This window comes from Microcoleus sp. (genome assembly GCF_049646505.1).
GTDB lineage: Bacteria > Cyanobacteriota > Cyanobacteriia > Cyanobacteriales > Microcoleaceae > Microcoleus.
In genome coordinates this window covers 1-57,671 of the sequence record NZ_JBARVX010000100.1, presented here as the reverse complement: position 1 = coordinate 57,671, position 57,671 = coordinate 1, and the positions used below count along the sequence as shown (strand labels likewise).

Here is a 57,671-nt window from a genome sequence, read left to right as displayed (position 1 = left end):
CTCTAAGGGTAAAATCTCGCTACCGTGCATAATATTTTGAACAAGCAAATAATGCACTAGGGAACCGACAAAAATTCGCGCCGCCACCATAGGATCGGGTAATTTTAGCTGGGGTTGAGATTCTAGGTAACAGGCAAGCCGCTCCAATATGGGTTTTTTGATTTCGCGCACGAAGGTTTGAGCGAGTTCCGGAAACCGCTCGGACTCGCCAATGATTAACCGCATTAAGGTCATCAGTTGTTGATTTTGAGAAAACTCTCCTAGTATCACAGTAGCGATTTGGTGTAGAACTTTGTCAGGAGGAATTTGAAAGTTAGGTTCGCTCAGCAACTTTAATATAGCTCTGCTTCTTTTTTGTGTTAGTTCTCGAGTCAGAGCAATAAATAACCCCTCTTTGTCTTGAAAGTAGCGATACAGCGTGGGCTTAGATACGCCTGCCGCTGAGGCAATGCGATCCATGCTGGCAGCCGCGTACCCCTGCGTCGTGAAGACTTGCAATGCACCCGCCAAAATCGCTTTCGCTTTATCTGGCTTATCTTGGCTGGGTTGGCTGGATGACTCTAGTTTATTTAAAGGATTCAAGCGAGTAGGTTCCTTAAGGTCTGAGGGCTGGGCTGGAGAGGACACCTAGTCCTTTCCATCTTTTATACATTTTACTAAATTACTGGGTTTACATTACTAAACCGTGTAGTAAAATATAGGTAGAGAGCTTCAAGTTTTTCTCTGACGAGGATCGAGGGTTATGAATTTAGACGTATTAAACGATCGAGCTGCATCGGAAAAATCACCGCGACGTTGGTCGGTATTGACCCGTGTGGGGATTCTGGGGATTGTGGGACTAGCGGCATTGGGAGTGTGGCAATTTCAAGCCAACCGAGTTGAGGAAGCGCCAACTCAAGTCTCGATCGCACCTAAAATCCTGACGGTGACGGCACTAGGGCGTTTGGAACCCCAAGGAGAGATAATTAACCTCACTGCTTCGACTTCCACACAAGAAAGCCGAATCGATCGACTGTTGGTGAAAGAAGGCGATCGAGTTGGGGCCGGACAAACGATCGCCATTTTAGATAACCGCTCGCGCCTGCAAGCCGCGCTAGCACAAGCAGAAGTTGATGTGCGCGTTGCCGAGGCACGTCTAGAACAAGTGAAAGCGGGCGCTAAATCTGGAGATATCGCCGCACAAGCAGCAACCATCGATCGTTTCAAAGCACAGCGGCAAGGCGACGAAGCCGCACAAATCGCCACGATTAACCGTTTGCAAGCGCAGTGGGACACAGAAAGAGCGGCACAAGTTGCAACCCTCGATCGCATTAAAGCCCAGCGGGAGGGCGACAAAGCCGCGCAAATCGCTACCCTCAGCAGGTTGAATGCCGAACTGAAAAACGCCGCAGCCGAATATCAGCGCTACCGACAGTTATCCGAAGCCGGAGCCATTTCGCGATCGTTGTTTGATAGCAAAACGTTGAGCGTGGAAACCAGCCGCCAACAGGTTGCCGAAGCCCAAGCGAATTTGCAACGCATCGAGGGAACGGCAAAGGAACAAGTGGTCGAAGCGCAAGCCCATTTAAACCGAATTGACAGTACCAGTCGCCAGCAAATTAACGAAGCCCAAGCCAATTTAGAACGCATCCAAAAGACTGGAACCGCACAAATTAGTGAAGCCACCTCCAAACTCGACAGCATTGCCGAAGTGCGTCCCGTAGACGTGCAAGTGGCACAAGCCGAAGTCGATCGAGCGATGGCTGCCGTCACCAAAGCGCAAACCGATATCAAGCAAATCTACGTCAAAGCTCCCATTGCCGGTCAAATTTTGAAAATTCATACCCGTGCTGGCGAAACAATCGCCCAGAAAGGGATTGCAGCCTTGGGACAGACCCAGCAGATGATGGTTGTTGCAGAAGTTTACCAAAGCGATATTACCAAGATTGCAGTGGGTCAATCTGCCACGATTACATCACCGGCTATTCCCGACTCACTCCAAGGCAGAGTCGATCGGATTGGCTTGGAAGTCCAACAGCAACAGGTTGTCAATGAAGATCCGGCCGCCAACATCGATGCCAAAGTTGTAGAGGTTCACATCCGTCTCGATGCGGCTTCTAGCGAGAAAGTGGCTGGACTAACAAACTTACAAGTCACGGTCAAAATTGAAATCTAAAAATTCAAATCTAACCATCGGGAATTACCACCATGTTCGGCTTCATCAAAACACTGCAACAGCGCACCCCACTGGGGCTGCTTCAGCTCAAACACGATCGAATGCGTTTGTTGACTGCAATTGCTGGCATCACATTTGCCGACGTTCTAATTTTCATGCAGCTTGGGTTTGCCGACGCCCTCTACAAAACCAATACCCAATATGCCCGGAACTTACAAGCCGACTTAGTTCTCATCAGCACCCAAGCCAAGAACTTTAGGCTAGTGCGAACCTTCGCCCGACGGCGACTTTACCAAGCCCAAGACGTACCGGGAGTCGCTTCTGCCGATGCGTTGTATGTTGGCTCTATAGAGTGGCGAAATCCCCAAACCCAGAAAAAGGCATCCATGCTGATTGTCGGACAAAATCCCGATCGACTTGCCCTGAATCTGCCTGAAGTCAACCAGCAGCTAGACGCCATTCGGCTGCCAGAGGTGGTTTTATTCGATCGGGCGTCGCGAGGCGACTACCAGAATCTCATTGCTCAAGTTGAACAGGGAAAACCCGTCAGCACAGAAATTGGACTGCAAACAGTAACTGTCGCCGGACTGTTCAAAGTGGGTGCATCTTTTGCTGACGATGGTGCGTTAATTACCAGCGATCAAAACTTTTTAAGACTATTTCCCAAACGCCAAGCTGGAGCCGTGAGCATAGGGCTAATTCGTCTGCATCCGGGGTACGATCTAGAACAGGTGAAAGCTGCATTAGCCGCGCACCTACCCGACGACGTACAGGTGTTTACGAATCAAGGCTATGTCGATTTTGAAATTCAGGATATCCAAGCAACGTCACCCATTGGTTTTGTCTTCAGCCTCGGTACGGTAATGGGGTTTATCGTCGGTATTGTGATTGTCTATCAAGTGCTTTCAACGGATGTGAATAGCCACTTGGCAGAGTATGCCACTTTTAAGGCAATGGGCTATCGCAATGTTTATTTACTGGGGGTTGTTTTTGAAGAAGCGTTGATTTTATCGATTCTGGGATTTATCCCCGGATTGGGGCTTTCTCTGGGGGCTTATCAACTGACGGCGGCGGCAACCGCACTGCCGATCGTGATGCCTGTTAGTCGGGCAATTTTGGTGCTTTTACTCACGTTTGTGATGTGTGGTGTATCGGGTGCGATCGCCACTCGCCGACTCCAAGCCGCCGATCCCGCTGATATCTTCTCTTGACCTCTATTTTTGGCGATTTATGACTAAGCAACCTGTAATTGCCGTGCATCAACTCGATCACTATTTTGGATCGGGACAACTCCGTAAACAGGTGTTGTTCGATATCAATTTAGAGATTTTTCCCGGCGAAATTGTGATTATGACGGGACCTTCGGGGTCGGGAAAAACCACGCTACTGACATTAATGGGCGGCTTGCGATCGGCTCAGTCGGGCAGCCTGAAAGTTTTGGGACAAGAGCTTTGCCGAGCCAGTCAAAATGATTTAGTCAAAGCCAGACGACACAATGGCTATATTTTCCAGGCTCACAATTTGCACGGCAGCTTAACCGCTTTAGAAAACGTGCAAATGGGGTTAGAAGTGCATGGCACTTTTTCCAAGCGAGAACGCCACCATCGCGCGGCACAAATGCTCAAGCTGGTGGGTTTAGAAGAGCGAATCAATTATTCTCCAGCGAATCTTTCCGGTGGGCAAAAACAGCGGGTGGCGATCGCTCGAGCACTGGTTAGCAACCCCAAAATCGTGCTAGCCGACGAACCCACCGCTGCTTTAGATAAAAAATCGGGACGGGATGTGGTCGATATTATGCACGACTTAGCCAAAAAACAGGGTTGTACGATTTTGCTGGTGACGCACGATAATCGGATTTTGGACATTGCCGATCGAATTATTTATATGGAAGATGGGCGATTATCCAAACAACCTGAATCGGTGGCGATGTCTTAACAGATTGATCTGGATAGAAGATAACGAAGTCAAGTCTCAAAGAAACTCAACAAATGGATTGAATCATTTCTCTAATTTCCTAAGTGTTCAGGGGGTGCAAATAAGACGAAAAATACCCCTCAAAATAAAGTCATATGTCTTCGGCATTGCCTCTCTTTGCGCGCTGAATCGCGATCGCTCTTGAGGCGATCGCACTATAGACAATTAAAATATATAATGCCGATGCTATCGGAAACAACATTACAAAGCAAGCCCAACAAAATTTATAGAAAACAACCCATTAATTCTAGATTTAAATCGTCACAATTTTTAAGTCGAAAGTCAAAATAATTAATTATTATTTCTAGTTTTGGCTTTTGGCTTTTTATTTGTGAAAATCAACAATTCACAACAACAGAATAAATTCAACCGTACAATACTTCTTCTACAGGCGGGGTAGCGTCTTTGGGGTCAAATTTTTTGATTTTCAAAGCTTGCAGCAAAAACAGCGAGACATAAAGCGGATTCAACAAAACATACCGCTTCCAGAGGCGCCGTGGCTCTTTAATCATCCGAAACAGCCATTCCAAACCTATCTTAGATAAAAACTCAGGAGCTTTAGCCAAATTGCCCGCATGAAAATCGTAAGCTGCACCTACAGCAATCAGCGGCATTGATAAGTCATCGCGGTATTCGTAAGCCCAGACTTCTTGTCGCGGACACCCCAAACCTACAAAAGTAATTGCTGCACCGCTGCTGCGAATTTGCTCCACAATTTCCTGTTTCTCTTGGGGGGTAATGCACTTAAATTTAGAAGGCTGAGTTCCAGCAATAATTAACTTGGGATAACGCTCGCACAGATTGCGGGATAAAGCTTCGAGTACAGAAGTTTGAGAACCGTACAAATAGATAGATAATCCTTCTTGGGCGGCGCGCTCGCAGATTTGTAACATCGCATTTGGCCCGCAAACTCGATCGGGCAATTCGGTATTGTAGAGCAAATTTAACGCCCACCTGACCGGCTGTCCGTCGGGCAATACTAAATCAATGTGATTGAGTCGGTGGCGGTGAGTGCTGTCGAGTACCCCAGTCATTACCCCGTGCACCGCTAGGGCCGAAACTGACAGCGGTTTTCCGGCGCTGGCTGCGGCAATAATTTTGCTGACAGCAGCTTCATAATTAACGGCATTTACTAATATGCCGAGTACACTTTTTTTTCCTAAATCTATTGTGGAAGACCTCTCTAAGCCAAGGGCTGTTACATTCATAAATTTTATGTAGGATTTGTTTAACTTTGTATTCCCTCGTTTACCCAAATTGTCGGCACATTCTGTTTGTACCAGCTCAATCCTTCTACCCCTCTTTCAGCCAACGTTCGCGGTTACATTCATAAATTTCCTGCAGGATTTGTTTAACGTTATATTCCATTTTCCAGTTAGGATAGTGACTGGAAAATTTTGAATTGTCGCTAATCCACCAAATGTGATCGCCAATGCGATTCCCTTCAGCATAAGTCCAGTTAAATTTGCGATCGGCAATTGCCTCGCACATCTGAATCGCTTCTAACATCGAACAATTGCTGTACCTGCCTCCTCCTGTATTGTAAACCTCGGCGATTCTGGGAGCTTGATAAAATTCATAAAATGCCGAAATTAAATCGGCGCTGTGAATGTTATCGCGGACTTGCTTGCCTTTGTAGCCAAACACTGTGTAAGGAGTTCCCGTCACGGCGCACTTCATCAAGTAGGCGAGGAAGCCGTGCAGTTGAGCTCCAGAGTGATTTGGGCCCGTCAGGCAGCCGCCGCGAAAACAAGCGGTTTTCATCTGAAAATATCGACCGTATTCTTGCACTAAAATGTCAGCAGCTACCTTAGAAGCGCCAAACAAACTGTGCAGGCATTGGTCGATCGACATATCTTCCCGAATGCCGCTTTCGTAAGTGTGACCTGCTTCTATTTCCCACCTGTGTTCTAATTCAACTAAAGGCAATTTGTTGGGGGTATCGCCGTATACTTTATTAGTAGAAGTGAAAATGAAAACTGCTTTGGGACAGTACAGGCGAGTTGCTTCTAAAAGATTGAGAGTACCGTTAGCGTTGACGGTAAAATCTATTTTAGGAGCGCGGGCAGCCCAATCGTGGCTAGGTTGGGCTGCTGTGTGAATTACTAACTCGATCGAGTCTCCGTACCGCTGAAAAATATTGATAATAGCTTCGTAGTCGCGAATGTCCACATCTAAGTGATAATACTTGGTTCCCAAAGATTTTTCGAGCTGTTGGCGGTTCCAGTTCGTAGAACCATCGGCACCAAAAAAAAACTGGCGCATATTGTTGTCGATACCAACTATGTCCAAGCCTTGCTTGGCAAAAAACTTACACGCCTCCGAGCCAATTAATCCCGCCGAGCCAGTAATGATTGCAACGCCCACGTTTTACCGCCTAAAAAATATAGTTTTCTTTGTTTTGTGCGATCGAACAAATCGGAAGTTATCCTGATTTTCCCTTGCATACATCTTCGCACAATTGGGCAAAGAATTGACCTTTTATATTCCAATCATAGATTTCCCTGACGCGCTTTTGACCGGCTAGACCCAACCGATCTCGCAATTCGCGATCCTCAGCTAAACACACTATAGCTTCTGTTAAACCTTGCACGGCGCGATCGGGGTCAGTAGCAGCCACCTTAATCCCGGTTTGGGCGGTCACTTGAGTGGCCGGGCCCCCCAAATCCAAACAAATCGTCGGACGGCCAACCCCCATCATTTCCGTGCAGACAAAACCACCCGAGTCATGCAAACTCGGGTGGAGGAGAACGTGAGACTCTCCCATTTTAGAGAGAGTTTCAATGCGCGGTAAAGATCCCCAAAACAATACTTTATTTGCCAGTCCCAATTCTGTTACCAAAGCTTCCAAACGCTGCCTTTCCGGGCCATCTCCCACAATCCAATATTCCGATTGTTCCAGCTTCGCCTCCGCAAATGCACGGAGTCCCAAGTGTACCCCTTTCCAGTGCAAGAGACGGCCGACACTGATAAATCTAATTGGTTGCTCCGGCGGAGTTGGAAATTTCTCTAATTCCTGAATCTCCTGCTGCGATAAACCAACTTGCGAGAAAATTTTCACGTTTTGTGCTTTGAGAAATCGCAGTCTGGCTGCGGTTTCTTCCGTAGTAGCCAGCGCCACGGCACTGCGACGCGCCGTCAGCCCCACAAACGGATCGCGTTCTCCTATACTTTGAGCCAATGCTCGCAGGGTTTCGTAAATTTTGCCCCGGCGGCTAAAATCTTGCCAAAAAGCCTTTGGTGCTGCTTCTGCGCCCCCCACAGGCCCCCAAATAAAAGGATGCGGCAACAGTGCTAGGAAACTTGGAGACCAATGCTTGACATAAGTTACGTGATGTACTAGGTCAAAACCGATTTCGCGATCGAGCTTTCGAGCGATAAAATAAGCCCAGATTTGCCACAAATAGTAATGAAGTTGCAGCAATCCTTGTTTCCCCTTCCAATCTTCGCTCCACCCAAACGGATCGAAATAAACAAAGTGCAGGTTTGGTACTGGGTTTTTTTCTAATTCTGCTTCGATGTACGATCGACAAAACGTTCGTGTAAATACCCAACTTTCGTGATGTTTAGCAGATTGGATGACAGTATTCCATCCCACACCCTCTTCAGAGCCGAGATTAGGTTCGCAAGCAAAGGCAGACAATAAAACTTTCATTAGTTATTGGTTATTTGTTGTTGGTTATTGGTTATTTGTTGTTGGTTACTCGTACTTTCGGGAAAATTAACAACTAACAACTAACAAATAACAAATAACAACTAACAAATAACAACTCAACTAATTACTTCTTCCCCTCAAAAAAGATATAACTTCCACATAACCTCGGGCTGCCGTTTCAGGAGTTTTGTGAGAAATAAGCTGTCGCGAACGCTCTCCCATCGACTCAATCAAATCAGGATTATCTAAAAAAACTTGCATTCGATCCGCCAACTCTTGAGGATTGTTAGGATCGAAAATATAACCATTTTCACCTTCCACAACTAACTCGCAGGAAGCTGCACCGTTAGAACACAATACCGGTTTTCCAAACACCATCGCTTCGGGTACAACCATACCCCAAACATCCTCAAAAGTAGGAAAGACAAAAATATCAGCAAGCTGAAAATAAGCTCCCAGATTGCCGTAGTCCACCCATCCAACCCAATTTACCCGATCGGCAAAACCCGCATTTTCAACAAAAGCTTGCAATTCCTCCAACCGATCGCCAGAACCTACAATCAGTAAACTATAACCAGAATATCCTTGCTTTTCCAAAACAGCGCAAGCCTCTAAAAGAGTCGTAATTCCCTTGCGAGCCGTAATCCGTCCCACATACAAAAAAACCGGCTTTTTCAAATCTAAACTTGGAAAATCTTTAGTTTCCAAAGGTTTCAGCAGCGCTGTCGCATCCGGCACCAAATAAGTTCTCGTAAAAACTCGATCTGCGGGTACATTCAGCACCTCAACCAAATATCTCTTTCCAGCTTCGCTGTTAGAAACAAAAGCATCAGCAAACCGAGCTAAAATCCGCCTTACCACCGTCCGAAAACTCGAATCTCGAAAATCAGTATTCGGAGAACTTCCATCATAAATAATTGCAACTCGCCACTGACAAAGCGGTTTAAAGATAATTACCAAGACAGTCCACAGAGAAAAAGCTTGCGGAAACACAACATGAGGTCTAAATTTTAGCAAGTGACCGATAATGCTAGGCGAAACTGCGATAAAACCGCGATCGTAACCTGTTTCTATCTTTTCGGTTTCGATAAACTTAGTCTTTCCCACCAACTGAATTGCCGATGCTCCCGGCAGAGTTGGATCGAATCCCGGCCACACCATCCCGGTATAAAATACTGTCTGCTTAAAAACTTTTGTAAATTCTCTCAAAACAGGCTGCCAATAGGCACCGAGTTCTACTTCCGGGACAAGCCAAGCAATGCGGAGTTCATCCATGCGGTTCACCTTTATTAGTTGTAGCGACGACAAAGAAGCCGGCGGTGTTGCCAGAAATCTTCCCTATTTCCTGTGCTTGCAAAAATAGTAAGCCATACAGCATTTAATTTTTTACTTTGAAGGCGGGATTTCCTGTCTACCACACTCATGGTCTCAGAAAAAGAATTGTTAAAATTAGATGGACGCCAACAAATCAGCCCCGATAGCCTACAGGCCCTCGGCGGAGCGAGGTCAAAATCAACCTCAAATAAGGTAACAGCCAATATATCGGCCACAAGATGTTCGTGTGCCGCTGTACGAGCACTTTCGACTCTTTTGGCCCAAAACCCTTCGGTTGCAGTACCTTTTTAAATCGATCGAGCAAACTCATATTCGGATCTTCCCAGCAGTTACCATCAGGCGGGTTAGCAGAGCAGGTGGCCACGTATCCAGGAACCACCCAAACTGTACAATTTTGTTCCACCGATCGCAAACCGTAATCAATATCTCCCATGCTGTGAATGAAAGCTGGGTCTAGGTTTCCCACTACTTCAACCACTGCTCGCGGCATCAAAACGCAGTTGCCGTTCATTGTATTGCACTGCTGAGCTTCGGCGATCGGTTCCAGCAGGCGAAAATGCAAAGGATGCCACCAGCTACTCCGCAACCAGCCCCCGTAAGTCAGTGTCCCAGTGGTCGCATCGCGAGTAGAACCCACCGCAATCGCTCGCGTGTGGCCTTGCTCGGCCAAGCTGCGGGAGGTTGCCAGCATAGCGTTCACAGCCGACGGTTCCAGTACAGTGTCATCGTTGAGCCAGAAGTAGTAATCATAATTGTGCTTCATGGCTTCAGCAAATCCTTGCCGCATTCCCCCATTCCAAAACAGGTTCCCATCTCCGCTGAACAACTTAACCTGCGGATAAGTTTCCCGCACCGCTTCGGCAGTACCGTCGGTGCTGGCATCGTCCACCAAGTACGCCACCAGCAAGACATCTGCTGGCAGTACCTGATTGAATAGCGCCGCGAGACAAGCTAAGGTTTTTTGCTTGCGGTTGTGGCAAGTTATGATTGTTGCGATCGTGCAGTTTGGTTTCATTAATCTATAATAGTTTCATTCAATATTGTACTCTGGAAAAAATTATGAGGCAATTCCTAAAAAACCTAGCGTACAAAATGCTTAAGCCTGTGGGATTCGATGTCCCGCGAAAAGGCATGAGAACATCTATGTACGGTGTGCTCGATCAGTTCATCAAGTTGGGTTTTCAACCAGAAACGGTTATAGATGTCGGCGTTGCCTACGGGACTTTTGAGTTGTACGAAAAGTTTCCCGAAACCAACTTCTTGCTGGTAGAGCCATTGATCGAATACGAGAAAAATTTAAAAGAAATTTGTCAAAAATACAACGCTCAGTATATCATGGCTGGCGCGGGCGCTCAACCCGGAAATATTACGATTAACGTTCACCCTCAACTTTACGGTTCTTCTACTCTCAACGAGTCAGAAGGCAGTCTGGCAGACGGTGTACCCCGAGAAATTCCTCTGGTTGTCCTCGATGATGTGTGCCGGGAAAAAAACTTAAAAGGGCCTTATTTATTGAAGGTTGACGTGCAAGGCGCGGAGTTGAATGTTTTAGACGGCTGTCGCAAAATGCTTGAGGAGACAGAAGCAGTCATACTGGAAGTATCCCTGTTTGAATTCTTTGTCGGGGGCCCGCAATTATACGATGTTGTCAGTTACATGAAAGAGCGCGGATTCGCCACCTACGATATTTTTGGAGGTTACATCCGCCCTCTCGATGGAGCTTTGGCTCAAGTAGACATGGTATTTGTTAAAGAAAACGGACAGTTTAGAAAGTCTAATTTTTTTGCTACGCCAGAGCAGCGGAAACAGTTGGTTTAATTTGCTGCAATGCCGGCGGTGCTGGCGAGTTCGGAAAAAACAGACAAGTAGCGGCGAGCTTGTATATCTGAGGTGAATTCTTGTTCTACTTTCTGACGGGCGCGAATGCAGAGCTGTTGGTGTCGATCGGGATTTTCCAATACCCATGCAATACCTGTTGCTAAATCTTCTGTTTCATAAGGTTTAGCTAAGTAGCCATTTGAGCAGTGTTCGATCAGATCCGGCATTCCGCCGATTTTGAATCCGACACTGGGAATACCGCAGGCTGCAGCTTCCATCACCGTGTTCGGCAAATTATCGTAAACAGAAGGAGCTACGAAAACATCTGCTGCTGCATAAACTATTGCTAGGGAAACGTCATCAGCAAATTTACCTAAATAATGTGCCTTAAAACCGAGTTCGAGCGGATTCGACGGTTGAGAAGAGCCAAAAACTAGCAATTCTATGCGATCGCTCCAGCCCGATTTGCTGAGGCTTTGCAAAGCCGGCACCAACAAATTAAATCCTTTCCAGCGATCGCCCGTTCCGCTGGCACCGCCAAAAAGTACAATTTGTTTATCTTGAGGCAAATTCAGGATTTCTCGCGCCCATTCCCGCTTGATCGGTTTGTAAGTTTGAGTATTGATACCGTTAGGAATCACCTCAACTCGACAATCCTTCAACAAAGAACTAGAATGAGCGCATTTAGCCAACCAAGCACTAGGGCTGACCAAAGTTAAGTTAAGATTTTTCCAAGCTTTTGCTTTCCGCCGCCACACCCAGCGCGACAGATCCGAATCTTTATTACTGTGAAGTTGCGGACAGCTACCGCAAGATTTAGTATAGCGATCGCACTCTTCGCTATAGTGACACCCACCCGTAAAAGGCCACATATCGTGCAGCGTCCAAACTAAGGGCTTGTGAAACTGCGGCACAGTTTCTACCTGCATATAACCCCCGCAAACCCAGTGCAAATTAATAATATCTGGTTCGATTTTAGCAACTTTCGCAGCCAGGGAGTCGGGCAGCCATTGAGGAGAAAAAATCGCAGGATTTCTCTCAGGATAAAGCCGCAATGGCGAATTTGATACAACTGAAATCATCTTATCAAAACTTTTGGCGATCGCTGGCTGTGCCGAAATTACACTTAAATCGCCGCTTTTGGGATTTTTCACCAGCATTTGCGAAGACACGCCAATCCCCTGCAAACCCTGGTGCAGCCTATAAGCAGCGCGGGCTGCACCGCCTTCAGTATCAGAACTATTGAGAAGTAAAACCTTCATCTCCCCTGCATATCCTCTAGAGTTATTTCTGATTTAACTTGGTTTTTTTCAACAGTCTGTGGACTTTTTTTTGCACCTTCTTGAGCAGCGGCGGATCGTAATCGTACAAAGTATTTTGAGTAAAATTATCAGCTTGCGCGTCCCGAATTACAAAGGGCGGGTGTTTCAGCGGAAATGTTAGAGCCTCTGCCGCCATATTATTGTACGGACTGCTGACATCCGCCGTGTGAGTTCCTCCCGAACCGTGTCCGATATTAGAAGCTAAATTGACATTAGCCAAAATATTCATACCGTTTTGAATAAAGCTAGCAAATGCCCACTGGAAATCCCAAGTATCTATTTTTCCCTCATAACAAAGCTGAAAAGTTTTTGTCCAAACTTTTACAGCTTGCGGATCTCCCAGTACATCCGCCAAAAAATTACCGTCGCGAATTTCCGGCCACAGCTTCATTTCTAAATCGTAGTGCTGCCAAGCTCGCCTCCAACTCGCCCAGCTCCAACAGTGATTGTAGCGAGAAAAGTAGTAGCTGTAATCAGTTCTTTTGCGCCCGAACTGGACATTTTGACCGGAGATTGACATAATTCTTTCATCGTCTCGGTAGCGATCGAGCAATTCTTCAGCAAAACGGAAAAAGGTCGGATGAGGCAAACAGTCATCCTCAATAATAATTGCCTCTTCCACCGTCTCAAACACCCAATCTATACCGCTAGAAACCCGCCGCCGGCAGCCCAGATTTACGTCAGCGTAATTTTTCAACACTTCGCAATCCCAATCTACTCGCTCAATAATCGCCCTAGCCCGATCGCAATCTCGGTCTTCCCCCGGTTTATTTGCGCGGGGCCCGTCAGCAACTACTAACAGTTTCGGCGGTTTGACATTGCGAATTTCTGCAAACACCCTTTCGGTTTCTTCGGGGCGTTTAAAAATAATAAAAGCGACGGGAGTTTTCAATTGCCAATCGGGCATTTAGCTACTCTACTATGTTTGTGGTTGTTTGCAAATTGCGCTGCGAAAAAAAACATTTCCGAGTATTTACCGCAATACGGTTCACTTAACATATTTATGCCCCGGAGATCCCTTGCAGCATCCCCACCCCCCCCTGCCCCCCCCAAGGGGGGAAGAAGGGGGACGCAAGAGAGCATTCTTGTCCCCCCCTTTTTAAGGGGGGTTAGGGGGGATCGTCTTAAGTAAACCGTATTGGTATTTACCGTAGTTCCAGCATTGACTCAAAAAAGTTAAGCCGATCGCAAATCGCGCCAAGAAGTAGATTCTAAGTCTATCAGTCTCATTTCTCCAGCAGTCCCCGCAAAGTGCAGAAAAAAAGTATTGATCAAAGCCGTCGTCGCGCACTCGCTAGCCCGCCTGTCAACCAACCGGGGCGGCACCCCTTTCGCTAAAAGTTTGCTTTTAGCGCGACTGAGCAAACTTGCTGATGCGTGGGGTTTTGGCAGCAAAAATGGGTAATACAAGGCTTTATGTACGTTCCAGACTGTGCTGAAGCGCGGATCGATCCATTGAACGCGATCGGCTTTTAACAGTTCGTAAGAAAGCCAAGGCATTTCACCAAACCCTGTTTCTTCGCATTCATAGTAAACTTTTTCTAAAATCGAGCGGTGGTGAGAAGGCGACAGTACCATAATACCATCTTGGACAATGCGATCGAATTCCGGCGAAATACCGTATTTAACATAAGTAGCCCGCTCGTTTTTTTCGTCGGTAATTCCCCACGTCTCAAACAATCTGTCTCTGGCTTCAGCAGATAACTGTTCGTTAGGTGTTGCCCATTCTGGAGCCGCACCTACTTTATCAACCGCCACCCCTTCCACAATACAAGGAGCATTTGCCCAATTGATCAAAACGTCTGCATCTACCCAGACTACTCGATCGTACTTCTGGACAGATTCCTCGCCGAGGATCAGGCACTTTTGCCAGCAGGGCGATCGCTTTTTAGCTCGTTCGGAATCATCTAAAGGATTTGAAATACAAATAATATCATATCCGTGGCGATCGGCATACTTTTGCCAGTTCGATTGGCACAAACTGTGCCAGTTATTCCTATGCTTTTGGCCAATTACCAGCGTTACTATGGCTTTAGAATTCGTCATCTTTCCTGCTATCCTCCACCATTTTAATTAACAACATCAGCAGTCATAAACGATTTAAACTCATCAAAAGTCAAAATCATCACAGCCGCTATGAATGCCAGTGTATCAGTCTTCGTCTGATAGGGCAAAAATCTATAGCGAAAAGCAGCCATTTTCGGGTTCTTCTCTTGATAGATCATGTCTTGGGCAAAGTTGCCCCACCGCTCGTCTATTAAATCCATTGTCATGCCAGCATGACCGGAAGGCAGCAGCATATTGGAGCCGTGCAGGCCTATTACTAAACGGCTATCAGCATAAATTTGACAAATTTCCTGCTCTATTTTTTCATTAAACATCTCAACCCTACAATCTTCAATCCATTCGGGGAACTGAGTCTTTGTACCTAAACCTGCTACTGCAAATTTTGCCGGCGGTACGCGCGATCGAATTCCCTCAAATAACCGTCGCACCTGCCAATTTTGCACCGCCAGCCCAATTGACAGCAAATTCAGCTTTCTCAGAACTCGGAACAGCAAACTGTTGATAAAAAGCCGGTCTTCCCGCCAAATAAAAGTAATTTGTATTTCTTCTCCCTCAAAGTTGTGCTTGGGAACTCTAGTAAACCGCGTGATGTCGAACTGACTCGGATGAGAATAGGCTTCGCTGACATAAACTTGCTCGAAGCGTTTCATTTCTTCCTCAACAAATTCGGAGAAGCTAGGATAATAATCTCGACCATTTTTTAAAGAAATAGGAACTGTCCAGACTTCAGCGACTCCATCGGGAACCATCCACCTCAAGAACTTAGGTACTATTACCACTAACCCGCAGTCGGGGTTAGACTCCAAATGTCTTTGTGCGTTCAGCAACTTTAACAGCGAGTGACCGTAAAGAAAGTCAATACAGTTTAAAATAATCACCCGCTGGCAGGAATTGAAGATTTCTTTGGTAATTTCAAGTTTTTCGTTTCGAGGATTTTGGAGTGAATTTAGCAACGGTTTTCCCAACCATTCCCCAGCGTAACTGTTGTCGGAAACTACCTCTTTTTTTGCTAAATCAATTTGCAGCGAGTTGTTATAGCTATGACCGACTCTCAATACATCGATTATTTCACTGCCAGAGTCGTTTGATTTAAATTCTACACAAATGTGCATACCCTGCCACAAAATTTTTTCCGGCTGTAGAGCCATCCCCGATGACGGGCAATTATATTTATGCTGAATGTGTGGTTTAATTTCAATCATTTTACTAATCCTATTAATCGGAAAGCAGCCTTGTACAAGTTGAGCGACCGCCAAATTAATTTCCCAAAAGGACGCAATTCTTTAATCAGGAAATTGACTAAGATAATCACGTAAAAATAAGTAATCAGAGTAGCAGCAGTTGCACCAAAAGCTCCATAAGTAGGAATCAGAAGCCAGTTTAACCCTATATTTAAAATCGAGCCGATTACAGTCAAGTAAAGACTGTAGCGCAACTGACCCTCGATCGTAAAATAGGTGTTGCGCGCTACTCCAAAGTTACTTCCAAACTGCGCCCAAACATAGATTCCCAGTACCGCTGCTGACTTAGCATAATTTTCACCGTAAAGCAGGTTCACTATCCACGGAGAAAGTAATGAAATGGGGATGGCCACCCCCAACCATAAAAACATCATAGTATCGCAATAAATTTGAAATTTATTGAGATATTCTTCATAATTTCTCTCTCTCAAATTTGCTAATTTGGGAAAAATAGATCCGGATATGATCATCGGCAAAAAATCGCAGACTTCGGAAATTTTAACCGCAGCCGCATAATATCCCAGTTCAGCATTTTGATTCATCGCACCCAGCATTAGCTGATCGGTTTTAGAGTACAAATAAACTGCCAATCCCGACACCATTATCGGCCAACTCTCCGCCAACAGTTCCTTGCCGCGGGCCCAACTGAATTGCCAATCCTTAATTTTATTGCCGGTCAACTGATAAAAATATAGATAAGCCATGCCTGCGATCGCCACTTCTGCCAATCGAATGCAGGCGAAGGCAAGCAGGGGGGCTTTAATTGTAACTAATCCAATTCTGACTGCTGCAACGAAAAAAGATACTGAATTCTTCGCCAAAACTGTATATTTTGACTGGACTTGAGACTGGAACCAAAAATTGATCGCCTCAAAAGCCTGAAAGATAGTTCCGGCGGCGATGATGCCCACCAGCCAGCGAGTCAAATCATCGTCAGGCTTGAATAGCGAAATCACGGTGACAGTTAACAGCAGAGTGATGCAGCCGCCAGTAAACTGCATCCCGAAGGCAGTCCCCAGGGTTTCGTTTTTGCATTCAGGATTGCGGGCGATATCGCGGATGACGATGCTGCCCAACCCCATTGTTGCTACCGAACTAAAGACGGACACAAAGGCGATCGCGTAGTTCAGCAAGCCAAATTGAACGGGTCCCAGATAGCGTGCCACCCACAGCCCTACCACCAAACCCAGACCCATCTGCAAAATTTGGTCAGTGAACAGCCACGCCAGATTCACGAGTACCTGACGGAGACCTGGCCCGATTTTTTGACTTGCCGCAGTTAGCTTATCTAACATCAGGAAGTTTTGAGTCCTTATAATAAATAAATATGTTTTTTGAGCGATCGAGAATCAATTAACCAGCCGGATTGTTACGATACTATCATAACCTTTGGCAGTAATTAAACATTTATTGAAAAAGTTCTAAGTAGAAGGAAGAATGCAGAATAAATACGCACGAAGCTCGATCGCGAGCCGTGTTTGGCTTTTAATTAGGTGAATTTACTTAGCTTTTCTGGGCAATATTTTTTCGAGGATTTGAGGAGCGCAGGCCAGCATCGGGTGGATGCTATATGTGCGCGAGGTTTGGTTTGATTTCAATCACCCGATCGCTCGGAGCAGCCGAGAAGCTGCTTTGTATAGATTCAACGAACCAATAATTAAACTTCCGAAAGGTTTTAATTCTTTGATGTAAAAATTAACTAAAATACTTACGTAAAAATAAGTAATTAAAGTTGCCACTGCCGCTCCCAAGGCTCCGTATTGAGGAATTAGTAGAGCGTTCAATACTATATTAAAAATTGAGCCGACCCAAGTCAAGTAAAGATTGTATCGCAGTTGACCTTCGAGAGCAAAATAGGTATTTCTAGCTATGCCGAAGTTGCTGCCAAATAGAGTCCAGATGTAGATTGACAGCAGCCAGCCAGAAGCTGCATATTGCTCGCCGTAAATAGTCTGGACGATGACAGGAGCCAGCAGAGAGATTGGCGCTGCTACTGCCAACCCCAAAAATAACATGGCATCGGAATATATCTGAAACTTTTTGAGGTATTCGGGATAATCTTTTTCTCTTAACTGTGCGAGTTTCGGGAAAATAGAAGACGCGACAACCAGCGGCAAGAAATCGCAAATTTCTGATATTTTAACTGCAACTGTGTAATATCCCAACTCAGTTTTATCGAAAGAACCGAGCATGATCAGATCGATTTTGGAATAGATAAAAATCGCCAAGCTAGCCAGAATCACTGGTTTGCTTTCCTGAAGCAGTTGTTTCCCGCGCTGCCAACTGACTCGCCACAACTTGAAATCATTGCCCCTGCTTTGATAGACAAGCGCGATCGCCAATCCCCCCAAAGCCGCCTCTGCCAAAATCACCCAAGCAAAAGCAATCAGCGGTGCTTGGAGTTGAATCAATCCGATGCGGATACCTGCAATCAGTAAAGATACGCAGTTTTTAGCAACAGCAGTATACTTAGATTGAACTTGCGACTGAAACCAAAAGTTGATTGTTTCAAAGGATTGAAACATAGTTCCGGCTGCAACGATTGCTACCAGCGCCAGAGTTAAACTGTTGGAGGGATTCAGTAGGGCGATCGCACCCGCCGCCAGCAGTAAAGTAATGATTCCCCCTGTTAGTTGTATGACAAAAGCAGTCCCCAGAGCCTCTTCCTTGCATTCGGGATCGCGAGCAATATCCCGCACTACCAGAGTACCCAATCCCATCGACGCTGCCGAAGCAAACAGGGATACCAGGGCGATCGCGTAATTGAGCAAGCCAAATTGTGTCGGGCCCAGATAGCGAGCCACCCACACCCCCACAAACACACCCAAACCCACCTGCAAAATTTGGTCAGTCAGCCGCCCAACCAGATTGTCAATCAACGCGCCCGTGCCGGCGGCTAGCTTTTGACTTAGCGCAGTTAGCTTATCTAGCATCAGAAAGTTTTGAGTCCTTAATCCGACATAAATATAATTTTTGAGCGCCGGGGAATTAATCAAAAACCAGGCTCATTCATATGGTATATCATAGTTCTCTGGATTTTTAACTTCTGCAAGTTAATCGGGATTGAATCTGGATGCAGGTTGTGGCGGCAAATCCCCACCGTAACTGCGGCGGTTGTTGGATGAAGATTTGCCACTATCGATACAGAGTCTAACTGTTAGCAACACGTAAGCAAGCCAAGCATCTCCAAGCTCACCTAGAGAGCCTTCAGTAATGTTATTTAATATGATAAACACCAAGTAAATAATCGGTATTCCCGATTCAGCTAGCGGGCTGCGGCTCAGTTGCCGAACTGCAAAACTTAGATTAGTAAACAGGGAAAACAAAATCAATAAAAGTCCCGGATAACCGAAAGATAGCAGTATTGCTATAGCACCGTTGTGAGCAGTTTTTGGTTGAAATCCATTCGGAGTATATATGAAATAAGCTGGAGTTTGCTCGCCAATTTCTTCTTGCTGAAAAAATCCATCAAATCCATACCCAAACCAAGGGCGCTGATTTGCCGCATCGAGCAATTGCGGCCAAAACTCCGTCCGTCCAGTCAGCGTCAAATCTTTTCCCAATCCCCCGACAACAATAGACTCTAAGTTGTCTATGATATAAACGCTGCTAATAATCCCCAAGACGGTAAACCCGACAATACAAGTAAAAGCCCATTGAAACTTTAACTTGCTCAAGAAACTTAAAGATGATACTATAACTACGAGCATCAAACTATTAACTAGAGAACTCCCGGAGCTAGTAGCTCTAACCAAATAAAAGGAAAACAACATGAACCCCAGAGCTATCCAGCGTTCTTTCTGAGTTTTTGCACCTTGAGAATAGTGGAGGTACCAAAGTGCTGTACTCACAACCATGAGGCTGCCGAAAGCATTTTTGTGGCTGGTAATTCCGGCAAATTCTTTTGCCACACGCGGGTACCGCAAAACGCTAACTATGGCGAGCGAAGTATAGCCCCAACGCAGCAACCGAGATAATTCCGGCCACTCGTACCGCGCACCCAGATAAAAACTAAAGAGCGTAAATCCTGTAAATGCTATCCCGGCTTTCAGGGTAATTTCGGGAACTAACGACCACAGCGTCGATGTTATTGGCAGCAAACAATACAGCGAAAAACCCGGATTTCTCAAAACCAAAAAGTATAAGGCTTCGACAAATTGATTTTTGAAAAAATTAATAAATCTCCCGGACAGAACAAAGATTACCCAGGGATAAAAAACCCAGGGAAGTTTGGCGACATTACTGTCACCACCAGCAGCAGCAAGATTGATAAAATGTAAGTAGTTAAATGGAGGCAGGTTGACGTGGGGCGATACGAATACGAAACAAACAGCAAACCATTTTTCCCAGAGCAAGCCGATATTTTTTTTGGAGGCTAACTGAAAAATTAAAATCGTGCTAATTAATGCCAAAGAGGCCAATAAATACAGCAAGAAAGTATTGCCGAAAATTAGCTCCCTAATCATTCTTGCCATAAAAGGATACCTTTTTGATGAAAATATTAATCGATCGGCAGGCTAATTCCACCAAGTTAACAAGAAACCGAGGCTGTTGTCGCCCGATCGCCCGCCATGCCTGCGGCGCTGCATCTAAACTGTAGGTGTCGGCTTTCCCTAGTGTGCGATCGGGCGAAAATTCGACGAGATTGATGGAGATATGCTAGCTGAGATAGCCAACACCCAAAAAGCTAAAAGCATCCTGCTGTATTCTAGTTTGTTGTTGCCGGCGCTGATTCGGGGAGGGAAAATCTACAGCCTCCAGTCTGGCGCTGACAATTGTGGCTGATTTTTGGGTAGTGCTGCCGGTGGAGATGGCATTTGAATTGTGACCGATTAAACTAAGGAAGTATCCCCAAAGAAAATAGGTAGCCCGTGGTTAACGCCGATTTTCGCAAACAAATCACCGCGCCAGTCTTGAGTTTGACATTGTGCGCGATCGCCGCCAACGGTATTGCGGCGGCCGGATTTCCCCTGAGTGCGATCGCCCGGGTGCCATTGCGGCCCGGCTCCGTCACAGCACAATTAGGGAACTCTGGACGATCGGCCGAAAGCTACAAACTCGGCGGTGGCGATCGTATTCTAGTAGAAATACTCGAAGTACCGGAGCTGACGCGCAACTACGAAATCCTGTCCGACGGTTCAGTCAACCTGCCGCTGATCGGGCTGGTTTCCGTCCGCGGCCGCACTTTAGTCGAAGCCACCAACATCATCCGCAGCGCCTACCTGCGCGTCCTCAAAGACCCCGCAGTCACAGTCAGCCTCGTAGCGGCCCGCCCGCTGAACGTCGGCGTCATCGGAGAAGTCACCAGGCCCGGAAACTTCACCATCACCCTAACTTCAGGCCCGGGGGTGACGCCCTCAGTTCAGTACCCCACCGTCACTCAAGCGATCCGACTTGCAGAAGGCGTTACGGGTGTCGCCGACATCCGCAACATCCGCGTCCGCCGCCCGCAACCAGACGGCCCGGATCGAGTGCTCAACGTCAACTTATGGAAATTTTTGCAAGAAGGAGACATCTCTCAAGACATCATTTTGCAAGACAGAGACACGATCGTGATTCCCACAGTCGCCAACTTCAACCAAGCAGAAGCCCGCCAATTTGCGATCGCCAACTTTTCGCCGCCGCCAGAAAAACCTCGATCGATCTCGATCGTCGGCCAAGTCACCCGGCCGGGGGCTTACGTAGTCATCGGCGGCAACACCAACAGCGACCTCAGCCGAGAAGGCTTCCCCACCGTCATCCGCGCCATTCAGCTAGCCGGCGGCATCACCTCCGAGGCCGACATCCGACAAATCCAAGTGCGGCGCGTCACCAGAAGAGGCGAACAAATTATCCCAGTCAACCTGTGGCAGTTCCTAGAGTCCGGCGACGGCGCCCAAGATACAATCCTGCAGCAGGGAGACACGATCGTCGTTCCCAAAGCCACGATTGTCAACCCCGCAGAAGCCGGCATACTCGCCAACACAAACTTTGCTCCCCCCGGCATTAACATTTTCGTAGTAGGAGAAGTCACAACATCCCTCGATCCGTTGAGACTCCCAGCCAATGCCACCCTGAATCAAGCTTTAATTTCCAGAGGATTTTTTGGTTACGGCAATACCAGAGCTCAAAGGCAGAAAGTTGAGCTCGTCCGCCTCAATCAGGACGGTACAGCTACTAAACGGACGATCGAAGTCGATTTAACCCAAGGAATTAACGAAGAAATCAATCCCCAACTCCGCAACAACGACATGATTATCGTATCCCGCACCGGTCTGGTGAAGTTAGTAGACCGCATGAACAACATCATCGGGCCTGTCGGGCCTGCTACGGGAGTATTCAATTTCCTCAACATTCTCCGATCGTTATTCAGGTAAGAACGCCAGGGTGAGGTGGATAATTCCTAGCAAAGGCTAGAATAAACTAAACAATAAGATGAGACAGTCGCCGCCAGCCAGCTTCAAAAATATCAACTTCAAAAATATCAACCTCAAAAATACCCAGGCTGAATATGGATAGCAGACAAGATTACCAACCCTTCACACCCAAATCAAATGGCCAACGGCCGGACTTTTCGGCTCATAACTACAGAGATACGTTCCCCCAGGAGACAGAGGAAGAAAAGTTAGACTTGTCCTGGCTCGCAGGCGTCCTGCGCCGCCGCTTCCCAGTAATGGCTGCGGCCACCATTGCTTTGAGCGCCCTCGCCGGAACAGCGATCGTTATCACTTCTAAAGCTATCACAATCGAGTATGAAGGCTCCTTTTCCCTGTTAGTAGAACCGGCCACCGCTGAAGGTTTGCTATCCAAACAATTAGACAACACCGTAGCGGCCGACTTAGCAAAAATTAATATAGAAGGAATTAGTTTAGTAGACTACGAAACCCAAATTAGGATTTTGCGAAGTCCCAAAATGATGGACCCAGTAGTGAAGGAGTTGCGAACTTGGTATCCCAAAATTACCTATAGCGAGCTCATGTCTAAACTGTCGATCAGCCGCATCAGTTACACGAAAGATGGCAAACAGCAAGGCACAAAAATTTTAGAAGTTCGCTACAAAGATTCAGAACCAAAAAAGATTTACGGCGTATTGGATAAAATTTCTAAAGCTTATCTAGAGTACAGCTTGCAGCAGCGCCTGACGGGTATCAATCAAGGCATTAAATTTATAGATATGGAGATGCCCAAGCTCCGAGAAAGAGTCGAAGTTCTGCAACTGCAAGTCCAAAGACTGCGGCAGCAAAGCAACTTGTTTGACCCCCAGCTAGAGGGAAAATCTCTGTCAGAACAAGTTCAAAGCATTCGAGGTCAGCAAGTAGGAATCCGAGTCCAGCTAAAAGGAATGCGTAACCTCTACCAAAGCTACGAAAAATTGCTCGCAGAAAATAATCCCCAAGGGTTGCTGATGACCCAAGGACAAGCTTACGCAGGACTGCTAGGTCAAATCCAGAAAGTAGACTCGGATTTGTCATATAAATTAGCTCAGTACAGAGAAGATAGCTTGCCAGTTTTAGCACTGCGAAAAACTAGGGAAGAATTGATTTTAACCGCGAGTCAACAAGCAAAAGAAGTGGTGATGGGAAATTTAGAGACCCAAATCAAAGAATTTGAAGCGCGCGATCTAGAAATGACTGCTTTGCAAAAGGATCTCAACCAAAAAATTAGAAATTTTTCAGTGACAACGCGGCAATACGACAATTTACAGCGGGAACTGCAAGTAGTGACTAAGAGTTTGTCGGACTTCTTGGGAAAACGAGAAGCCTTGCGGATTGATGCAGCTCAGCAGCAAATACCTTGGGTGCTGATCAATCCTCCAGAAATTCCGCTAGACAAAGTAGGCAATTTTGTCACAGCTACGGTCAAACAAACCAAAAAACAGTTAGCGCTGGCGGTAATTTTAAGCGGTCTGCTGGGGATAGCAGTTGGCTTGCTCGTAGAGGTGCTAAATAATGTTTTCCACACTCCAGAATCGCTGAGAACAGCCACAAGATTGCCGGTGCTAGGGGTGATTCCGTTTACCAAAAAAGTCAAGCGCAAGCGGGCCCCCAGACCTAGGAAACTGACATCAGCTCGATCGAACTCGAAGTCAAAAGTCCAAGTTGTCGAACCAATCGAAGTCACGCCGACTGCTCCGATGGAGGGTTTTGCCAAAAGTATTTTTAGCGACTTGGACTATCAATTTTTAGAAGCATTTCGATCGCTCTACACGAACATTCACTTGCTAAGTGCAGGTAGGACAATTCGATCGCTCTTAATCAGTTCGGCAGCAGCCGGAGACGGTAAATCTACAGTAGCTTTGCACCTGGCCGCCACAGCAGCAGCAATCGGACAGCGAGTATTGTTAGTAGATGCAGATTTGCGCTGCCCGCAACTGCACGCTAAGCTAGGACTGCCAAACGTGCGGGGCCTCGGCGATGCCATCTCCACCGATATCAGCCTCAACGACGCGATTCAACGAGCCCCGAACCAAGAAAATTTGTTCGTACTCACCGCCGGTCAAATTCCCCCCGATCCGATCAAGCTGCTTTCTTCCAAAAAAATGCAGTATCTGATGGAGCAATTTCAAGCATTTTTTGACTTAGTGATTTATGACAGCCCCCCACTATCAGGCTTAGCAGACGCCCACTTGATCGCGGCTCGCACCGACGCTACGATTACGATCGTGCAAATGGCCAAAACAGACCGATCGCAAGTTCGCAAAGTTTTAGAAGAATTAAAAATTTCTGGAGCTTCCGTCTTGGGAATCGTAGCTAACGGCTGCAAAGACTCGAATCACAGCTACCGGCAGCGCCCGGTCGGTTTAGACACGCTCTACGACCAAAAACTATCAGCTTTAGGTACAAAAAATCAAAATTAGATTAATTTTGATGCCTGCGGCGGGCCCGCCGCCGCAGGTGCGGGAAACGGACAGCCTCGCAGCCCCTTGATTTTTTCACAAAGGTATCATTTGAGTAAAGAAAATGATAGACTAACGGACAGAGCCTCGCGTGTCAACCGAGATTGCGCGGATCTTTAAGATTTCGCGATAATTACTTAGAAAATGATTGGGAAATGAGCAAACGTGGGTAAACTACATCTAGCAGAGCGCAATCTCGATCGAGAAAAGACACCTTTGAAGGCTAACGTTAATGTGAACAACGTTTCAACCCAGAAACTTGGTAGGGATTATTCTATGAGTACAGTTATGGTTGTTGACGATAGCGTCACTCTGCGGGAGATGATCGCCGACTTGCTCAAAGGTAGGGGACTCAACGTCACGGTAGCTAGCGATGGCGTAGAAGCTCTAGAGCAAATCAAGGCCAACCGCCCGGATTTAGTCGTTCTGGATATCGTGATGCCCCGGATGAACGGCTACGAAGTCTGTCGCCGGCTCAAAAGCGACCCCAAAACTCAGAATTTGCCGGTGGTAATGTGTTCGAGCAAAAGCGAAGAGTTCGATCGATACTGGGGAATGAAACAAGGAGCCGACGCTTACATCGCCAAGCCATTTCACCCTCAAGAATTGGTGGGAACTATCAAGCAACTGCTGCGTGGTTGAGATTGAGGAATAGGGACAGAAAAAAATGTTTTGAGTGCTGCCGATTTCTGCTCCCGCAGCCTCTCTAAACTATTCGATTGACAATAGTCCAAACATCCCCGTCCGATCGCACGTAGGGAACAGAAATACTTTTAAAACCCGTAATAAAAGGTTTGTAATAAACCTGCCAGTAGCAGGGACTAATTTGGTCGGCGATGGCTTTAAGATCCTTCACTTCGGCCGCTAGTTCGGCTGCGAGTTCGTTAATCCGTTCGGCGTGTCCGCGAGCGAGAACTCTTCCCTCTTGCACTTGCTGCTCCATCGGACTAATTCTTTGCAAATTTACCGACTGCTGCTGTTTTTGACTCAATTGAGCAGACAAAGCTGCGATCGCATCATCTATCCCCTTGACTTCTGCCGACACTTCTGCTGTTTCCCTTGCGTGACGGCGGTAAGCATCGGCAATCGCTTGGGGCGAATCGCTGGCGGGTTCAGCAGCGCCAATACTAAGCTGCTGGCGTTCCCGGCGCAACGCCTCAATCTGAGAGAAAATTGCCTCTATGTCTGTCTGAAGTTTGTCCACTTAGATTACCGCGTGGTTTTTGGATATTAGCATATTACCACAAACCAATCATATTAATTTTGTTAGTTGTTAGTTGTTAGTTGTTAGTTGTTAGTTGTTAGTTGTTAGTTATTAGTTATTAGTTATTGGTTGTTAGTTATTGGTTATTAGTTATTGGTTGTTAGTTATTAGTTATTAGTCATATCAAATCCGCTAACATCCCAATTGTAAAATCTAGTCAGCAGTCAACAGTCAACAGTCAACAGTCAACAGTCAACAGTCAGCAGTCAACAGTCAACAGTCAACAGTCAACAGTCAACAATCAACAGTCAACAATCAACAGTCAACAGTTAACAGTCAACAATCAACAATCACTGACGCTGCAAACGGAAACGATATTATTAATTGAGTTGTTTAAATTGTTAGCGCTTGTGGCTTCAAGCTGACTATAGCCTCCACCAAGACATCGGGTTGCACGGGTTTAGCTAAATGCCGATCGAAACCAGCTTTCAAAGCCCGATCGCGGTCTTCATCCCTAGCATAAGCCGTCAGGGCGATCGCCCGCAATTTCCCTCCGCTTTCGGCTGCCAAACAGCGCAGCTTTCTCATCAGCGAATAGCCGTCTTCCTCCGGCATTCCGATATCGCTCACCAAAACATCCGGCACCAAGGCCGAAACCGCCTCTAAAGCCTCAGCAGCAGAGGATGCAGCCCTGACAGCGGCCCCAGCATCTGCCAACAAAAACATCATAAATTCCCGCGAATCAACCTCGTCATCCACCAGCAAAACCTTAACTCCCCGTAAATTACCACCGCCCGCCAACAACTGTGCTTCTTGGCGGGCGATCGAATTTACATCAATTGAAGGAAGGCGGAAAGTAAAAGTCGAGCCCATATCGAGTCCAGGGCTGCTCGCCCAAACCCTGCCGCCGTGAAGTTCCACCAACTGCCGGACAATTGACAGCCCCAGCCCCAAACCGCTATGATTGCGAGTAATCGTAGCATCGGCTTGCCGGAAAGACTCAAACACGTAGGGCAAAAAATTGGCAGCAATCCCAATTCCCGTGTCGGTAACTGTCAGCTCAACCTCCGAATCAACACGCTGCAAGCGAATAGAAACTCTCCCGGCGCGCGGGGTAAACTTAATCGCATTCGCCAGCAAATTCCAAATCACCTGCTGCAAGCGGCCGGGGTCTCCCGACACCAAAAATCTCGGATTTAACTGAGATTCCAGATTGCCAGAAACCTCGCGAGTGTCGCAAAATTCAGCAGTGTCCAAGCCCAAATCGACAATTGCCAACTGCAACTCGATCGACTTAGCATCTGCCGCCAAACCCACGGTATTCACCGCTCCTTCCACCATCGAAATCAAATTTACCGGACAAGGATTTAAAGTCAACTTGCCGCGAATAATTCTAGAAATATCCAGCAAATCTTCAATCAATTGAGTTTGCAACTTAGCGTTGCGTTCAATAGTGGACAGTGCCCGCTCAGTCACAGCGGGAGTGAAACTGCGGTTTCGCAGCAGTTGTGCCCAGCCCAAAATCGCGTTTAAGGGCGATCGCAGCTCGTGAGAAAGAGTGGCCAAAAACTCATCTTTCATGCGATTTGCCTGCTGAGATTCCTGATAGAGTCGGGCATTGTCGATCGCCGCCGACACCGCCTGAGCCCACTGCATTAAAATACTTTCGTCATCTTCCCCAAACTCCCCGTCGTACTTGTCCGACAACTGAATCAATCCCAGATTTTTGCCGTCCCGAGCCGTCAGCGGTACCGCCAGCCAGCCCCGCATCGGCGGATGCTTCCCCGCAGCCTTGCCGAACCCGCGCCAGGCCGAGTGAGCCTCTAACTCGCTTTGAGTCATCCGCATCGCCCGTTGCTGCTGGCAAACTTCGCGGTAAATGCCCGTACCGTCTGGTTCTTGGGAGTAATTTTGCCACTGGGTGTATTTTTCCGACAGCGAAAACTTGTTAATTCCCGCATCCCAGTTGGCCGCAGGGGTGAGATTGACGGCTGCTTGGTGGGCTTCGAGAATCGAGCGGGCGCTATCTGCTGCTAGCTGAAGTATTTCCTCCACCGACAGCGTAGAGTTGATTGCAACTGAGGCGGAGGTTAATTTTTGGAGGCGCACCACATACGAGCGCTGGCGCCCCAAAGCCTGCAATCGCTCATATTCTAACTGTTTGCGGGCCGTAATGTCGATCGCCGCGCCGAACAGCCGCACCGGTTTCCCGGATGAGTCAAAAACCACCCGCCCTTTCTCGTGAAGCCAAATCACCGAACCGTCGGGTATAACGTGGCGGTGTTCCGACTCGTAAACTCCCGGGCCGCTGAGTGCAGCCTCCACATCTGCCAAAAAGCTGTCGCAATCATCTGGATGCACCGCATTCTTTTTTTGCTCAAAAGTACCGACGGCGCTGTCCGGGCCCAAACCAATATGTGTTTCGGCATTGTACGAACGGCGGACTTCCCCGGAAGCAATATCCCAGGTAAAAGCGACGGTGTTAGCTGCTTCTAGGGCAAAGCGCAAATTTTCCTCGCTTTCGTGTATTCTGGCGGAGGATAATTTGCGATCGGTAATATCCCAAACCACGCCGATCGATCGTACAGATTTACCGCTACCATCATCAAAAAACTTGCCCCTACCCGCGATCCAGTGCCAGCTCCCGTCGGGCCAAATCACTCTATATTCGTGCTGGTATTCTCTTTTGTTTTCTAAAGCAAAGGCAAGAGCTTGGGAAATAGAGTCCAAATCATCCGGGTGAACGCAGGCAGAAAACGCTGCGTAAGTTCCCGCAAAACTGCCTTTTTCCAACCCAAATAACTGTTCGTGTCCTTCCGACAAAACCACCTCGCCAGTTAATATATTCCAATCCCAAGTTCCCATTTTCGAGGATTCGATCGCCAATCTCAGCCTTTCTGAGGAAAGTGCCAACTGCGCCGAGGTTTTCGCGCCGTTGTCGCGCAACTGCTGTTTTTCCAAGGTTTCGGCCACAGTCCCCGCCAGCCGCTGGAAGTGCCACCCTTTGAACACGTAATCGCTCAAACCCGCTTTCATCGCTTCGACTGCCACTTGTTCGCTGCCGCTGTCGGTACACATAATTACCGGACAATTTGGGTAGCGGCTTTGAACTTGCTTGAAAATAGTTAATCCGTCGCTCCAGCGCACTTGGTACTCGGTAATTACCAGGTCAAAACCCCCTGCTGCGAGGATTTGTTCGAGAGTTCGGGCATCAATCGCCGACTTGATTTCTAAATCGGGAAAACTTTTCCTCAATTCTCGATCGATCGTCAGGCGATCGTTGGGGTTGTCGTCGATCAACAAAATACATAGCATTGGGCTTTTACTTGTTGTATTGGCACAAATATCATTAAATATAAGAATATGTTATTTAAGTGGCAGAGATTTTTAATATTTTCTCCGGTCAATTCGACTGGAAAATAGGTTAATTGCATTTACTTTTATGTGATTGTATCACAGCTCGCAATATCATCAACATTTTTTTTGGATTCGGATATAATCCCGCCCGCCAGCATATTAATTAAGGGATTTTAGCAGAGATAAAAGATCCGGCTGGGGTGAGAATAATGCAAGATATCAGTTCTATTTCACTATACTATTTCACTATACTACTGTTTTGTGATTTGTTCTGCATCCAGCAGTGAGGAAGCGGGCAGATCGATACTTTTAGCTACAGCACAATACTGTTAAAACCTTTTTCTCCGCAACCTCATCTTTTGAATTTGTTAAATCGGGTACATTACCCGTTGCCGAACTTCTGTTAAATCCGTGAAACTTGTTAAATACGCTACGCAATCTGTTGCCGAATTTGCTTTTTCAAGACTCGCACTTGCGTAATTTTACTCTGAATCGAGTACAGTTTCCCAGAGTCGATTCCAGCCCGATCGCGCCCCCCATCCGATCGGCTCCTTTGCGAGCAATTGCCAGCCCAATAGCCGTCACCGGATACGCTTCTCGACCAATAATTTCAAAGGTGGTACCCGCCACGTACTCGATCCGTGGAATCAATCGGGAGCATCTGGAATCTCAAATCTAAAATCGAATGACCCTGCAGGCGATCGAACAACCCAAACAACCCAAAAATCCTATCTCAATATTTTTGAACAAGACCAATACCGTTGTCTTCTACCCAAAGATAGTTGACACTCCCCAATCTCAAGACGCGGGGATTCTTCAGGACAAACTTTGGGGGATGATATCCGCCCAAAGTTTAATTCTTAAACAGTTTGTCAGCAACCCGCTACTCACTCGTTCTGCATATTGAGTCTGTGGCTACTTGTGACTTTATAATGATATTTACCGCACCGTTAATTTTTGCATCGCTCGAGGGCGCGCGTCTTGGAACGGTACAAACCTCCTTTGATTCTTTTACCTGAAAACTTCCAACTGTCGGGTTTTTCACCGACTCTTGCTGGCAGAAAGTCTCGGTCTAAGAAGCTAGATTTTGAGGTATAAGATTCGTCTTGTTCTACAAATTGCCATTTTCTTATATAGTGTCGTTCCTGGTCGCATTCTCATCGATCGGGAGAGGGCAGACATACAATTTCTCGCTGCGAGCAAAGCTTTATTCGCCAGTTTCTGTTGCATCGCTTTTGCTACTTTGACAATTGCCAATCGCGGCGCAAAAAAGGAGTTTTTACCTATTGATTTTTGTTGATTTCTGGAATATACTATTAGATAATGGAAGTGGTAACACAAATTTAAAAAATGCCACCACTTCCATTATCTAAATAATACATTGTCAATCTTGCGCTGTCAAGCTTTTGACCCAAAAAAAAAGGCGAATTTTTAATACTTTCTTAAAAAATAATTGTATTAGAGGTAGGGGAGAAATTAACAGAAGAGAAACGGCTGCCGATCGCAAATATTTTGAAGATAGGAGAGCGATTGTGGCAATTGTAGTCTAAAGTGTGTTTGGGTTGGAGACGATCGCACTGCACGGAAAAAAGGATAATTTCGAGTGCAGTAGCGAGCAAGAGCAGTGCAGGAGGCAGCGGAACCGAGAAAGCGGGTTTTGGAACAGAAATTGAGGGTTTTGGGCAAATACTGTAGTCAAAAACCGGGTTTCTCGTCGTCCGCGCGCGATCGGCAACTAAAGAGAATTAGGCAATAACAGCGGCTTTCATTGTCAAAATGCGATCGATCGCATCCTCAACTACTTTATCTGGAGTCGAAGCACCAGAAGTAACGCCCACCACAATATTACCGTCAGGCAGCCAATTTTGGGTGACGGTCAAATCTCCCCCCAAAGGCTTGTGTTCGATGCGATTTCCCGGCAAGATGCGATCGGCAGAATCAATGTGATAAGAAGGAAGAGTTTTGTCGATCGCAATTTCCTGCAAGTGAGTAGTATTAGAAGAATTAAAACCGCCAATTACCAGCATCAAATCCAACTTTTCCTCAACCAAACTCAGCATAGCATCTTGACGTTCCTGAGTTGCATCGCAGATCGTATTAAAACTCAGAAAATGTTCGTTAAGATTAGACGGCCCAAACTTCCGCATCATCGTCTTTTCAAACAACTTACCAATGTTCTCAGTTTCAGTTTTGAGCATAGTAGTTTGGTTGGCAATCCCTACACTTTCCAAATCCACATCTGGGTCAAAACCAGCAGAACAGGCCTTGCTAAACTTAACAAGAAACTCAGCGCGATCGCCTCCGTGCAAGATATAATTGCTGACATATTCAGCTTCCTGCAAATTCAGGACAATCAAATACTTATCAGCAAAAGAGCTAGTAGCAACAGTTTCCTCGTGCTTGTACTGACCGTGAATAATCGAAGTATAATCTTTCTTCTTGTGCTTCTCAACAGTATTCCAAACCTTAGAAACCCAAGGACAAGTAGTATCAACAATCTTGCAGCCTTTATCATTAAGCAACTGCATTTCTTGAACGCTCGCCCCAAAAGCCGGTAAAATCACCACATCACCGCTACCGACAACCGAAAAGTCTTTTTGTCCCTTTTCAACAGCAATAAAACCAACCTCCATATCGCGCAAATGCTGATTGACAGAAGGATTGTGAATAATTTCATTAGTAATCCAAATCCGTTCGGACGGGAAATGCTGGCGAGTTTCGTAAGCAATAGCCACAGCGCGTTCCACGCCCCAGCAAAAGCCAAAAGCCTCAGCCAGCCGGATCGTGACGGCACCGCGCTCAAGCCTGTAATTGTTGTCGCGAATTTGCTGGATCAGACTGCTTTGATAAGCTGTCTGCATCACGTCAGCTACCTCAGCTTCGTGTCCGAAACCCTTGCGGTGGTAGTTTTCAGACTGTTGGAGCGATCGTTTAAAAGCTTTAGTATCCATGCGGTATTGAGTTGAAATCTAGGTTGATTACCTTTGATTTTAGAAGGCCTGGGGGCGATCGGGATTATTTGCTTCAGTAGGGAGGGATGAGATATGCTATTTGTGCGATCGACACAGTGAGAGGGAAGAGGGAATGAACCGCGAAGACGCGTTAGGCTTTCGCCGCGCGTAAGCGCTAGGACACGAAGGAAGAAGAAAGAAGAATGAGAGAATTGGGCGAACAGGTAGAACAGTTGGCTTATAGAGCGATTGGGGCCGCGATCGAGGTGCATCGGCTGTTGGGCCCAGGATTTTTAGAATCAGTGTATCAGGAATCCTTAGAAGTTGAATTTGGGATGCGGGGGATAGCTTGTCACCCTAAAAAGCCAGTAGCAATCACCTACAAAAGTCATCAAGTCGGCGAAGGTCAATTAGACTTTCTGGTTGGCGATATCCTGATTGTCGAACTAAAAGCTGTCGAAAAGCTAGCTCCCATCCACGAAGCCCAAGTTATCTCCTATCTCAAAATGACCAAAAAAACCCTAGGCCTTCTCATCAACTTCAACGTTCCCATCCTCAAAGAAGGCATCAAACGAATAATTCTCTCATCTTAACCCTTCTTCCTCCTCTTCCTTCGCGCTCTTTGCGCCTTCGCGGTTCGTTAAAAAAAATGCAAAAAACTGGCAGAAAAATCCTCACCACAGTGAGAGTCAAGAACGAATGAACCGCGAAGACGCAAAGGACACGAAGGAAGAAGGAAGAAGAAAGAAGAAAGTTGGGTTATAGATTGATTGAGGTCGCGACTGATATCAAACGAATAATTCTCTGATCTTAACCCTTCTTCCTTCGCGCTCTTTGCGCCTTCGCGGTTCGTTAAAAAAAGCGTAGAGACGCAGATAACTGCATCTCTACACGATCGAACTTACCCTAAAAAATCAGCCTCCCACCTTCTTGGGCGCAAAAGGAGAACCAGATTCAAAGGAACTGAAACCGCATTTTCAAAATTACAAAAGTGCCTACAGCCGCAAACACGTAAGTAGCGAGAACGCCTACAAACTGGGTGACGATTTGCCCCGGATTTCCGGCAAACAGCCCGTCATTTCCGGCAGCGTTAACGGCTTTAGTCGCAAATACGCCTGTCAGCATCGCCCCTACAGTCCCGCCGAGGCCGTGAATCGGGCGGCTACGCTGGCTGACAAGTCGCAATCGGGTAAAGAGGGGGAGTGTTCGGGAGAATATGACTTCATCCTCGATCTTTTTCACTGATGAGTGTTGACTGATGAGTGTTGACTGTTGACTGTTGACTGCTGACTGTTGACGTTCGATCGGGAGGGACAGCACTAATGACTGCTGACTAATGACTGTTGACTGCTAACTAATTTTTTAACTGCATCTGAGCAAACATTTGCAAGCCCGATCGCCAAACCAGATAACCTCGATCGTTAAGGTGCAAGCCGTCTGTGCTCAGTTCGATTGGTAAATTGCCGTCAGCATCTGCAAACAGCGGCTGCAAATCGAGATACAAAGCATTTTCAGAACTAGCAATTTCTTTGAGCCGCCGATTGATGGAGCGAATCCGACTGTTAGGAATCGCCAGCAGCCGATCGCGATTTTCCCAAGTTGCTTGTTCCCCGCTGTGCGGCAAAATCGACTGCACCACCACTTGTGCTTTCGGGTGAGCCCACCGCAAATCGCGAATAATCTGCCGCTGGTTGTCCAAAATTCCTTCGTCGCTGGCCCCGCGCAGCAAATCGTTAATCCCGATCATCACAAACACTGTATCGGGTGCCGTGCGATCGAACAACTGCAACCGCTTGAGCAAACCTACAGAAGTCTCCCCCGAAATCCCTTGATTGAGCCAAATGCGATCGGGTGGCAACATCTTCGTCGGAAACCACATACTCAAAGAATCCCCGGCCAAAACACTGAGTTTTGGCGGTCGATTCGCCGCCACCGCCTCTGCTTCCCGGCTCAACTGCGTCACCCACTGCTGGTAAGTCCATTTGTGTCGAGGCCCGGCAACTGGCAAGTCTAGCACTGCCTTTGCAGAGTTTGTCGCCGTCGAGCCAATTAGTTCCTCAGTGCCTTTTGCGGTCAACGCAGCGCTCGCAGGAGAGCTTTCTGTCATGCTGTGTCCCTTGCCCAGTAGTTGAGCGACTGCGATTATCAGTAGCGCGTTCGTCACCAGAGATAGCAAAGCCCAAACCGGAACTCTTTTCGATCGGCCAACTTCCATCCCGTATAGGGATTTATGAGTTCTACTTCTGCTAACTCCTCCAAACTTCTCCATAAACTCAAGCAATTTGCAGACACCACACCGAATAATTAGCAATGATTGCTGCATCAAATTTGACCGATCGATTTTCGCCTCAATTCTTGTCATGAATCAACCACTGTACTGTGGGAGGGCGCGACGGCGATGCAGAACTTTGCTTTTTGGCACTACTTTATCATAAAAAATCTGGCTGCCAAACTTTCTGGCACACAAATCCGACAATTTGAGATTTGAGATTTGAGATTTGAAATTGGGGTATGAGTTACTACATAAGGATTGAGGGCTGTTTTAGAGGTGCGTTTTTTTTGAAAGAGCGTTAGTAGACGCACCAACCCGGTTTGTTAAGGTGAATCAAGCCCTAGATTCACGTAGAAATAGCCAATCTAGGGCGAGAAAGCTGAACAAAGTCGATCGAACGCACCCTCTCAAGTTTGGTCTAAAGTTTAGTAGTCCTGTCGCCAGAGCCTCCAGAATAACTGCCGTAGCTGGCATCACTTCTGTTTTCCAAGCTAGTTTGCTTCACAAAACCCGTGTAAGCTTCCATCCCGTGTTCGCCGATATCCAAACCTTCAGCCTCCTCTACAGCAGAAACGCGGATACCCAGCAAAGCCTTGAGTGCGATCCAAAAAATCGAACTCAGCAACACGGTCATCCCGCCTACAGAGATCACGCCGACAAACTGCGCCCAGAGTTGACCGAAACCTCCGCCCACGAGCAATCCGGCTGTCGGGCCTGCGGTATAAAGTCCAGTTGTAGGCCCGTCAGCAAACAAGCCCACTGCCAGAGTTCCCCAGATGCCGCAGACTAAGTGAACTGAAGTTGCGCCTACAGGATCGTCAATTTTTAAGTTGTCGAAGAAAGTTACGGCGAAAACTACCATGATGCCGGCGATCGTGCCAATAATGGCAGAGTTGGGTATGTTGATCCAAGCGCAGCCCGCTGTTATGGCGACTAAGCCGGCGAGGATGCCGTTGATAATCATCGAAAGGTCGGGTTTGCCAAGGTAGAGCCAAGCTGTAATCGTGGCAGCAACTCCCCCGAAAGCACCGGCAGTGTTGGTGGTGATGGCGATGTGGGCGATCGCGTTTGGATCGAGTGCCATTGTCGAACCGGGATTGAACCCGAACCAACCCAACCACAGAATCAAACAGCCCAGGGTAGCAATGCTCATGTTGTGTCCCGGCATCGCCACAGTATCGCCGTCGCGGTACTTGCCCAGCCGCGGCCCGAGAAATGCCGCTCCCATCAAAGCAGCCCAACCGCCTACCGAGTGAACCACCGTCGAACCGGCAAAATCCCAAAATCCTGCTGTTGCCAGCCAGCCGCCGCCCCAAATCCAGTGTCCGGTAATCGGGTAAGCAATGCCTACTAACAGCAAGCAGAAAATTAAGAATTCCAGGAATTTAATGCGCTCTGCAACGGCCCCAGAAACGATCGTGGCAGCAGTTCCCGCAAAAACTAATTGGAAAAAGAATTTAGCGTTGAGCGGCACTCCCGTCCAGTTTAATGCGCTGAAGATGCCTTGATAAGCATCTCCTGTGGCGGGGCTGTTGTCAGCTACGTTCCAGAGGAAAAATCCGCCGCTGCTGCCGATAAAACCGTTGCCGTTGCTGAACATTAACGCAAAGCCGATCGCCCAAAACGCGATCGTTGACAGCGCAAAAACAATCAAGTTTTTGGACAGCACGTTAACCGCATTTTTTTGACGGCAAAAACCGGTTTCCAACATACCGAAACCCGCGTTCATAAAGAACACTAACATTCCGGCCACCATCACCCACATGGTATCCATGCCCACTTTGAGGCTGGCCAATTGTTCCTCGGTGGTTGGCGCAGAAGGCGTTTGGGCTACTGCGGCATATCCCCAAAGCGAGAATACGATCGCAGCTAAGGGTATGCAGGCTTGCCAACTCGGGCTCAGGCGGGCGATCGCCCTTTGCAATTTCTGGAACCTGTTGACTTTCGTAAAAGATTTAGCTGCTGGTAAATCTAAAGAATCCCGCCTGACTTGTTTCGATTTTTTTTTCCCGACAGTCATTTTTATCATTTTCGCCCTCTTTACAACTGTTCCGATCGGTAAGAACCCGAAAACTTTCCAATTCTACTACAGAAGTTTATAGATTATTGTTCAGATTGAGATAGTTCTGATAACCTATATTTTCTAGCTGATTTTGTTTATTCATTACAGATTCGGACAAACTTTTGCGGTATGCGAGGACTCGATCTAGCAATTCTGGCTGAGAAACTGCTAATATTTGAACTGCCAGCAAGCCCGCATTTTTAGCATTGCCGATCGCGACTGTTGCCACGGGTATGCCCGCTGGCATTTGCACGATCGAGTAAAGCGAATCTACCCCTTGCAGGTGGCGGCTCTGTACCGGCACGCCAATTACTGGCAACGGGGTTAAAGATGCTACCATGCCGGGGAGGTGCGCCGCTCCCCCAGCACCTGCGATAATGACTTTCAAGCCCCGCTGGTGGGCGGTTTTGGCGTATTCTACCATGAGTTCGGGGGTGCGGTGGGCCGAGACAATTGCCACAGAACAAGGTATGTTGAATTCTTCGCAAATGGCGATCGCGTCAGACATGGTTGGCAAATCCGAATCGCTACCCATGATAATTCCAACTGTTGGTTGATTCATGAAATTTTCAGATATGAGATTTCAGATCAATGGTAATTTTAAATTATGGCGTTCACTCAAATTTAGATATTTTGTCGCAAAACTGACGCTCAAAAGCAATTCAGTTACAAGCCAAGAGTGCAGGAAGCAAAAAACTCCGCATCCTCAAAACCAGCCCCAGAGTGAGGCGAGCAAATTTCAAATTTCAAATTTCAAATCTCAAATCTCAAATCGGATGAATGAAGCCACAACCCCAACTGCCGCCTCTATAGATATTCTCAACGCTCGCATCCCCGGTTGCAAGGATTTGCAAATGCTTGCTGTTGACGAAACGGGCATCATTCAAGAAGTTTGCCCGATGGACAAGATATTTAAACGGATTTCTCCTCCTGATTTGCAAGTGTTTGATGCAGCAGGCGATTGGATTTCTCTCGGTGGTGTTGACTTGCAGATTAACGGAGCTCTCGGTTTTGCTTTCCCCGATTTAGAAAGCAAAGATATTGAAGTTTTATCTAAAATTTCTCAATTTTTATGGAATCAAGGAGTAGATGCTTTTTTGCCAACTTTGGTAACAACTTCCCTGGATAAGTTTAGGCGATCGCTCTCGACGATAGCCAATTATATCCGCGCTGAAAAAACCGCCAATCCAGCAACCAATCAAACTAAAAAAGCCGAAATAATCGGCGTTCACCTAGAAGGCCCTTTTCTCAACCCGCAGAAGCGAGGAGCTCACCCAGTTGAGTTTTTACTGCCGCTAACTATAGAAAATGTCAAGCAAGTTTTAGGAGATTGTGCCGAAGTTGTCAAAGTAATTACTTTAGCGCCAGAATTGGACAGCACCGGCGAAGTCATTCCCTATTTGCAAAGTTTGGGAATTGCCGTCAGTCTCGGACACTCCCAAGCGACTGCAGAGCAAGCGCAGCGAGCATTTGTCAGCGGAGCTTCAATGGTAACTCACGCTTTTAATGCCATGCCGAGTTTGCACCACCGAGAACCGGGTTTGTTGGGCGCTGCGATCGTTTATCCGGGCGTAAAATGCGGTTTAATTGCTGACGGAAAGCACGTTTCTCCGACAATGATTGATTTTTTGCTGCGCGCTGGCAACTACGAAACAGGCGTTTTTTTGGTCAGCGATGCTTTAGCTCCTTTGGGTTTGCCTGACGGTGTTTATCCTTGGGATTTCCGACAAATTGAAGTCAGAAAAGGTACGGCTTGGATCAGGTTGGATTACCACACGCCTCTGGAATCTGCGACTTTGGCGGGTACAACTCTGCCGCTGTTGGCGGGAGTGCAGAATTTGGTGAAGTGGGGGATTTGCGAGCCCGAAAGTGCGATCGCCCTAGCAACTGAATCTCCCAGAAAGGCGATGGGAATTTCAGGAATTATCGGCAAACCAGCAACTCAACTGTTGCGCTGGAATTTAAATGCAGCCACGAAAGAATTGACTTGGCACAGACTATTTTAGATTTTAGATTTTAGATTGGGAATGGGGAATTGGGAATGGGGAATTGGGAATCGGGAATTGGGAATGGGGAATCGGGAATTGGGAATTGGGAATTGGGAATTGTTGACTGTTAACTGTTAACCGTTAACTAATGACTAATGACTGAGGACTGATGACTAATGACTAATGACTAATGACTAATGACTAATGACTAATGACTGATGACTAAGGACTAATGACTAAGGACTAATGACTAATGACTAATGACTTCTGCTATAATATCAAACCGTTGGCAATAACTCAGCAGCAGGCAGATCGATGAATTTGGTAGACGACAAGACTATAGTTAGACAGTATTTTAACTCGACGGGATTCGATCGCTGGCAGCGAATTTACGGCGACGGCAAAGTAAACAAAGTGCAGCTAGACATCCGCACCGGGCACCAGAAAACGGTGGATACAGTCATCGAATGGCTGCAAGCAGACGGCAATTTGCGCGGGCTTAGTGTCTGCGATGCCGGCTGCGGTGTGGGATCTCTGAGCATTCCCCTAGCTGAGGCTGGGGCAATTGTTTGCGCTAGCGATATCTCTGAAAAGATGGTAGCAGAAGCCTACGATCGATCGACAGCAGTTCCCGGCAAGCTGTACAACATCTCCTTCGCCGCCCAGGATTTAGAAGCCTTAACCGGCAAATTCCACACGGTTATTTGTTTGGACGTGCTGATCCACTATCCTCAGAATAAGGCAGCCGAAATGATCGCTCACCTAAGTTCGATCGCCCAATCGCGACTAATTCTCAGTTTTGCCCCCAAAACTGTAGCACTTACCGCGCTCAAAAAATTTGGCGAGCTTTTCCCAGGGCCGAGCAAAACTACCCGCGCTTACCAGCACCGCGAAGCAGATGTTATCAAAATCCTAGAAAGCAATGGATTTGTTATTAACAGAACAGCCATGACTAGCACTAACTTTTACTATTCTAGGTTGCTCGAAGCAGTTCGCAAATAGGGCAAAAGCATCCGTTAACAAGCGACATTCTCATGTACGTAGGGTGCGCGCCCCGCACCTTACCGTCACCTTAGATATCAACACAATCAGCTTGTTTTTCCTCTGCCTTCTTCCTTTTTTTCTCTACCGTCAACCTCGCAATTACTAATAAAGGTAGAGTGCAGTGCACGAGCTACAGAGAGGTTCTTTCCTTTTTTATTTTTTCTTCCTTCTTGCTTCTTCCTGATAACTTTGGACGGAAAGCTCGCGGGGGACAGGACTAACAACTGCCAACTAACAACTAACAACTAACAACTGAGGGCGGGCACGGGGGCATCGCCCCTACCAACTGCCAACTAACAAATAACAAATAACAACTAACAAATAACAAATAACAACTAACAAATAACAACTAACAAATAACAACTAACAAATAACAACTAACAACTGAGGGCGGGCACGGGGGCACCGCCCCTACCAACTGCCAACTAACAATTAACAATTAACAACTTTTTTATGTCATCACTAATCTTAACGCGCATTTTCCTCGCAACAGCAGCCATTTTCGGAGGTTTATCCGTTGCAGGCGGTGCTTTTGCCTCCCACGCTTTGAAAAGTCAATTGACCGATCGAGCTTTAGCAATTTTTGAAACCGCAGCCCGATATCAAATGTACCACGCCCTAGCTCTATTGCTCGCAGCTTTGCTATTAAGCCGCGCCCAAGAGTCTCAAACCTTTTTTGCAGTGGCTGGATGGGCTTTTATTGCCGGCACGATCGTCTTTTCAGGCAGTTTGTACGCCCTGAGTTTGACTGACATCAAATGGCTGGGTGCAATTACGCCGCTGGGCGGAGTTGCTTTTATTGTCGGCTGGGGATGTTTGGCAGTAGCAGCTTGGAGTTTTAAATAAAGAGTTGCAATGCCCCATGCCCCATGCCCCATCCCTCCGCTTCGCTCCGCCCCATGCCCCATGCCCCATGCCCTAATTATCAAAGACATCGCTGGAAAACATCTCTGTTACAGTACGCAAGTAAGGTAAAAAGACTATTAAATCTTCAGCAGGAAGCCGATCGGATATTTCCCAAAACAAAATCAGCAGCATATCTTGCACTAATTCCCAACTTACATGAAGTTTGGGGTACAGCATCACGCAAATTGGAAACAATTCTTGCTGTAGCGGGCGAATGCTTTCTTCCAAAACGCACCAGCACAAATAGCTTTGAAAAATCTCAACATCCCGGATACTAGAAATTTTTACTTCCCGATCGCTCAAATAACCGCTGCTGCTGCGGTACCCTGGATGCTGGGAACTAGCCCGATCGTACACTGCACTAGCAATCTGAGTCGTGTGCTGCAACAAATGCTGAACGGCTAACAGAGCTCTTGATTCTGGTGGGTGATTCGCAGCAGCCTGATTAATCTGTCCGTAGGGAATGTGCAAGTAGTCGTCTACAACTTTTAAGTAGGGTGCAAATTCCGATCGCTCTGACTCCGCAAGACATCCTAACAAAATTTTGCTAGTATACTGAAACTCCAGCGTCACAAATCCCAGCACTAACGAATCTTTCTCTGAATATTTCTGCCTCAGTTTAACCAGCTCTTTTCCCACCACCACTGACAAGCGAAAAGCTGGTTCTCTATCACCGTAAGCGTCTATGGCTTTGCGATATAAGGTGCGAGTGTCTGCAGCAATTTCTTCATGATTAATTAAGCTCCCATCGATCGCCTGCTGCTCTATTTGTCCTCCCAAAACAGCTTCTACTTTACCCCAAGCTATCTCGCTGGCTACTTTTAGGGTATCCATCAATTTGTCTACTATTTTGGCTCTAGTTCCATCAAAATTACTTGACTCCGGGCTGTGGGGAATTTGTCGCAGCCCTTGGTTTTCTCGTGCCTCCACTGTATTGTAATATTTTTTTGCCCAGCTCACTGCTAAGGAAGAAACGTTAACGCCTTGAGCATCTGGGATTTTTTGAGTCTCCGATTCAGTAATAGTACGTGTTGCCAAACTTTCGCCCTGTTGAATTTCGCCGGCTGCTGGTAAAGACTTTAAAGATACTTGTGAAATACCCTGCATGATCAACCTCGTTTTTTTATAAAGCAGCACCCGATCGTTTCCCCTAATTTTTAACGCTGTCAACTACAATTTTCAGCATTTGTACGCTGACAGTCATCGGCTATTGTGCTTAAATCTCTCAGCCATTTCGCTCTACTGCCTGCGTTCTTTATAAGTTGCACGTTAATAGCGCTATTGATTGTGCGCTAGATCACCATCACCCTGCGATCCCCGTCTTATTTTTTTCGATCGCTCTGTAAAAATGGCTGAAAATAAATTTAACTTGTTTTACAAACTGAGAATTAAAGTTACTTTGACCTCAAAAAACTGCTGCTTGAAATGTTCGATCTTTGTTTTCGATCGCTTTTGTCGATCGCCCTACCTTCTCAAAGAATCTACCCTAAAGCGCGCTCTACCGGTGACTTTGATTAATTTATTTCCTTAGATGAAGCCAGAAATTTATTTTCAGCCTTGCGATTGTGAGAAGACGGTAACATATTCAACGCGCAGCTTTTATAAATAAATAATTAAATTTGAGATGAGATGAAGATTTATGTGCGTTTCGTTAATAATGCCGCCGGCTGCGGTTTTTTTTGGCAATTACTTTTTAATGCCTCCGGCGCGCTTTCGCGAAGCGTTCCCGAAGGGTAGCTATCCCGATCCTGACTCGCCCGCGATTTGCGAGCATTTATTCGATCGCCCAACCTCCCTTCAAAACCTGAATAGAGCTCGACTTGCCCGATCGCAGATTTTAGCAACTCTGGCTGCTTCGAGTCCTCTGCCCCAAGAGCGGCATCTGGCCCTACAGCCAGAGGATTAGGTTGATCGAACCCGATCGGATCGACAGGGACAGCTTCGCGGCGCTGACCTCAAAAACAGCACGGCCACTAGGTCTTTAAGGCTATGCCTTCGGGTAGGATTAGTAGGACGAGAGGAAGTGATAAAATGAGCGCCAGCAATTCAACAGAAATTAAGTTCGGAACCGATGGGTGGCGGGGACTGATTGCCCGTGACTTTACTTTTGCCAACGTGCGAAAAGTCACCAGGGCGATCGCCAGTTACCTCGAAACCGCTTACACAAAAGACCGTCCAGTTCTAGTCTCCTACGATACCCGCTTTTTGGCAGACGAGTTCGCCCGCACGTCGGCGGAAGTATTGGCAGATTTGGGATGGACTGTGCTTGTGGTCGATCGAGATTGCCCCACACCAGTCATCGCGTACAGCGCCAAGCATCTCAACTCCGCAGGAGCTTTGATGTTCACCGCATCGCACAATCCCGCACCTTACTGCGGCATCAAATACATCCCCGACTACGCGGGCCCGGCTACCCCGGAAATTACCGATACAATTGTGGCAAATATTGCTGGTGCTTCTGACGCGCCAGCAATCGGCAGCCACAACGATCGAATCTCCACTTTTGACCCGAAACCCGAATATCTGAAGTTTCTTTATAGCTCGATCGATGTGGAGCGGATTCGCTCGGCTTCGTTGAAGGTTAAGTACGACGCTCTCTATTCGACTTCTCGCGGTTATCTCGACGAAGTTTTGGAACACTGCGGCTGCGATGTCGAAAGTTTTCACACCTACCGCGACGTGCTGTTTGGCGGGGGAATGCCCGAACCCAAGGGCGAACAGTTAGTCGAGTTGGTGGAAGCTGTTAAAAAGGATTCCGCTGATTTGGGTTTGGCTACCGACGGCGATGCCGATCGCTTTGGTATTGTTGATGAGTTGGGAAATGTCTTGACTCCCAACACTGTGCTGTTGCTGTTGGGCCGTCACTTGGTTAAGAATAAAGGCTTGACTGGGGCGATCGTCCGTACCGTCGCAACTACCCACTTGCTCGACAATATGGCCGCCAAATACGGTTTAACAATCTACGAAACCGCAGTCGGTTTTAAATACATCGGCGAAAAAATGCGGGAAACTGCGGTACTCATCGGAGGCGAAGAGTCTGGCGGTTTGAGCGTTTTGGGCCACATCCCCGAAAAAGACGGGATTTTGGCTGATATGCTAGTTGCTGAGGCGATCGCCTACGAAGGCAAACCCCTTTCTCAGCTAGTCGAAGAAGCCATCAAGGAAGCCGACGGCCCCCTGTACAACAAACGCTTGGACTTGCACCTAGAGGAAGCCCACAAAGCAGCCGTTTTAGCATCTTTTACCAAGAATCCCCCCACGGAGATAGCGGGTATCGGCGTTAAGGAAATCGGCCGCAAAGACGGAATTAAACTTTATCTAGAAGACGGCGGCTGGGTACTGCTGCGGCCTTCGGGAACCGAACCTTTGATGCGCGTTTACATGGAAACCAATTCTGTGGAAAAAGAAGCCAAAGTTGCCGAATACATGGAAAAGGTCATTTCCCATTTAGAACCTGCTTAATTTTCCACCTATTCCAATGCGGGGTTTTTTCCCTAGGCCTTGAGATTGTATGGTGCGCGCTGCGCGCACCTTAACCTTATCTAGGGCTTGAGTCCGTAGGGTGCGTCAGCAATCATCCGATCTGTGTTTAGCCAAGATTTTATAACTGACGCACCCTATTAAAACAACTAAAATTAATCATCGATACTGCTCGGCCAGTCATATATAGCCTTTCTCAAGCGTCGTGACGTATGCCCAATGCCCTATGCCCTATGCCCACCCTTCGACTTCGCTCAGGGCAAGATGCCCAATGCCCAATTCCCAATCCCTCCGCTTCGCGCTCGCCCAATTCCCAATCCCTCCGCTTCGCTGGGCCCAATGCCCAATTCCCAATTCCCAATCCCTCCGCTTCGCGCTCGCCCAATTCCCAATTCCCAATTCCCAATTCCCAATTCCCAATTCCCAATTCCCAATTCCGCATAGTACCTCATATGAGAGCTTGAAAGGCTATACTTGCAATACAGTCCGACTTGTTAAAGTTTATTTTTATTTGTTTAAATATTTAAAAAAAATCATTTTTTTTTAGTATCTACTTGACTTTTCCTGATATTTTATTGTATATTATTAAATAATGGGATAGTTGCAAAAATAATATTTTGGCACAGATTTCTATTATATAAAAAGTATATCAGTTAAATTATTAGCTTGTCAAGCCTTTTATGAAAACAATTCCTCTGCTCGCCATTAGTTTTTTTGTAGCAATTTTAGCCAGCGCGATCGGCATTATCTCAGTGCAGAACGCCGCCCCAGTATCCTTGAACTTTATTTTTTTTAAATCGATACAAATGCCCGCAGGGTTAGTATTGGCGATGAGTGTTAGCGCCGGACTGATCGGCGGTGCGCTGCTGCAACCGCTGTGGAACCTTTCAGATTCCCAAGGTTCGCGTCCCAAATTTCAGGCAAATTCAGAAGACTCCGACACCGCACAATATTAAGTTAATTGCTAAATGCTTAGAGCGAGTAAACCCGGCCGTCAATCAGCAACCGAGTAATTCCCTTAGCTAGCAGGTAAGGCGCAGCTTTTTGCAGCAGTCTACCGTCAGGAATCTTGAAAACTCTTTGATTGCGAGTAGCAAATCGGCGGGCGACTCGGTGATTGTCAAAAACTGGCATGGTTCTCTCGTGAATTTCGATCGCCGGAATTTGACCTAGTTCGCCAAAAGCTTTGAGAGGTTTAGCGATCAACTCGGCAGCCCGATCGACCACTAAATAGCAAATTTTGGGCACAGACGCTTCGCTTAAAGGCAAAACTTGAATCACCCCAGTAGCCCGAAACTCGCTCGAATCCCCCGACATCGAACCCAGCAGGCTGGCTTCAAACAGAGAATCTTCATCCTCTAAATCTTCGTCGAAATCGTCTAAATCGTCCGCGTCGTCATCATCCGCTTCGTCATCATCTAAATCGTCCTCATCTTCCTCGAAATCGCTAAAATCTTCACCCGCCACCTTTTCTGCTTCTAACAGCACAGGCTGCTGTTCCCCAGTCACAGCAGCGCTGTCGCTGCGATCGACATCGGTTGATAAAGTAGTATCTGGCAAAGCCGAAACCAAATCCGACTGGGCACCTGATAAAGAACGCTTTGTCGGAGTCGGCCTCGAATTTGAGGCTGATTTCGGGACAGGGACTGACTCCGACAGGGTGACACCTGCAGGATCGGTTTCGCGATCGGCAGCCGGGGATGCAGTCTCATCTTTCGATTCAGAAACTGTGCTGCTGGTGGAGGAACGCTTTTGTTTTTGCTGGACTAGAAATTCGTATTCCGACTCCGACAAAGCGCCCTGAATGATGCGCCTGACTGTCGAACTGCTGACTCCGTAGCGCTTTGCTAGAGTGATAGTATTCTCGTCCGACTGTCGGTACAGCCGCAGGATTTCCCGTTTTTCTGAATCGGAGAGTTTTGTAGGCGTCATGCCAAGTTTTCCAGCAAAAAAATGTGAAAAAACGCAGGAAGTGCGATCGGCGAACTGTGATTTTTCATTTTAGATTTGAAGTTGAGAGATGCCGGCAAGTGTCAGAAAGCTTTCGCCTATCGATCGCTTGCCAAAGCAACCCCAATCTCAAATCCCTAAGCGGCGCGACGGCTCCGCCTGCTCTGGCGAGAACGGGTTGAGATGTCATGTTCCAAGATAGCTCCTATTCCGAACAGGATGGCGCTGAAAACAAAAAATACTTCCAGCAAACTACCGCTTTGATAATCACCCTCAGCCTGAGTATCTCGCCATTTAAAGTACATATCTGCGATGTAAAGCGAAAAAGTTGCAGCCGCAATCATTCTCCAAGATTGGGAAAAACGTCCTCCCCAAAATGCCAGCAGCAGTGCAGTAGCAATAATCAGCAGAAAAACGTCCCCGACTATGTAAAACAGATTGATCGCATAGGCGTAAGGCGAGAGTTGTTTGTCAAGCGCTACAACCCATGCTGGAGCTTTAGTTTCTTCTTCTGCTTCTTCTATTGGTGCGGGCTTCGCCGCAGAGGAGTCTTGTGCTTTTACCTTTGACTGGGAGGAGTTCAAAGCAGGCGCTGCGGGTGTTGGTTGGGTTGGTGGTGCTGTTTCTGTCAATGTTTCTAGAATCGGTGCCGGAGCCAGCCCTAGCTTTAGCCTCCAAGATTCGGGTGCCGCAATCCAGATAGCTATAGCAATCCCGAAGGCTGCAATTCCTGCTAACAAACCCCACTGCCAAATTTCTAGATTCAGCCGCTTGGAAGTTACAGCGACAACCATGCCCCCAATCAGTACCACGTAACTGCCCAAATAAAAAACATCTGCTGGGGAAACGTCTGGGTTTAACCCGAAGTAGAGTTCCCAAATCCCGAACAGCACGCCGCCTATAAAATAGAAGAGCATCCCCAGACCGATTCCCAGCCAGACGTTGCGCCCGCTGACCATGTGCGGGCTTTGCCAGTTTCTAAAACAAACTAAAGCTGCTCCCAGGTATGCCCCGCATTCAAAAACATAAGTGCCGATCGAGTACCAAAGCGGTAAACCCTCTTCTTGCGAGAGGGGGACGCTGAACAGCAAAAAGAACAGCAGCGCCATTACAGCCCAGACAATACCCACAATTACTAGGGTCTGAGCTGACAGTAAAGATGGAGGTGTAGATGACTTTTCTGAAGTGCTACTCATAGGGATTTCACGAGACCTAACTAGCGGTTGAACGCACCCCATCTCAATTTTTGATTGTAGATGAGGATTCTTTCGCCAAAGAACCTTTGTCTGACGCTCCCGGAAAAACTGGCGTCCTCAGCGTGTCTTCGGGACTGTTGCCCTCGTACACTAAGAGAAAGACTAAGCAAGAATAATATCTATTTACTAATTGGAAGAATTAGTTGTTAGTCGATCTTTTGTCCGGAAATTATAATAAATGATAGAAATACGGTCTGTGTCTTCACCCTTAAGGCTTTGACAGTACCAAATCTATCTCTGAAATCATACCCTCAAATGTTGCTGTCTCTGTTTTTTTTGTTTGGCACTCCCCCACTCAGATCGATGATTGTGGGTGGGGACTGCGATCGAAATTTAGTTAAATTGCCAGACTGTAGGTGGCATCCAAACCGACTCAAAAATTTGGTTGTCAATACAAGTTGGCAGTCCCGCCTGTATATCGCCTACCCCCTACAGTGCAATGATCTCAGCTTAATTATCTGCTTTCAATTGTCTGAGCAATTGTCAAAGATTTTCTATGCTGCGATCCACAACTTGTTGAGGGCTGATTGTTTCAACCAATCTAAAAACTGAGTGCGATCCGGTGCTGGCATATCTTGCAGCACATCGCTCACTCCCTCAGCGAAACCCGTATCGCCAAAATATGATTTGCCCAAACGGTGGAGTTCTTGCAATAAGGTTTTGAGATGTTGCTCTTGCCAAGGGGGCACCTTATGATTTTGCAAGGGACTAACGGTTAGCCAATTTTGGATCGTATCAGCCGAGTCTGCCTGGGGGAATTTTCCCTGCTGAAATATCTTGGTGATATCTTTCTGAAACGATGCGGCTTGCCTTGCGCCTAAGAGGTCTTCTACGTCAAAGTAAACTGCTTGGAGCAGCAGCAGACAACCCTGCGCGAACAGCGGTGATGACGCGGATTCTGTACCTGCTGGTTCTTCACCCGCAAGCTGATCTAAACGGACTTTTCCCCAGACGCTATATCTATCCGGCTCTTCTAGCAGAACGCAGGCTTTGCCTCTGTTGTCGGTTAAGTCCCGCCACAAGGCTCTGGCGTCTTCTGCTTGCTTGCCGTTGAAGGCGCTGATCAGGCGAAAAGTCTGCCCCTGATAATTGAGAATGGGAATTTGTTGGTCCCGTTTTGGATGTTGATAATTGGTTATTTCAACATCCTGCCGTTTCAGAATAAACATGACACTGCGATTTGACTCCTGTCATGGCCGAGGTGCTGTGCTTGTGAGGCTCCCCCAGCCTTTGGGCGAGGGGATTCTTGATTTAACGAGTTTACTTAAATTAGCAGGATTGCCCTCCTCAAACGTTGCAATACTTTTTTGTTAACAAATGGTAACAAATGTCGGAGCTGAGATTGTTTCTCAACCCTGGCGTATAAGCTTGCAAAACGAAGGAAAATCCCTCGCGCACAACTTACGACTGCTGTACTGGCAACGCTTGATTTTCGCGATCGTAGTACCGATCGGGCGATCGACTATTTTGCTCTGATGCCGTAGAGGAAGCTGATTATATTGGCTCCGTACCATCAGGGATTCTCACCTGAGTCTTTCAATCCTAGTTCTACCACATTTTTATCAAATATCAAGTTGAGCAGAATGTTACCAAACACAGATTCACAGCGGCAAGTTAGTCTGTGCCGATCGACTTATACTTAAAATCAGGAGACTATATCTGGTTTTTTGGTAGGACGATCGCTCCTGGTGCCTCGGTTTTTGACCTTCGAGCGATCGCCCTGTATGCCCGATTTTTTAGTTCAAACCAATTTCTGCCTAAATTAATCAAATTTTTACTTGCTCGATCGCACACTGCACCGATAGAATAATGTTGTTAGCGATTTTTGAGTTGGGTGCGTAACTCAGTTGGATAGAGTAGCTGCCTTCTAAGCAGCGAGCCGCAGGTTCAAGTCCTGCCGTACCCGTTAACAAAACCTAATACTGTCAACGCTTTGAGCCGTTCTTTACCGCAAAGTAGAGAGCGGCTCAAACCTGATTTTTTGTGCAATTGTTGTGCAAGACAAATGCACAACACTGCCTATCTGGGTCAGGTGGTATCCGCCATCCTTTCGGCAGACACGGGTTAACTCTCCGAGCTAAGTAGGGCTTGCTGAATAATCGATCGCATATTGCCTCGCGAAAGCTTTCGATCGCGCTCCGCGTGAATAAAGTGCAAGATCGAGAGGTAAAATAAGTCAAAACTCGTGCATCACCACCTGCGACCCTGTACAAAAAAGCTCAGCTTGCCCCCCCTCACCCTGCGACTTTGAACTCCCCTCATGTGGAAGGCTGTCACCAAGGTAGCGATAAATATGTAGTGATTAAATGTTTATTAGCTCAAAACATAGTTGTAATGATGGATAAAATACCAAATAGCACCAATATGGTTTTCTAACTTTTTAGAAAATGAAAGAGTTTTTCTTGCGGTCCGAGAAACACGTTGGCGCAAAGTATTATTAAATCTTTCAACGTGATTAGTTTTTCCACTGTCTTTACTAACTGGCTGATGGCGTAGCGAAGGAAAAATACAAGAATATGCAGCCCAAAAATTTGTATAGCAAACAGCAGATTATCGATATGCAGGAGGTAGAAAATTCCATAATTGTTGGGTTCCTTATTCGTTACGAGCGCCAATATAAACACCAATAATTTCTCTTGTCTCTTTATCCATTGTTAACCACATCCATTGCTGATTTTTTTTGCAATATACAAATGACCACAGTTCATCACATTCAACATTCAATCTGACTTTTTTTTAGGCTTAACCTTTACTGTGCGTTCGATTGAGGCATATTTATTGTTTGCGTAATCATGCAACATTTTTGAGAAACACCCGTGCTTCTAGCTATACCAGCCAAAGAAATCTTCTCCAAAAGAAGTCGATCGGTAAGATATTCGACAAATTGGCGACCGCAACTTTGACATTTATATTTTGGTTTTTTCTTGTGAATTCTACCATTTTTAACTATGTGATTTGAACCACACTCAGGGCAATTTGGTCGTAAGGATAGCAGATTATATGACTAAACTAATCTTGTTGGCAGATATCAAGGATTCCAGCAAGAATCCCTGATGATAGCACAACTGTAACTCAATCTACATTCAAACGCGAAAGAAATATTAAAATCACAAAATTTGATTGTATGAGTTATAAAATTATCATATATATTCAATTACTGTAATTAAATTTCACTACATATTTATTACTACCGTCATTAGTTATTGGCAAGTAATATCAAAACTGTTAGCATCGGAATTATTCATCTGTGTCTTCTCTCCCTCTGTGTTCTCTGCGTTCTCTGCGGTTAAATCATTCTTACAAACTTTCGTGTTGGGTTTCCTTCCACCGATCCAACAACCAATTGCCAGTGTGACTAATGACTAATGACTAATGATTAGTGACTCCTGATGACTATTGCAATTTAACCGCAGCCCGCTGAATTGGCAAAACATCATTCAACGTCAATTCGCGATCGGCTGTCAGGTGGCTAGAACAGCAAATCGTACTAAAATAAACAGAACGACCCACAACTTGAGAAAAATGCTGTTCTAAAAGCAAGCGAGAAGTAATATCGCCCAACAGTTCAGAAATATCCTTTGTCAACTGTTCAGTATCGGATCGGTGAGTGATTCTGAACTCAAAAGGCGTTTTGCCGATCGCCTTTTTAATTTCCGCATCAAAAGCATCATCTTTCCCAGCCACAAAAGCCAAAACCTGGGCTGTCAAAAAGTTCCAAGCTTCTGGAAAAATCTCGCGAATCTTTTCCAAAGGGTTTCCGGTTTCGTAAACTAAAGTAGCAGTTTTGCAATCCATGAATCAAACCTCGGATAGTAGTAGTGTGTCTGGACTGTATTCAGTTTTTGATATTGATTATCATATTCACAGTTAACCACTAAGTCAAGGGCCTCGAATCAAAATAGACTTCCCAATTCCCTATGCGCTATGCCGGAATCGAGCCAATTCCCAAATTTTTCACTTCCAATACCTGCGCCAGTGAAACAAATTCTCCCACAAATTCTGGATAAAACTATTGCTTCCCAAGCGCTGTAACTCCCAACTAGCAGCAGTTTGACCGCTAATTGCCGAAAAGCTAGACCAAATATAAGGAAGTTCGGCGATCGCCTCAACCTTCATCCCGTGACGGACAGCCAGGGCGATCGCATGAATCAACTCAGCAGCTTGCGGCCCGACAATACTCGCTCCCAAAATCTCCCCGTTGCGGCGCCCGACAATCTTACAAAAACCAGTTGTCTCCCCGCACATTTGAGCTCTTTCAACATTCTTAAAATATTCCCGACCGACAATCAAATCGTCTCCAAAACGTCGCCTTGCTTGCGCTTCAGTCAAACCAACCCTCGCCAACTGCGGGTCAGAAAAAATCGCCCAAGGAATGCCGCGATAATCTATTTGAAACAGCGGCAAAAACAAAGCATTTTTCACAGCAACCGCAGCTTCGCAATTAGCAATGTGAGGAAACGGATAACCTCCAGCAACATCGCCGATCGCATAAATGCGCGAATTAGTTGTTTGCAGCTTTTCATTTAAAATCAACCTTTGATTGTTAAATTTAACCCCAGCCGCTTCGAGATTTAACGATGCAAAATTGTGTCCGCGACCAGCAGCCAAAAAAATCTCCTCAGCTTCGATCGCCGCACGCCCAGCTTGAATCCACTTTTTACCATCAATCACCCTCGCTTGAGTCACCTCAGTAGCAGTCAGAATACGCACTCCCACCGCCTCCATTGCAGCTTGAACCAAGCCAGCAGCCTCCCGGTCTTCTTTTGCCAAAATTCGCGAAGCCTTCACCACAAGCGTCACAGCCACCCCTAATCGAGCAAAAGTTTGAGCCACTTCTACCCCGCTGGGATCGGCCCCGACTACAGCCAAACTTTGAGGTAACTGTGGAAGTTTGGCCAATTGGGCGACAGTTTCCGAAGTAAAAAAGCCAGCAGACAAAAGTCCTTCAATATTGGGAATTGTCGGCAAAGTTGGACAAGCTAACAAATAACAGCGCGATCGCAGCGATCGATCGCCCGCAACAAAAGCCAACTTCGGTTTCGCCACAAACTCGCCGCTACCAAAAATAACATCCACACCGCGAGCAGCCAAAACGCCGAGATCGTCAATTTCTTCTAAATTAGAAACAACACCTTCAGCCCAATTGAACACACCGTCAAACCGCAATTCGACCGGCACCGACGCATCAACCACATCCGGGCGAGCCCCAAACTGTTGGCGACCAATCTGGTGAGCAAAACGAGCAGCCTCGCTCAAAGTTTGGCTGTATCTCAAACCAAGGTCGATCGACACTTTCCCCCCAGCCGGCAAATCTGGCGAATTGTTTAGCGGTTCCACCAAAGCAACGCGGGCCGGGAAATTAGTTGCAGTCAAAGCAGCATAGCGTCCGGCCGCAGTTCCACCAATAATCACTAAATCATACTCAAGCATAAATAAAATTGTTAGTTGTTAGTTGTTAGTTGTTAGTTGTTAGTTGTTATTTGTTAGTTGTTGGTTGTTAGTTGTTAGTTGTTATTTGTTAGTTGTTATTTGTTGTAAACAGTCAACTGTCAACTGATATCAAATCCGGTTGTAAGCTGTTGCGGCATTGAAATTTTATGTAAAAAACAATAAAACTCTTGTGATAAATAGGGGTTGAGCGTCCCGCCCGCCCTGAATATGCAATGTTTATTTGCGCGACAGCTTATCGAAATTATGTAGCGCTCGCGTCTCGCTCGCGCTGATACGATCCAAATATATTATTCCGATACAACCGGAAAAAATATGAAAACGGCCAACTGTCAACTGTCAACAATCAACTGTCAACTGCTAACTGCCAACTGACTAATGACTTCTTTAAGTCCAGCAATCAGTCGCAGATTGTCCGCCTTCTCGCGCACGGCTACTCGAAAAAATCGATCGCCCAACTCAGGAAAACTCAAACAATCCCGAATCAAAATCCGGTATTTTTCCAAAAGACTTTTTTGAATCGCAGCCACCGACAGCGACGACTCAACCAACAAGAAATTAGCCGCCCCTGGAAAAGGCTGCAAACCGGGCAAATCAGCCAAACCATCAAATAGCTCTCGGCGAGCTCCCGGCAGCCAATCCCAAGTTTGTCGCTCAAAAGCAGTATCTCGCACCACAGCAGCAGCCGCCGCCTCCGCCAAAGCATTCACAGGCCAAGGATCGCGCTGCAACTGCCAGCGGCCCAGGATGTCGGGATGGGCGATGGCACATCCCATCCGCAGTCCCGGCAGAGAATAGAATTTAGTGAGCGATCGTAAAATTACCAAATTCGGAAACTTCTCAACAGCCGCGATCGAACTTTGCTGTTGTTCCGGTGGCAGAAAGTCCATAAAAGCCTCATCCACCACCACCAAAGCCAACTGCTCCAAATAAGGCTCAATCGCCTCCCTAGCGAACAGCAAACCCGTAGGATTGTGCGGGTTGTTCAGCAGCAAACCTCGTCGATTGGCATCGAGAGCAAGAGGAACCGGGAGACACAAAGAAGGAGAGACAAAGGAACGGTTAGAAACCGACAAATCATCCGTTACTAATCCGCTTCCTGCCCCAGCGTCCAACGATTTCAGTTCCAACCCAGATGTGGCACCATCCTCAATTACTTGTGGAACAGGCAATATCCCTGTTCCACAAGAAAATTCATCTTTTGTGGAACGGGCATCTTGCCCGTTCTTGACAACGGTGCAAGATGCGAGATCCAAAGGACACTTCAGCACCTGCGCGCCAAAAGCCGAAAGAGCCCGCGAGTAATCGCCAAAAGCTGGAGTTACCAAATAAGTAGCCTCCAGTTTTGACAAATCCCAAGCCGCCCAAGTCAACAATTCCGCCGAACCATTCCCCGGCAAAACCCAATCCGGGTCAACATTAAACGCCTCGCCCAAAGCAGCCCTCAACTCTCCATAATCCGGATCTGGGTAAGCCGTCAGACTGCTCAACTGAGCTTTAATGGCATCCAGGGCAGACTTAGGAGGGCCCAAAGGACTGATACTCGCAGAAAAATCGAGAATAGCAGAAGCAGGGCAGCCTGCCAATGCTGCTGCCCAAGCTAAATTCCCACCGTGTACAGGTCTAATCAAGACTCAGTTTGCCAGTTATTCGGCGTTTTTCGGCGGTGCAACTCTGTCCTTAAACAACTTCCCTGCGGAAAAAGCAGGAACTCTGGTTGCCGGGATTTCCATCTTGTCGCCCGTTTTGGGATTGCGACCCTCGCGGGCCTTGCGTTCCCGCGACTCAAACGAGCCAAAACCGACCAGCGTCACCTTGTCGCCCTCGGAGACAGCTTCCATGATTGCTTCCAAGGCTGCACTCAAAACGGCATCTGCCTGTTTTTTCGTCACGCTAGCCTTTTCCGCGACTGCATCAACCAATTCACCTTTGTTCATTCCGAACTCCTTCTAGGATTTGCAAAATACGTTAAACAGAGTTCAACTATTAGCTGTGAGTGGTAACTGCATTGGAGTTTGGGTTCGGAGGTTTCGGTTGTTCCCGATCGCTCCTGTCCGCTTCCCCAATTTCAAAACTCCTGCTGAATACCAATTACCCTAGGATAATTGGTCAGAAAAGGAATTTTTGTTTCTAATTGCTGAAAACCCCACAGCATCTAATTTTCACTGCATTATTCTAAAGTCTTGCCGACCGTTATGGATCGGTGGAACCTTTAATTTATATGGATTTAGACAATTTTTTTTATTAATCCCAAAATTTAGGTAAAAAAATACCACCTTGGATAGAAGATTTCTCGCCTCCGTGGATTTGAGAGCGGACAAAAGGAGAAAGAGAAAGGACAAAATGTCATTTGTCAAGGGCTCAAGGATTTTTTTTTCCTTATTCCTTTGTCCCTTTCCCCTTTCTGGCCAGGGCCGCCAGGGACTTAAGTCCCTGGCGGACTGCCGGACTGCCAACCGCCGGACTGCCGGACTAAGAGGGCGGGCACTCTTGGCACCGCCCCTACCAACTGACAACTGCCAACTGCCAACTGCCAACTGACAACTGCCAACTGCCAACTGCCAACTGCCAACTGCCAACTGCCAACTGCCAACTGCCAACTGCCAACTGCCAACTGCCAACTGACTACTGCCTCGGTTGGACTGGCTGACTGCGCTGCAAGAGTTGGCGGGCGTCGGGACTGATGGTGTTTTGGTAGCCAAAGTTCGATCGATCGCTATCATCCAAAATCTGCGGAGTCAGCAACACAATCAACTCCGCCCGCTGGTTGGTCTTGCTCGTTCTCCTGAACAGCGAACCGATAATCGGCAAATCTCCCAAAATCGGAATCTTGTTCGCTTGAATCCGTTCTTCGTCGCGGATAATCCCCGAAAGAATCAAAGTCTGACCGTCCCGCAGGCGAATTAGCCCCGATTGCAGCGAACGCTCGCCCAGCAGACTGATCTGATTGATGTTCCCGCCCGTGGACAAATCTACAGTGTTGCCGGGTGTCCTGATAATCGGGTTTACCCGCAGAGAGACAAAGCCATTATCGTCAACCCGATCGATCGCCACCCCCAACTGCAAACCAGCCTTATCTTTGACAGCCGTCGTTGTTGTGGTACTTGTATTTCCGGTACTCTGCGTTTGCTGCGTGATGTTACTGATCACCTCATCAGTAATATTCACATTCGCCGTTTCTCCTTCTTGAACCACCAGAGTCGGATCGGTGAGGATTTTGCCGTTCCTAGTCTCAATAGTTGCCCGCAGCGCCGACAAGAACCTCCTCGGATATTGCAACAGCGGGAACAGGGCGAACTCCGCCGTTCCGCCAGGTCCAGGCTCGTAAGTATCAACCCCAACTCGTGCGGGGTCATTAGTAGTCGCTCTCGGCTGGAGGAACACCCCGCCGCTATTAGGCACGTTGATTAAATTGCCATTTCGATCGTAGCTAGGAGTCCCTGTCAGAGGCACGTTGATTAAATTGCCGCTCCGATCGTAGATTGGAGTCGTAGCTCCGATGGGGTTGGTGACAATCGGCGGAGTCGATCGGTTGTTGGCACTGTTGACATCACCTTCGGTAGCCGGCCGCAAGCCTCCAAAATTGAGACTTGCTACTCCCCCATCATTGACAAAGAAATTGTTATTAATTCCGAAAGAGAAACTGCTGTTGGTTTCGTTAGCTCCCAACAAGTTGACATCGATCACCTTAACGTTGACAGCCACTTGACGGCGGCGCAAATCTAGCTGAGTCAAGAAAGCTACCGCAATATCGACTTTGCGGGGATCGCCCACCAAAGTGATCGAATTGAGCCTCGCATCCGCCAGCACCGACAGCCCCCTCAGCAACAGCGGCCCGTTGCCGTCCTTAGCGCCAATTGCCTTAATATCCGGTTCCCGAATTTCCACATCCCGCGCCGAATTTCCCTGGCCCACGGTTTGAATAGTCACCCGAGTAATCGGCAGTTGAGTTTCCGCCCCTTGAGCGCTCAAAAAGTTAGCTGCATCGGTAGACCTGACTTGATTGAGCCGCAGAGTCCGAACGATAATATTGCGCGAGTCGAGCGGCAAGCTAGTGCCCACAAAAATCGTCCGCCCCTGCCGGTTCGCTTGCAGCCCGCTGATCCGCAGCACGTAGTTGAAAACATCTTGCACCGACTCGTTTTCGATGTCCAAGGAAATCTTCGGCCCTTCATCGGCACCCGCTGCTCCCGGCTGACCGGGCACTGCGGGCTGGCCCGGTTGAGGCGCACCGCCGCCTGTAAAAGCAATGTTCAATCCCGCAGCGCGGGCCAGCAGAGCCAAAACGTCCCGGACTGGGGCATCCCGCAGCACCAAGCGGGGGATGCGCTCGCCCGAACTCAGCTCAATATTTCCCGTACCCGGAGAGATGTTAGACACGGCGATATCTCCCAAGGGCGGCGCGACGGCCCGCGGTTGGAAAGGCGGTGCCTGATTTGTCTGAGACTGAATTTCGCTGGGTAAGGGCGGGCGATCGTTCCTAGTAACAGTAATTTCGGGATTTGGCAGCATCACGTCTGGATTTTGCGTGCGGACTTGGGGGGCCGGTCGGGGAGCTGTTTGGCTCAGCGGCAGTCTCGGAGGCGGTGGGGGCAAAGCTTGGGTTTGGTTGAGCGCTGGCAGTCCAGGCTGTGCAGCTTGGGTAGACTGCGCCGTCCCGCCCTGTCCGGCAACGCTGAGGACGATCCTTTGGCCTTGTCCGGGCATAACTTGTCCGTTGGGCACTCCGTTGGTGCCTGCCACTACAACGCGGATGCTGTTAGCCTCTACCTGGGTGATTTCTACTGAAGAAATGCCCGGAGCGGGGTTATCTTGACGGAAGCTGTTGCCTTGGGGCAAGCGGAGCTTGGTGTTGGTAATTGTGGCTTGGTAGGTATTGCCGCTGTTGATGGCGAAAACTTGCGGGCGATCGCCCTTTTCCGTAGCCAGGACAATATTTACCCCATTATTGGCTTGACTTACTTGCACCCCTGTGACTTGAGTCGGCGCTGCCGAAACCGGGGCTTGGGCGATTATAATTCCAGCAACGCTGCTGAAGATTCCACCACTTAACCGTAGATGCTGTTTCACGTTCTCTCCTCCACTACACTTTGTGAACTGTTGGCTGTTGGCTGTTGACTGTTGACTGTTGGCTGTTGGCTGTTGACTGTTGGCTGTTGAGAGTTGGCTGTTGGCTGTTGGCTGTTGAGAGTTGAGAGTTGGCTGTTGGCTGTTGAGAGTTGACGGGCGGGTCGAAAAACTGAATGGTTGAGTGTTAACTGCTGACTCGATTTTATGATTTCGATACAACCGGAAACTATCTGAAATATGC

At 47.2% G+C, this 57,671-nt stretch carries 50 protein-coding genes, 1 tRNA gene and 1 pseudogene (1 of these 52 running past the window's edge); 18 read left to right on the top strand and 34 right to left on the bottom strand.

Annotated features, from left to right (window positions below; translation table 11 throughout):
- Positions 1-627: the 5' portion of a TetR/AcrR family transcriptional regulator gene (locus WBA89_RS05900; RefSeq protein WP_424404661.1), read on the bottom strand. It extends 63 nt beyond the left edge of the window; 627 of the gene's 690 nt are visible here — the first part of the coding sequence; the start codon lies at positions 625-627; its stop codon lies off the left edge, out of view.
- Between the two features lie 115 nt (positions 628-742).
- Here WBA89_RS05900 and WBA89_RS05895 point away from each other — a divergent pair, with 115 nt between their 5' ends.
- The 3 genes from WBA89_RS05895 to WBA89_RS05885 are packed head-to-tail and all read left to right on the top strand — an operon-like array spanning position 743 to position 4,090.
- Complete coding sequence (locus tag WBA89_RS05895) at positions 743-2,155, top strand: efflux RND transporter periplasmic adaptor subunit (protein ID WP_424404659.1); 1,413 nt, start codon at positions 743-745, stop codon at positions 2,153-2,155.
- A gap of 32 nt (positions 2,156-2,187) precedes the next feature.
- Entirely contained in the window at positions 2,188-3,366 is a 1,179-nt protein-coding gene (gene devC, locus WBA89_RS05890) for an ABC transporter permease DevC (protein WP_424404657.1), read from the top strand.
- Positions 3,367-3,385: 19 nt separating this feature from the next.
- Positions 3,386-4,090 (top strand): DevA family ABC transporter ATP-binding protein, encoded by a 705-nt coding sequence (locus tag WBA89_RS05885; RefSeq protein WP_424404655.1) that lies wholly within the window; start codon positions 3,386-3,388, stop codon positions 4,088-4,090.
- 404 nt (positions 4,091-4,494) lie between these two features.
- On the opposite strand, the gene WBA89_RS05880 is transcribed toward WBA89_RS05885, so the two are convergent.
- The 5 genes from WBA89_RS05880 to WBA89_RS05860 form a co-directional block, all read right to left on the bottom strand.
- Positions 4,495-5,337: a WecB/TagA/CpsF family glycosyltransferase gene (locus tag WBA89_RS05880; protein WP_424404653.1), complete on the bottom strand. Its 843-nt coding sequence runs from the start codon at positions 5,335-5,337 to the stop codon at positions 4,495-4,497.
- A gap of 85 nt (positions 5,338-5,422) precedes the next feature.
- Entirely contained in the window at positions 5,423-6,496 is a 1,074-nt protein-coding gene (locus WBA89_RS05875; RefSeq protein WP_424404651.1) for an NAD-dependent epimerase/dehydratase family protein, read from the bottom strand.
- Between the two features lie 58 nt (positions 6,497-6,554).
- Positions 6,555-7,784, bottom strand: a complete 1,230-nt coding sequence (locus WBA89_RS05870; RefSeq protein ID WP_424404649.1) for a glycosyltransferase family 4 protein — start codon at positions 7,782-7,784, stop codon at positions 6,555-6,557.
- A gap of 120 nt (positions 7,785-7,904) precedes the next feature.
- Positions 7,905-9,059 (bottom strand): glycosyltransferase family 4 protein, encoded by a 1,155-nt coding sequence (locus WBA89_RS05865; protein ID WP_424404647.1) that lies wholly within the window; start codon positions 9,057-9,059, stop codon positions 7,905-7,907.
- A 193-nt stretch (positions 9,060-9,252) separates the two neighbouring features.
- The gene (locus tag WBA89_RS05860) at positions 9,253-10,134 is read right to left on the bottom strand and encodes a glycosyltransferase family 2 protein (RefSeq protein ID WP_193973181.1); all 882 of its coding nucleotides are present in this window, start codon (positions 10,132-10,134) and stop codon (positions 9,253-9,255) included.
- 44 nt (positions 10,135-10,178) lie between these two features.
- Here WBA89_RS05860 and WBA89_RS05855 point away from each other — a divergent pair, with 44 nt between their 5' ends.
- Complete coding sequence (locus WBA89_RS05855) at positions 10,179-10,937, top strand: FkbM family methyltransferase (protein ID WP_193973182.1); 759 nt, start codon at positions 10,179-10,181, stop codon at positions 10,935-10,937.
- Here the strand turns inward: WBA89_RS05855 and WBA89_RS05850 are convergent.
- The 7 genes from WBA89_RS05850 to WBA89_RS05820 form a co-directional block, all read right to left on the bottom strand.
- A complete protein-coding gene (locus WBA89_RS05850; RefSeq protein ID WP_424404645.1) occupies positions 10,934-12,199 on the bottom strand; it encodes a glycosyltransferase family 4 protein in 1,266 nt (421 codons plus the stop codon). The genes WBA89_RS05855 and WBA89_RS05850 overlap by 4 nt on opposite strands.
- A gap of 22 nt (positions 12,200-12,221) precedes the next feature.
- The gene (locus tag WBA89_RS05845; protein ID WP_424404643.1) at positions 12,222-13,166 is read right to left on the bottom strand and encodes a glycosyltransferase family 2 protein; all 945 of its coding nucleotides are present in this window, start codon (positions 13,164-13,166) and stop codon (positions 12,222-12,224) included.
- 269 nt (positions 13,167-13,435) lie between these two features.
- The gene (locus tag WBA89_RS05840; RefSeq protein ID WP_424404641.1) at positions 13,436-14,305 is read right to left on the bottom strand and encodes a hypothetical protein; all 870 of its coding nucleotides are present in this window, start codon (positions 14,303-14,305) and stop codon (positions 13,436-13,438) included.
- A 23-nt stretch (positions 14,306-14,328) separates the two neighbouring features.
- Complete coding sequence (locus tag WBA89_RS05835) at positions 14,329-15,528, bottom strand: hypothetical protein (protein WP_424404639.1); 1,200 nt, start codon at positions 15,526-15,528, stop codon at positions 14,329-14,331.
- Positions 15,525-16,862 (bottom strand): flippase, encoded by a 1,338-nt coding sequence (locus WBA89_RS05830; protein ID WP_424404637.1) that lies wholly within the window; start codon positions 16,860-16,862, stop codon positions 15,525-15,527. Before WBA89_RS05830 ends, WBA89_RS05835 begins: the two co-directional genes overlap by 4 nt.
- A 303-nt stretch (positions 16,863-17,165) precedes the next feature.
- The gene (locus WBA89_RS05825) at positions 17,166-18,500 is read right to left on the bottom strand and encodes a flippase (protein WP_424404635.1); all 1,335 of its coding nucleotides are present in this window, start codon (positions 18,498-18,500) and stop codon (positions 17,166-17,168) included.
- A 120-nt stretch (positions 18,501-18,620) separates the two neighbouring features.
- Positions 18,621-20,042 (bottom strand): O-antigen ligase family protein, encoded by a 1,422-nt coding sequence (locus tag WBA89_RS05820; RefSeq protein WP_424404633.1) that lies wholly within the window; start codon positions 20,040-20,042, stop codon positions 18,621-18,623.
- A 181-nt stretch (positions 20,043-20,223) separates the two neighbouring features.
- Here WBA89_RS05820 and WBA89_RS05815 point away from each other — a divergent pair, with 181 nt between their 5' ends.
- The 4 genes from WBA89_RS05815 (at position 20,224) to WBA89_RS05800 (ending at position 25,084) form a co-directional block, all read left to right on the top strand.
- On the top strand, positions 20,224-20,352 hold the full coding sequence (locus WBA89_RS05815) for a hypothetical protein (protein ID WP_424404631.1): 129 nt from the start codon (positions 20,224-20,226) through the stop codon (positions 20,350-20,352).
- Between the two features lie 86 nt (positions 20,353-20,438).
- Positions 20,439-21,923: a polysaccharide biosynthesis/export family protein gene (locus WBA89_RS05810; RefSeq protein WP_424404629.1), complete on the top strand. Its 1,485-nt coding sequence runs from the start codon at positions 20,439-20,441 to the stop codon at positions 21,921-21,923.
- Between the two features lie 134 nt (positions 21,924-22,057).
- The gene (locus WBA89_RS05805) at positions 22,058-24,403 is read left to right on the top strand and encodes a GumC family protein (RefSeq protein ID WP_424404627.1); all 2,346 of its coding nucleotides are present in this window, start codon (positions 22,058-22,060) and stop codon (positions 24,401-24,403) included.
- Between the two features lie 315 nt (positions 24,404-24,718).
- Complete coding sequence (locus WBA89_RS05800) at positions 24,719-25,084, top strand: response regulator transcription factor (RefSeq protein WP_039886668.1); 366 nt, start codon at positions 24,719-24,721, stop codon at positions 25,082-25,084.
- Between the two features lie 64 nt (positions 25,085-25,148).
- Here WBA89_RS05800 and WBA89_RS05795 read toward each other — a convergent pair whose 3' ends face one another.
- From WBA89_RS05795 to WBA89_RS05780, 4 genes are all read right to left on the bottom strand, one after another.
- On the bottom strand, positions 25,149-25,646 hold the full coding sequence (locus WBA89_RS05795; protein ID WP_424404625.1) for a hypothetical protein: 498 nt from the start codon (positions 25,644-25,646) through the stop codon (positions 25,149-25,151).
- Positions 25,647-26,039: 393 nt separating this feature from the next.
- Positions 26,040-28,961 carry a response regulator gene (locus tag WBA89_RS05790; protein ID WP_424404623.1) on the bottom strand — a complete coding sequence of 974 codons (2,922 nt, stop codon included), beginning with the start codon at positions 28,959-28,961 and terminating at the stop codon, positions 26,040-26,042.
- Between the two features lie 501 nt (positions 28,962-29,462).
- Positions 29,463-29,654 (bottom strand): hypothetical protein, encoded by a 192-nt coding sequence (locus tag WBA89_RS05785; RefSeq protein ID WP_424404621.1) that lies wholly within the window; start codon positions 29,652-29,654, stop codon positions 29,463-29,465.
- 1,094 nt (positions 29,655-30,748) lie between these two features.
- Positions 30,749-31,954: a 4-hydroxy-3-methylbut-2-enyl diphosphate reductase gene (locus WBA89_RS05780; protein ID WP_424404619.1), complete on the bottom strand. Its 1,206-nt coding sequence runs from the start codon at positions 31,952-31,954 to the stop codon at positions 30,749-30,751.
- Between the two features lie 203 nt (positions 31,955-32,157).
- Between WBA89_RS05780 and WBA89_RS05775 the strand changes: the two genes are divergently transcribed.
- Positions 32,158-32,547, top strand: coding sequence for a GxxExxY protein (locus WBA89_RS05775; protein WP_424404617.1), 390 nt, complete (start codon positions 32,158-32,160; stop codon positions 32,545-32,547).
- 361 nt (positions 32,548-32,908) lie between these two features.
- Here WBA89_RS05775 and WBA89_RS05770 read toward each other — a convergent pair whose 3' ends face one another.
- The 4 genes from WBA89_RS05770 to purE all read right to left on the bottom strand — a co-directional run bounded on the left by WBA89_RS05770 (position 32,909) and on the right by purE (position 36,850).
- Positions 32,909-33,274, bottom strand: a complete 366-nt coding sequence (locus WBA89_RS05770) for a hypothetical protein (RefSeq protein ID WP_424404615.1) — start codon at positions 33,272-33,274, stop codon at positions 32,909-32,911.
- Between the two features lie 34 nt (positions 33,275-33,308).
- The gene (locus WBA89_RS05765) at positions 33,309-34,169 is read right to left on the bottom strand and encodes an SGNH/GDSL hydrolase family protein (RefSeq protein ID WP_424404669.1); all 861 of its coding nucleotides are present in this window, start codon (positions 34,167-34,169) and stop codon (positions 33,309-33,311) included.
- A gap of 475 nt (positions 34,170-34,644) precedes the next feature.
- Positions 34,645-36,246 carry an ammonium transporter gene (locus tag WBA89_RS05760; RefSeq protein WP_424404613.1) on the bottom strand — a complete coding sequence of 534 codons (1,602 nt, stop codon included), beginning with the start codon at positions 36,244-36,246 and terminating at the stop codon, positions 34,645-34,647.
- Between the two features lie 76 nt (positions 36,247-36,322).
- Positions 36,323-36,850 (bottom strand): 5-(carboxyamino)imidazole ribonucleotide mutase, encoded by a 528-nt coding sequence (gene purE, locus WBA89_RS05755; protein WP_424404611.1) that lies wholly within the window; start codon positions 36,848-36,850, stop codon positions 36,323-36,325.
- Between the two features lie 214 nt (positions 36,851-37,064).
- On the opposite strand from purE, the gene nagA reads away from it, so the two are divergent.
- The 3 genes from nagA to WBA89_RS05740 all read left to right on the top strand — a co-directional run bounded on the left by nagA (position 37,065) and on the right by WBA89_RS05740 (position 40,166).
- Positions 37,065-38,294, top strand: a complete 1,230-nt coding sequence (nagA, locus tag WBA89_RS05750) for an N-acetylglucosamine-6-phosphate deacetylase (protein WP_424404609.1) — start codon at positions 37,065-37,067, stop codon at positions 38,292-38,294.
- 297 nt (positions 38,295-38,591) lie between these two features.
- Positions 38,592-39,278, top strand: a complete 687-nt coding sequence (gene bchM, locus WBA89_RS05745) for a magnesium protoporphyrin IX methyltransferase (protein ID WP_424404607.1) — start codon at positions 38,592-38,594, stop codon at positions 39,276-39,278.
- A 495-nt stretch (positions 39,279-39,773) separates the two neighbouring features.
- Positions 39,774-40,166, top strand: coding sequence for a DUF423 domain-containing protein (locus WBA89_RS05740; protein WP_424404605.1), 393 nt, complete (start codon positions 39,774-39,776; stop codon positions 40,164-40,166).
- Positions 40,167-40,238: 72 nt separating this feature from the next.
- Here WBA89_RS05740 and WBA89_RS05735 read toward each other — a convergent pair whose 3' ends face one another.
- Positions 40,239-41,333, bottom strand: a complete 1,095-nt coding sequence (locus WBA89_RS05735; RefSeq protein ID WP_424404603.1) for a hypothetical protein — start codon at positions 41,331-41,333, stop codon at positions 40,239-40,241.
- A 532-nt stretch (positions 41,334-41,865) separates the two neighbouring features.
- On the opposite strand from WBA89_RS05735, the gene WBA89_RS05730 reads away from it, so the two are divergent.
- Positions 41,866-42,132 (top strand): hypothetical protein, encoded by a 267-nt coding sequence (locus WBA89_RS05730; RefSeq protein WP_424404601.1) that lies wholly within the window; start codon positions 41,866-41,868, stop codon positions 42,130-42,132.
- A gap of 125 nt (positions 42,133-42,257) precedes the next feature.
- Positions 42,258-43,688 carry a phosphoglucomutase/phosphomannomutase family protein gene (locus WBA89_RS05725; RefSeq protein ID WP_424404599.1) on the top strand — a complete coding sequence of 477 codons (1,431 nt, stop codon included), beginning with the start codon at positions 42,258-42,260 and terminating at the stop codon, positions 43,686-43,688.
- 214 nt (positions 43,689-43,902) lie between these two features.
- Here WBA89_RS05725 and WBA89_RS05720 read toward each other — a convergent pair whose 3' ends face one another.
- Positions 43,903-44,148 (bottom strand): hypothetical protein, encoded by a 246-nt coding sequence (locus WBA89_RS05720; protein ID WP_424404597.1) that lies wholly within the window; start codon positions 44,146-44,148, stop codon positions 43,903-43,905.
- A 238-nt stretch (positions 44,149-44,386) separates the two neighbouring features.
- Between WBA89_RS05720 and WBA89_RS05715 the strand changes: the two genes are divergently transcribed.
- Positions 44,387-44,662 (top strand): lipopolysaccharide assembly protein LapA domain-containing protein, encoded by a 276-nt coding sequence (locus WBA89_RS05715; RefSeq protein ID WP_424404595.1) that lies wholly within the window; start codon positions 44,387-44,389, stop codon positions 44,660-44,662.
- Positions 44,663-44,678: 16 nt separating this feature from the next.
- Here the strand turns inward: WBA89_RS05715 and WBA89_RS05710 are convergent, their stop codons facing one another.
- The 3 genes from WBA89_RS05710 to WBA89_RS05700 all read right to left on the bottom strand — a co-directional run bounded on the left by WBA89_RS05710 (position 44,679) and on the right by WBA89_RS05700 (position 48,081).
- The gene (locus WBA89_RS05710; RefSeq protein ID WP_424404593.1) at positions 44,679-45,638 is read right to left on the bottom strand and encodes a hypothetical protein; all 960 of its coding nucleotides are present in this window, start codon (positions 45,636-45,638) and stop codon (positions 44,679-44,681) included.
- 155 nt (positions 45,639-45,793) lie between these two features.
- A complete protein-coding gene (locus tag WBA89_RS05705) occupies positions 45,794-46,852 on the bottom strand; it encodes a hypothetical protein (protein WP_424404591.1) in 1,059 nt (352 codons plus the stop codon).
- A 554-nt stretch (positions 46,853-47,406) separates the two neighbouring features.
- Positions 47,407-48,081, bottom strand: a complete 675-nt coding sequence (locus tag WBA89_RS05700) for an Npun_F0813 family protein (protein WP_424404590.1) — start codon at positions 48,079-48,081, stop codon at positions 47,407-47,409.
- Positions 48,082-48,229: 148 nt separating this feature from the next.
- Between WBA89_RS05700 and WBA89_RS05695 the strand changes: the two genes are divergently transcribed.
- From WBA89_RS05695 to WBA89_RS05685, 3 genes are all read left to right on the top strand, one after another.
- Positions 48,230-48,388 (top strand): hypothetical protein, encoded by a 159-nt coding sequence (locus tag WBA89_RS05695; RefSeq protein WP_424404588.1) that lies wholly within the window; start codon positions 48,230-48,232, stop codon positions 48,386-48,388.
- A gap of 145 nt (positions 48,389-48,533) precedes the next feature.
- Entirely contained in the window at positions 48,534-48,722 is a 189-nt protein-coding gene (locus WBA89_RS05690) for a hypothetical protein (protein WP_424404586.1), read from the top strand.
- Positions 48,723-48,744: 22 nt separating this feature from the next.
- Positions 48,745-48,818: transfer RNA gene (locus WBA89_RS05685), tRNA-Arg, on the top strand.
- Between the two features lie 407 nt (positions 48,819-49,225).
- Here the strand turns inward: WBA89_RS05685 and WBA89_RS05680 are convergent.
- The 8 genes and pseudogenes from WBA89_RS05680 to WBA89_RS05645 all read right to left on the bottom strand — a co-directional run.
- Positions 49,226-49,907 (bottom strand): annotated as a pseudogene (locus tag WBA89_RS05680) (IS1 family transposase).
- A 398-nt stretch (positions 49,908-50,305) separates the two neighbouring features.
- Complete coding sequence (locus WBA89_RS05675; protein WP_424404584.1) at positions 50,306-50,707, bottom strand: hypothetical protein; 402 nt, start codon at positions 50,705-50,707, stop codon at positions 50,306-50,308.
- Positions 50,708-50,866: 159 nt separating this feature from the next.
- On the bottom strand, positions 50,867-52,342 hold the full coding sequence (locus WBA89_RS05670; protein WP_424404582.1) for a dihydrolipoyl dehydrogenase family protein: 1,476 nt from the start codon (positions 52,340-52,342) through the stop codon (positions 50,867-50,869).
- A 371-nt stretch (positions 52,343-52,713) separates the two neighbouring features.
- The gene (locus WBA89_RS05665; RefSeq protein WP_424404580.1) at positions 52,714-53,991 is read right to left on the bottom strand and encodes a pyridoxal phosphate-dependent aminotransferase; all 1,278 of its coding nucleotides are present in this window, start codon (positions 53,989-53,991) and stop codon (positions 52,714-52,716) included.
- 15 nt (positions 53,992-54,006) lie between these two features.
- Entirely contained in the window at positions 54,007-54,297 is a 291-nt protein-coding gene (locus WBA89_RS05660) for an HU family DNA-binding protein (protein WP_193975516.1), read from the bottom strand.
- A 488-nt stretch (positions 54,298-54,785) separates the two neighbouring features.
- Positions 54,786-54,974 (bottom strand): hypothetical protein, encoded by a 189-nt coding sequence (locus WBA89_RS05655; RefSeq protein WP_424404577.1) that lies wholly within the window; start codon positions 54,972-54,974, stop codon positions 54,786-54,788.
- A gap of 11 nt (positions 54,975-54,985) precedes the next feature.
- Complete coding sequence (locus tag WBA89_RS05650; protein WP_424404575.1) at positions 54,986-57,430, bottom strand: AMIN domain-containing protein; 2,445 nt, start codon at positions 57,428-57,430, stop codon at positions 54,986-54,988.
- The coding region (locus tag WBA89_RS05645; RefSeq protein ID WP_424404573.1) for a hypothetical protein at positions 57,427-57,671 on the bottom strand (245 nt) is incomplete at its 5' end. The genes WBA89_RS05650 and WBA89_RS05645, both read right to left, overlap by 4 nt.

What these genes read in the sequence shown, in the direction of transcription:
- WBA89_RS05820 (WP_424404633.1), bottom strand. Translation starts at nt 20,042, where the DNA reads ATGGCAAGAATGATTAGGGAGCTAATTTTCGGCAATACTTTCTTGCTG.
- WBA89_RS05720 (WP_424404597.1), bottom strand. Translation starts at nt 44,148, where the DNA reads ATGCGGAATTGGGAATTGGGAATTGGGAATTGGGAATTGGGAATTGGG.
- WBA89_RS05780 (WP_424404619.1), bottom strand. Translation starts at nt 31,954, where the DNA reads ATGGATACTAAAGCTTTTAAACGATCGCTCCAACAGTCTGAAAACTAC.
- WBA89_RS05700 (WP_424404590.1), bottom strand. Translation starts at nt 48,081, where the DNA reads ATGTTTATTCTGAAACGGCAGGATGTTGAAATAACCAATTATCAACAT.
- purE (WP_424404611.1), bottom strand. Translation starts at nt 36,850, where the DNA reads ATGAATCAACCAACAGTTGGAATTATCATGGGTAGCGATTCGGATTTG.
- WBA89_RS05815 (WP_424404631.1), top strand. Translation starts at nt 20,224, where the DNA reads ATGCTAGCTGAGATAGCCAACACCCAAAAAGCTAAAAGCATCCTGCTG.
- WBA89_RS05830 (WP_424404637.1), bottom strand. Translation starts at nt 16,862, where the DNA reads ATGTTAGATAAGCTAACTGCGGCAAGTCAAAAAATCGGGCCAGGTCTC.
- WBA89_RS05845 (WP_424404643.1), bottom strand. Translation starts at nt 13,166, where the DNA reads ATGCCCGATTGGCAATTGAAAACTCCCGTCGCTTTTATTATTTTTAAA.
- WBA89_RS05660 (WP_193975516.1), bottom strand. Translation starts at nt 54,297, where the DNA reads ATGAACAAAGGTGAATTGGTTGATGCAGTCGCGGAAAAGGCTAGCGTG.
- WBA89_RS05735 (WP_424404603.1), bottom strand. Translation starts at nt 41,333, where the DNA reads ATGCAGGGTATTTCACAAGTATCTTTAAAGTCTTTACCAGCAGCCGGC.
- WBA89_RS05675 (WP_424404584.1), bottom strand. Translation starts at nt 50,707, where the DNA reads ATGGATTGCAAAACTGCTACTTTAGTTTACGAAACCGGAAACCCTTTG.
- WBA89_RS05725 (WP_424404599.1), top strand. Translation starts at nt 42,258, where the DNA reads ATGAGCGCCAGCAATTCAACAGAAATTAAGTTCGGAACCGATGGGTGG.
- WBA89_RS05775 (WP_424404617.1), top strand. Translation starts at nt 32,158, where the DNA reads ATGAGAGAATTGGGCGAACAGGTAGAACAGTTGGCTTATAGAGCGATT.
- WBA89_RS05855 (WP_193973182.1), top strand. Translation starts at nt 10,179, where the DNA reads ATGAGGCAATTCCTAAAAAACCTAGCGTACAAAATGCTTAAGCCTGTG.
- bchM (WP_424404607.1), top strand. Translation starts at nt 38,592, where the DNA reads ATGAATTTGGTAGACGACAAGACTATAGTTAGACAGTATTTTAACTCG.
- WBA89_RS05860 (WP_193973181.1), bottom strand. Translation starts at nt 10,134, where the DNA reads ATGAAACCAAACTGCACGATCGCAACAATCATAACTTGCCACAACCGC.
- WBA89_RS05740 (WP_424404605.1), top strand. Translation starts at nt 39,774, where the DNA reads ATGTCATCACTAATCTTAACGCGCATTTTCCTCGCAACAGCAGCCATT.
- WBA89_RS05670 (WP_424404582.1), bottom strand. Translation starts at nt 52,342, where the DNA reads ATGCTTGAGTATGATTTAGTGATTATTGGTGGAACTGCGGCCGGACGC.
- nagA (WP_424404609.1), top strand. Translation starts at nt 37,065, where the DNA reads ATGAATGAAGCCACAACCCCAACTGCCGCCTCTATAGATATTCTCAAC.
- WBA89_RS05880 (WP_424404653.1), bottom strand. Translation starts at nt 5,337, where the DNA reads ATGAATGTAACAGCCCTTGGCTTAGAGAGGTCTTCCACAATAGATTTA.
- WBA89_RS05865 (WP_424404647.1), bottom strand. Translation starts at nt 9,059, where the DNA reads ATGGATGAACTCCGCATTGCTTGGCTTGTCCCGGAAGTAGAACTCGGT.
- WBA89_RS05730 (WP_424404601.1), top strand. Translation starts at nt 41,866, where the DNA reads ATGTGCGTTTCGTTAATAATGCCGCCGGCTGCGGTTTTTTTTGGCAAT.
- WBA89_RS05840 (WP_424404641.1), bottom strand. Translation starts at nt 14,305, where the DNA reads ATGACGAATTCTAAAGCCATAGTAACGCTGGTAATTGGCCAAAAGCAT.
- WBA89_RS05805 (WP_424404627.1), top strand. Translation starts at nt 22,058, where the DNA reads ATGGATAGCAGACAAGATTACCAACCCTTCACACCCAAATCAAATGGC.
- WBA89_RS05870 (WP_424404649.1), bottom strand. Translation starts at nt 7,784, where the DNA reads ATGAAAGTTTTATTGTCTGCCTTTGCTTGCGAACCTAATCTCGGCTCT.
- WBA89_RS05885 (WP_424404655.1), top strand. Translation starts at nt 3,386, where the DNA reads ATGACTAAGCAACCTGTAATTGCCGTGCATCAACTCGATCACTATTTT.
- WBA89_RS05765 (WP_424404669.1), bottom strand. Translation starts at nt 34,169, where the DNA reads ATGGAAGTTGGCCGATCGAAAAGAGTTCCGGTTTGGGCTTTGCTATCT.
- WBA89_RS05835 (WP_424404639.1), bottom strand. Translation starts at nt 15,528, where the DNA reads ATGATTGAAATTAAACCACACATTCAGCATAAATATAATTGCCCGTCA.
- WBA89_RS05790 (WP_424404623.1), bottom strand. Translation starts at nt 28,961, where the DNA reads ATGCTATGTATTTTGTTGATCGACGACAACCCCAACGATCGCCTGACG.
- WBA89_RS05715 (WP_424404595.1), top strand. Translation starts at nt 44,387, where the DNA reads ATGAAAACAATTCCTCTGCTCGCCATTAGTTTTTTTGTAGCAATTTTA.
- WBA89_RS05760 (WP_424404613.1), bottom strand. Translation starts at nt 36,246, where the DNA reads ATGACTGTCGGGAAAAAAAAATCGAAACAAGTCAGGCGGGATTCTTTA.
- devC (WP_424404657.1), top strand. Translation starts at nt 2,188, where the DNA reads ATGTTCGGCTTCATCAAAACACTGCAACAGCGCACCCCACTGGGGCTG.
- WBA89_RS05710 (WP_424404593.1), bottom strand. Translation starts at nt 45,638, where the DNA reads ATGACGCCTACAAAACTCTCCGATTCAGAAAAACGGGAAATCCTGCGG.
- WBA89_RS05895 (WP_424404659.1), top strand. Translation starts at nt 743, where the DNA reads ATGAATTTAGACGTATTAAACGATCGAGCTGCATCGGAAAAATCACCG.
- WBA89_RS05825 (WP_424404635.1), bottom strand. Translation starts at nt 18,500, where the DNA reads ATGCTAGATAAGCTAACTGCGCTAAGTCAAAAGCTAGCCGCCGGCACG.
- WBA89_RS05695 (WP_424404588.1), top strand. Translation starts at nt 48,230, where the DNA reads ATGGTAACAAATGTCGGAGCTGAGATTGTTTCTCAACCCTGGCGTATA.
- WBA89_RS05705 (WP_424404591.1), bottom strand. Translation starts at nt 46,852, where the DNA reads ATGAGTAGCACTTCAGAAAAGTCATCTACACCTCCATCTTTACTGTCA.
- WBA89_RS05800 (WP_039886668.1), top strand. Translation starts at nt 24,719, where the DNA reads ATGAGTACAGTTATGGTTGTTGACGATAGCGTCACTCTGCGGGAGATG.
- WBA89_RS05850 (WP_424404645.1), bottom strand. Translation starts at nt 12,199, where the DNA reads ATGAAGGTTTTACTTCTCAATAGTTCTGATACTGAAGGCGGTGCAGCC.